The organism is Enterobacter mori LMG 25706, from assembly GCF_000211415.1.
In the GTDB taxonomy this organism is placed as follows: Bacteria; Pseudomonadota; Gammaproteobacteria; order Enterobacterales; family Enterobacteriaceae; genus Enterobacter; species Enterobacter mori.
In genome coordinates, this window is the sequence record NZ_AEXB01000122.1 from 1 (window position 1) to 41,901 (window position 41,901).

A 41,901-nucleotide genomic window follows, 5' to 3' on the forward strand; every position below is an offset into this window, starting at 1 on the left:
GTCAGGTGGCGCTTCGCTTACCTGACCTACAAACCCAAACTTCGTAGGCCGGGTAAGGCGAAGCCGCCACCCGGCTTTTTTTATTCCGGCGTACCTGAGTAGATATCAAACCGGTGCCCTTTGGTGGACACCGCATTGGTCGTGGCGACATCCGCCAGCGGCGGCGCATAGTCCGGGCGCTTCACCACCACCCGCTTCGTTGCAAGCTGACGGGCAGGCTCCAGCAGGCCATCTGCATCTAAATCCGGCCCCACCAGCGACTGAAACACCCGCATCTCTTTCTTCACCAGCGCGCTTTTCTGCTTATGCGGGAACATCGGGTCAAGATAAACCACCTGCGGACGCGGCGTAATATCCGTCAGCGCCGTCAGACTGGAGGCGTGAATCAGCTGCAAACGCGCCTGCAGCCACGAGCCGATTTCCGGGTCCGCATAGCCTCGCGCCAGCCCGTCATCGAGCAGCGCAGCGACCACCGGATTACGTTCCAGCATCCGCACGTGACAGCCGACAGAGGCCAGCACAAAGGCATCACGCCCTAACCCCGCCGTGGCATCGACCACGTCCGGAAGATAGCTCCCTTTGATGCCGACCGCTTTAGCCACCGCCTCGCCGCGACCGCCGCCGAACTTGCGCCGGTGCGCCATCGCACCGCCGACAAAGTCGACAAAAATCCCGCCGAGCTTCGGTTCATCGCGCTTGCGTAACTCCAGGTGTTCCGACGTCATCACCAGCGCCATCAGGTTTTCTTCATCGTGCTCCAGCCCCCATCGGGCCGCCAGAACAGATAAGGCGCCGTCTCCGGCGCCCGTTTCATCTACTAAGCAGATCTTCACGTAACAATCAGCCTTTAATCCCGTAATGCTCAAGCATCGCATCCAGCTGCGGCTCGCGTCCGCGGAAGCGTTTGAACAGCACCATTGGCTCTTCAGAACCACCGCGGGTCAGGATGTTGTCGAGGAACGACTGGCCGGTTTCGCGGTTGAAGATCCCCTCCTCTTCGAAGCGAGAGAAGGCATCTGCCGCCAGCACGTCGGCCCACAGGTAGCTGTAGTAACCCGCTGCGTAACCGCCAGCAAAGATGTGGCTGAAGGCATGCGGGAAGCGGCCCCAGGCTGGCCCAGGAATAACGGCAACCTGCTTTTTGATTTCCGCCAGGGTGTCGAGGATTTTCGCCCCCTGCTCCGGGCTGAACTCGGCGTGCAGGCGGAAATCGAACAGGCCGAACTCCAGCTGACGTAGGATGAACATCGCCGCCTGATAGTTTTTCGCCGCCAGCATTTTATCCAGCAGCTCCTTCGGCAGCGGTTCGCCGGTCTCATAGTGGCCGGAGATAAACGCCAGCGCGTCCGGCTCCCAGCACCAGTTTTCCATAAACTGGCTTGGTAGCTCGACCGCATCCCAAGGCACGCCGCTGATACCGGCTACGCCTGCGGTTTCGATGCGGGTCAGCATGTGGTGCAGACCGTGACCGAACTCGTGGAACAGGGTAATCACTTCATCGTGGGTGAAGAGCGCGGGCTTGCCGCTCACCGGACGGTTGAAGTTACAGGTCAGGTAAGCGACGGGCTTCTGCAGGGAGCCGTCGGCTTTACGCATCTGGCCCACGCAGTCGTCCATCCACGCCCCGCCGCGCTTGTTCTCACGCGCGTACAGGTCAAGGTAGAAGCTGCCGCGCAGTTCGTTTTTCTCGTCATAGAGTTCGAAGAAGCGCACGTCCGGATGCCAGACGTCGATATCGGTACGCTCTTTCGCGGTGATGCCATAGATGCGTTTCACCACTTCGAACAGGCCGTTAACGGCTTTGTTTTCCGGGAAGTACGGGCGCAGCTGCTCGTCGCTGATGCTGTAGAGGTGCTGTTTCTGTTTTTCGCTGTAGTAAGCGATGTCCCATGGCTGCAGCTCGTCCACGCCGAACTCCGCTTTCGCAAAGGCGCGCAGCTGGGCCAGCTCTTTCTCACCCTGAGGACGGGCGCGTTTCGCCAGATCGGTCAGGAAGTCGAGTACCTGCTGCGGGTTCTCGGCCATTTTAGTGGCGAGGGATTTATCGGCGTAGCTGTCGAAGCCCAGCAGCTGTGCCAGCTCGTGGCGCAACGCGAGGATTTCCGCCATCACCGGGCTGTTGTCCCATTTACCGGCATTCGGCCCCTGATCGGAGGCGCGGGTGCTGTAGGCGCGGTACATCTCTTCACGCAATGCCTGGTTGTCGCAGTAGGTCATCACCGGCAGATAGCTTGGGATATCCAGCGTTAACAGGAAACCGTCCTGCTCTTTCGCTTCGGCCTGGGCTTTTGCCGCCGCCAGCGCGCTTTCCGGCATACCCGCCAGCTCCGCTTCGTCGGTAATCAGCTTCGTCCAGCCCATGGTGGCGTCGAGCACGTTGTTGCTGTACTGGTTGCCCAGCTCGGACAGACGCGCGGCGATTTCACCGTAGCGAACCTGCTTCTCTTTTGGCAGACCGATACCGGACAGCTCAAAGTCACGCAGCGCGTTATCGACCGATTTTTTCTGCGCCGTGTTCAGTTCGGCATAGTGGTCGCCGTCGCGCAGGTCGCGGTAGGCTTTGTAGAGTCCTTCGTGCTGGCCGACCCAGGTGCTGTACTCAGAGAGCAGCGGCAGGGTTTGTTCGTAGGCTTCGCGCAGTTCCGGGCTGTTTTTGACCGAGTTCAGGTGGCTCACCGGGGAGAAGATACGCCCCAGCACGTCGTCCACTTCGGAAAGCTTCTGACACAGATTTTCCCACGTGTACGGCGCGCCCTGCGCAACCACGTTTTCTACCGCCGCGCGGCAGTTGTCCAGCGATTGCGTAACGGCTGGAACCACATGCTCAGGGAGGATTTTAGAAAACGGCGGCAACGAAAAAGGCGTCAGTAATGGATTGGTCATAAACGCTGTCCTGTTGAAATAGGTGAATGAAGCGCGCATCCGGCGCTGGGCATATTGTTTTCAGTAATGGGGTTAAGTGTAGAGGATTTCAATGGCCGCGCTTACCGTGCCTGCGGGTAATCTGTGCCGTTCTGCTGTAAACTGTGGCAAATCGTCAATTCAGCGGAATATCATTACCCATGCTCAGTTATCGCCACAGCTTCCACGCTGGCAACCACGCCGACGTCCTTAAACACACCGTTCAGAGCCTGATCATTGAAGCGCTCAAAGAGAAAGAGAAGCCGTTTCTCTATCTCGACACCCATGCGGGTGCGGGCCGTTATCAGCTGAGCGGCGAGCATGCCGAGCGTACCGGTGAATACCTTGAGGGCATCGCTCGCATCTGGCAGCAGGACGATCTGCCTGCCGAGCTGGAGCCGTACATCGGTGTGGTGAATCACTTCAACCGCAACGGCCAGCTGCGCTACTACCCTGGCTCCCCGCTGATTGCCCGCCAGCTGCTGCGCGAGCAGGACAGCATCCAGTTAACCGAGCTGCACCCGAGCGACTTCCCGCTGCTGCGTTCTGAATTCCAGAAAGATAATCGCGCCCGCGTGGAAAAAGCCGACGGCTACCAGCAGCTGAAAGCCAAGCTGCCGCCGGTTTCCCGTCGCGGCCTGGTGCTGATCGACCCACCTTACGAAATTAAAACCGACTATCAGGCGGTGGTGACCGGCATCCACGACGGCTACAAACGCTTCGCTACCGGCACCTATGCCCTGTGGTACCCGGTGGTGCTGCGCGCGCAAATCAAGCGCATGATCAAAGACCTGGAAGCGACCGATATCCGCAAAATCCTGCAGATTGAGCTGGCGGTACGCCCGGACAGCGATCAGCGTGGCATGACCGCTTCTGGCACGATTGTGATCAACCCGCCGTGGAAGCTCGAAGCGCAGATGAACAACGTGCTGCCGTGGCTGCACAAAACGCTGGTGCCAGCGGGTACGGGCCACGCCACCGTCAGTTGGATCGTACCGGAGTAATCGCAGCCATCGGTGGAAACTATTGATTTCAGGTATACAATCGCGGCAATTCACGATTAAGGACAAAAGCTATGACTAAGCATTATGACTACATCGCAATCGGCGGCGGCAGCGGCGGCATCGCCTCGATCAACCGTGCGGCCATGTACGGCCAGAAGTGTGCGCTGATTGAAGCCAAAGCGCTGGGCGGCACCTGCGTGAACGTGGGTTGTGTACCGAAAAAAGTGATGTGGCATGCGGCGCAGATCCGTGAAGCTATCCATATGTACGGTCCGGATTATGGCTTTGACACTACCATCAATAACTTCGACTGGGACAAGCTGATCGCCAGCCGTACCGCCTATATCGACCGTATTCACACCTCGTACGACAACGTGTTGGGCAAGAATAACGTCGACGTGATCCACGGTTTCGCCCGCTTTGTTGACGCGAAAACGATCGAAGTGAACGGTGAGACGATCACTGCCGATCACATCCTGATCGCCACCGGCGGCCGTCCGAGCCACCCGAATATTCCAGGTGCAGAATACGGTATCGACTCCGACGGTTTCTTCGAACTGCCTGCCCTGCCTAAACGCGTTGCCATCGTGGGCGCGGGTTACATCGCGGTGGAACTGGCTGGCGTGATTAACGGGCTGGGCGCTGAGGCGCACCTGTTCGTGCGTAAACACGCGCCGCTGCGCAGCTTTGACCCGCTGATTGTCGATACCCTGGTTGACCTACTGAACGCCGAAGGCCCAACCCTGCACACCAACGCCGTGCCAAAAGCGGTGGTGAAAAACGCCGACGGCAGCCTGACGCTTGAGCTGGAAGATGGCCGCAGCCAGACCGTCGACTGCCTGATCTGGGCGATTGGCCGTGAACCGGCGACCGATAACTTCAACCTGGCCGTAACGGGCGCGAAAACCAACGATAAAGGCTACATCGTCGTTGATAAGTTCCAGAACACCAGCGTGCCGGGCATTTACGCGGTCGGTGATAACACTGGTGCGGTTGAGCTGACGCCGGTGGCCGTTGCGGCAGGTCGTCGTCTCTCCGAGCGCCTGTTTAACAACAAACCGGACGAGCATCTGGATTACAACCTTATCCCAACCGTGGTCTTCAGCCACCCGCCAATCGGCACCGTCGGCTTAACCGAGCCGCAGGCGCGCGAACAGTATGGCGACGACCAGGTGAAAGTGTATAAATCGGCGTTTACGGCGATGTACACCGCCGTCACCTCTCACCGTCAGCCGTGCCGCATGAAGCTGGTGTGTGTAGGCCCGGAAGAGAAGATTGTCGGTATCCACGGCATCGGCTTCGGTATGGACGAGATCCTGCAGGGCTTTGCGGTGGCGCTGAAGATGGGCGCAACGAAGAAAGATTTCGATAACACCGTGGCGATCCACCCGACGGCGGCGGAAGAGTTTGTGACCATGCGTTAATCCTGATGCCCCTCTCCTGAGGGGCATTTTTTTAACATTCATAAATCGTTGCAAAACGAATGCTCCGAAAAGAGTGATCTACCGCACATATCCCTACCCTTCTACCGAAGCGAGTGTCTACGCTTATAGGACGCCCGGAAAAACCTGTCTTTAAGAACACACAACCGGAGGTCCTTATCACCATGTTCAACCAGAAGATACAGGCTACCGAGAACATCGAATTCGGGATCGAAGAAGAGCTGCGCTACGAGACCGATCCCTGCGAGTTGAAACTGGATGAGATGATTGAGGCGGAGCCGGAACCGGAAATGATCGAGGGGCTGCCGGCCTCCGACGCCCTGACGCCTGCTGACCGCTACCTTGAACTGTTCGAACACGTGCAGTCATCAAGGCTGTTTGCGGACAGCAAAACCTTCCCCGACTGCGCCCCGAAGATGGATCCGCTGGATATCCTGATCCGCTACCGCAAAGTGCGTCGCCATCGTGATTTTGACCTGGCACGCTTTGTGGAGAACCACTTCTGGATGCCGGAAACCTACGGGACGGAATACGTTTCCGACCCCGGTCTTTCTCTGAAAGAGCACATTGATAACCTGTGGCCCGTGCTGACGCGCGAACCGCAGGATCATATTCCCTGGTCGTCCCTGCTGGCGCTGCCGCAGGCGTATATCGTCCCCGGCGGACGATTCAGCGAGACGTACTACTGGGATTCGTACTTCTCCATGCTGGGGCTGGCGGAGAGTGGCCGTAACGATCTGCTGAAATGTATGGCGGATAACTTTGCGTGGCTGATTGAACGCTACGGCCATATCCCGAACGGCAACCGTACCTACTATCTCAGCCGCTCCCAGCCGCCCGTATTTGCCCTGATGGTGGAGCTGTTCGAGGAGGACGGGGTGCGCGGCGCGAAGCGTTATCTTGAACACCTGAAGATGGAGCACGCCTTCTGGATGGATGGGGCCGAGTCGCTGCTGCTTAACCAGGCCTACCGCAGCGCGGTGCGTATGCCGGATGGCTCACTGCTTAACCGTTACTGGGATGACCGCGACACGCCGCGCGACGAGTCGTGGATCGAGGACGTGGAGACGGCGCGCCACTCTGGCCGTCCGCCGAATGAGGTTTACCGCGATTTACGCGCCGGGGCGGCGTCTGGCTGGGATTACTCCTCCCGCTGGCTGCGCGAGCCGGGCAGGCTTGCCAGCATTCGCACCACGCAGTTTATCCCTATCGATTTGAATGCCTTCCTGTTCAAGCTGGAAAGCGCGATCGCCAATATCTCGGCGTCGAAAGGAGATAAAGAGACGGCCGACCTGTTCCGCCAGAAAGCCAGCGATCGCCGGGCCGCGGTGAACCGCTATCTATGGGATGAAGAGAATGGCTGCTATCGGGATTACGACTGGCGCCGCGAAGTCATGGCCCTCTTCTCCGCGGCGAGCATCGTGCCGCTGTATGTCGGGATGGCGACTCATGAGCAGGCTGAACGCGTGTCTGATGCGGTGAAAGCGCGGCTGCTGACGCCGGGCGGGATTCTGGCGACCGAGTACGAAACCGGCGAGCAGTGGGATAAACCCAACGGCTGGGCACCGCTGCAGTGGATGGCGATTCAGGGGTTCAAGCAGTATGGCAACGACTCGCTGGGCGACGAGATCGCCTGGAGCTGGCTGCACACGGTGAAGCACTTCTACAAGACGCACCACAAGCTGATTGAGAAGTACCACATCGCCAGCAGCACGCCGCGTGAAGGTGGGGGTGGGGAGTACCCGCTTCAGGACGGCTTCGGCTGGACGAACGGCGTAGTGCGGCGGCTGATTGGGCTGTATGGGGAGCCTTGAGTGGGGTGCGGGGACTGCGCAGTGCGGTCTTTCCCCCTCGCCCCTCTGGGGAGAGGGCTGGGGTGAGGGGAAAAATTTAGCGAATCACCTCATAAATGGCGGTCTGAATAGACTGCCATTTTTTCGTTTCAGAACCCGGCTGTGCCTGCGCACGGCGCTTCGCCATATCCGCGTCGTGCTGCTGGCGCTTCACAACAGCGGGTACGGTGCAAAACGCTTTTAAATAGTCTTTACGCGTTGACGTCAGAGACTCACCGTTCGCCATCGCGTGGCTAAGCGTGTTGATAAAACGGCGGCACGGCTTCTCTTCCACCATGTTTTGCCGATAGCGCAGCATCAGTTCAAGCACGTCGTCATGGTCTGATGACATCGCCTCTTCCGTCCAGGACAGCTTCCAGTCCATGCCCCCCTGCAAGAAAAGCAGCGCCACGCGAGTGTCATTGCGGTTGATGGCTGAACGGAAATTATTCTCGTCCCAGGTAACGCCCATGCGCGTCAGCGTCTCACGCGAGGAAGGCGTTTCACGCATCTCCTCTACTGGAGGCGTGGCTGCGGCATTCGCCGCAACGTGCTGCGGTTTGCCGCTGGTCACAAGCCAGACGCCCCCGGCAATAATCGCGATAACCATGACGCCAACCGCGCCCCACAGCACGCCGGAAATGAGCTGCTCGCGCTGCTCAGGCGTTCGCGGCGCGCGCTGGGTGGGCTTTTCAATGGTGTCACGCACCTCGAACAGATCGCCACCCGTGACCCGGTCCATTTTCTGCGCCTTTTCCCAGAATGCATGCAGTTCGCTGGCATCCACGGCCAGTAATCCCGCCGGATTGACGCGCGTTCTTCCCTCTTCAAACGCGCGCTGAACGGGTCGGGTGACTTGCGTATAGTAGCGATCGAGCAGCAGGATTTGCGCGGAACTTAATGCCCGCTGCACGGTAATGCTGTTGCGGATTTGTCGGATGTCATCAAGGAAAGTTTGCAGGGTGATGCGCGGCTCCACCAGCAGCGTCAGCATGGCAGGATCGCTAAACAGTGACGCGTAGTAACGGCTAAATTCTTTTTTATCCACCAGCAGCTGCGCCAGCTCGCTAAACATCATGCCGCTCAACACATCGTTAATGTCGCCCAGCTTCAGCCAGCGACGAACGCGATCGGCATTAAACAGGGTCTTGAGATGGTTATTGAGCCGTACCTGATCGGGCCACGCCTGCTGGATCAGCCCCTTCATCATCAATTCGATCGCACGCACCTGCTTATGCGCCTGCTGCTGTTGGATTTCGCTACCGTGCGCCAGCTCAGTGTTGTAAGTCAGAAGAGGCTGCTGGAGACGAAGATGCTCCAGAGTCGTCACAAACCGCATCGCCGCAATCAGCTGATTTTCAGTGACATCCTGCCCGCTTTCATACTGAGGCACGCGCTGCTGCAGCAGGCGCAGCTGTAGCGTAAATGTCGACATTTCAGCGTCGTTCAGGTTGAGTTGCTTCGCAACAGCAGTCCATCCCCCCAGACCTAAGCGGGCACTGTCCAGCTGTTCCAGAAACCAGCGTGGATCTTTTCCTTCAGAAGCATGTACATTCAGCAGGAGCAGAATTTCGACTGACGCCTGACGAATAACCGCAAGACAGTGTTCAAACTGTTCGCGAATGGGGTGTGATGTGCTGAGAGTCATTGTATTCCTTCAGAGACAATGAAAACGCCTGGGCCAGGCATGAAACAGCCTTTTTTTCTTTTATTTATACGACGTTAAACATACCTGACTTTCTGTTGAAATAAAGTGACAACCTTATAATCATTTAAAATGTTTCAGGAGAATCTGAATGCCCGTATTAACGACCGCGCGTCTCACCTGCTCACCGCTGCACGAGCAGGACTGGCCATTTTTTCTCGCGCTACAGCACGATCCCAACGTAATGCGCTTTGTGGCGGAAAACCGCCCTCTGGCAGAGATCCGCGCAGCGTTCGATTCTCGTCTCGTCCCATGGTCGCCGGGCAGCGCGCACTGGCTTTGCCTCACCGTGCGTGATACGGCCTCGCAGGCTCCGCTGGGCGTCACGGGTTACATTCATCGGGAAGAAGATTGTGCCGAAGTCGGATTCCTTTTCGCACCTGCGGCACACGGGAAAGGTTACGGCTTCGAATCGCTGCGGGCGCTTTGCGATTATGCCTTTCTTCAGGGCGGTATTCGTCGGCTTACCGCCACCGTCACGGCGGGAAATATCGCGTCAAAGCGTGTACTGGAAAAAACAGGTTTTCAACAGGAAGGCGAACTGCGCGAGAATTATTACCTTGGCGGTCAGTGGCAAAATGACTGGCTATTTGGCTTATTGAAGCATGAATACCTGAATAATAATCCCTGAGCAATAGCCATTTGGCGGATATTTCTCCCGCGTCGTTTCCTCTACAGTGTTGCCATTAAGAGGAAACGAATATGCCAGGTTCTACGCTAAAGATATCGTCTGCTGCGATTGCGTTAATTAAAAAAAATCAGGGGCTTTCCCTGGAGAAATATCGTGACATAAACGGAATATGGGTTATCGGATATGGTCACGTCATCCACCCGCGGGAAGATTTTCGCCGTCTTATCACCCCCATCGAGGCAGAATATTTGCTCCACGGCGATTTGCAATTATGCGAGGCGCTGCTGCGGGAAAATGTGACGTTCTCCTTAACCCAACAGCAGCATGACGCGCTGATATTAATGATATTCAGCTTCGGTGAAATACCGACACGGGTAAAAGCATGGCTTCAGGCCGTTGAGCGGGTGTAGTACATGGCCGCCTGCGTTCTGTTTTTGACATCCAGCCGACGGAAAAGCGCTTCCAGATGGGCTTTTACCGTTGCCGCGCTGATATTCAGGCTGCGGCTAATTTCCTTATTTGACTCCCCGGCAGCCAGGCGTTTCAACACTTCACGCTGACGCTCGCTTAGCGTTAATAATGCCTCCTGCGAAGCCTGCTGCCTGAGCCACTCCCCGGGAAAACAGATCATCCCTCTGGACACGGAATCCAGCACGGCGGCGAATCGTTCCGGGTTCGCATTGCGGGGAATAATCGCCATCACGTTTCGCTGCATCATCTGCTCGCCCCATCTGGTCTCTTTTCTCGCCAGAACCATCACCACGCGGAGTGCCGGGAAGCGATGTATGATTTCCCCCAGGAAAGCGATGCCCTCTTTCTGAATTAAATCCCCGTCAATCATCACGATAGCGGCGGGTGCCGCGGACAACTGCGCCCATAATTCATCAGCCTGACTGGTCCCCGTCATATCTATTTCCGGAATTAACTTTTGCAGACTGTGTATCGCTCCATGAATAAATATCGACTGCCTGTCAAACATGATTACTCGCATCGTTTTTCTCCCTCTGAGAATAGCGAGGGGGGATTCTACAGAGGCATTATTTGAGAAAAAACTCAATGAATGGAGAGGTTACAAATCCACCCGTTTTCTTTATATCTACCCGTATCTGGACACATTTGTCTTAAGGATTTCCTTAAGAGGTTCCCTCCCCTTAAGCGTGCGGCTTAGAGGAACATACCGCCTGACACTTCAATACGTTGCGCGTTCATCCAGCCCAGTTTGTCGCTAAGCAGGGCGGCAATGGCATTGCCAATGTCGTCCGGCAGGCCCACGCGACCCAGCGCCGTCTGCGACGCCAGCAGTTGATTAAGCTCGGCGTTGTCACGCACGCGTCCGCCGCCAAAGTCGGTTTCAATCGCGCCGGGGGCGATAATGTTGACGGCGATCCCGCGAGCGCCCAGCTCTTTCGCCTGATAGCGGGTCAGCACTTCCATCGCCCCTTTCATCGCCGCATAGGTACCCGAGCCCGGCTGGGTGAAACGGGCCAGACCACTGGAGACGTTCAGAATACGCCCACCGTCCTTTATCAGAGGCAGCAGGGTCTGAGTCAGGAAGAACGGTCCTTTAAAGTGGATGTTCATGGCGTCATCAAACTGGGCTTCCGTCGTCTCGGTATAGGGTGCATATAAACCCGTGCCCGCGTTGTTTAATAAATAATCAAAGGTGTCACGTTGCCAGACCGTCTTCAGGCTTTCCTGCACTTTTTTAGCAAAGTCACCGAAAGTGGCGATTTCGCCGACGTTAAGCTGTAATGCCACCGCCTTAACCCCTTTTTTCTCAATTTCACGCACGACGTTCTGCGCTTCCCGCTCGCTGCTGTTATAAGTCAGGATGATCCCCGTCCCTTCTGCCGCCAGCTTCAAAACCGCGTTTTTACCCAGGCCACGGCTACCACCTGTCACTAATGCAATACGTTCACTCATGAGAAACCTCGTTTCGGCTGTTATGGAGATTGAGAAAGAGCTTATTAGGTGATAGAAAATCAATAAAGACAGTGGATAACGCTTCACTGTTTCATTAATAACAACAATGAGCGCCGCCTATGGATAAAATTCACGCAATGCAATTGTTCATCCGTGTCGCAGAACTGGAGAGTTTTTCCCGCGCGGCGGAGACGCTGAGCCTGCCAAAAGGCAGCGTTTCGCGGCAAATCCAGGCGCTGGAAAACCAGCTGGGCACCCAGCTCTTGCACCGTACCACCCGTCGCGTCAGCCTGACGCAGGATGGGATGGTCTATTACGAACGCACAAAAGATCTGCTGGCAAACCTCGACGAACTGGACAGCATGTTCCTTCATGACCCTTCCAGCATCAGCGGGCGTTTGCGTGTCGATATGCCCGTTGGCGTTGCACGAAATTTAGTCATCCCCAAACTGCCCGCCTTTCTGCAACAGTATCCCGGCATCGAACTCGAACTCAGCAGCAGCGACCGTCTGGTGGACGTGATTCGCGAGGGGTTTGACTGCGTGGTGCGCGTGGGCACGCTGAAGGATTCAGGGCTGATAGCCCGACCGCTGGGCAAGCTGTCCGTCATCAACTGCGCCAGTCCGGCGTATCTGACGCGCTTCGGCTATCCTGAGACGCTGGAGGATTTGGCTTCACATGCGGTGATCCACTATGCCGCCACGTTGGGCACACGCCCGCAGGGCTTCGAGTTTTATAACGGCAGCACGACGCAGTGGGTCAAGACGGGCGGTGTATTAACGGTCAACAGCACGGAGACCTACCAGGCTGCCTGCCTTGCGGGGTTAGGCATTATTCAGGTTCCGCGGGTTGGAGTACGTGATTTACTGCGCACGAAGAAACTGGTTGAGATCCTCCCGCAATACCGGGCGGAACCGATGCCCGTTTCGCTGATTTATCCTCACCGCCGTAACCTCTCCCGCCGGGTACATCTGTTTATGGAGTGGCTAACTGAACTCACGAAAGCTTACGTGGACTAGTCGCAAGCTATAATTCAAAAACACATCCAGCTCAACGAAAAGGAAAATGCGCGTGACGCCGGAAAACAATCCGCAACGACCGACTCAACATTTAGAGTATGAACCCATCAAAAAGATGGAAACCGAGCCTGAAGCGCCCGCAACGCCTGGGACAGCCAGCAAAGCACTGGGTACGGTTACCAGCATGGCAGAAAAGATCCAGCAGCTTCCCATGATTGCACACCTGATACGTGCCGCAGAACGGTTTAACGACCGCATGGGCAATCAGTTTGGGGCGGCCATTACTTACTTTTCTTTCTTATCGATGATCCCGATCCTGATGGTGTCGTTTGCTGCCGCCGGTTTTGTGCTGGCGTCACACCCGACGCTGCTGCAGGACATTTTCAATAAGATCCTGATTAACGTCAGCGACCCAACGCTCGCCTCCACGCTGAAAAGCACCATCAATACCGCCGTACAGCAGCGTACTACCGTCGGTATCGTCGGTTTACTGATTGCCCTCTATTCCGGCATTAACTGGATGGGCAACCTGCGTGAAGCCATTCGTGCCCAGTCGCGCGACGTGTGGGAGCGCACGCCGCAGGATCAGGAGAAGATTTGGGTTAAGTATTTTCGTGATTTTGTCTCGCTGATTGGTCTGCTCGTGGCGCTGATCGTGACGCTTTCCATCACTTCCGTTGCAGGCTCGGCGCAGCAGATGATCATCTCCGCGCTCTATCTCGATTACATCGAATGGCTGAAGCCCGCATGGCGCGGGATTGGCCTGGCCATCTCCATCTTTGCCAACTACCTGCTGTTCTTCTGGATCTTCTGGCGCCTGCCGCGCCATCGTCCGCGTAAGAAAGCGCTCATTCGCGGGACGCTCATTGCGGCGATTGGCTTTGAGGTGATCAAAATCGTAATGACCTACACCCTGCCGTCGCTGGTGAAATCCCCGTCCGGCGCGGCGTTTGGCTCCGTACTGGGGCTGATGGCGTTCTTCTACTTCTTCGCTCGCCTGACGTTGTTCTGCGCGGCGTGGATCGCCACTGCCGAGTATAAAGATGACCCGCGTATGCCGGGAAAAACCCACCGCTAAGCCCCCTGTCGGGCTGATATTTCAGCCCGACCAATCATTTCAGCATATAAATCCAGACCGTAACTTTTATTTAACCAAAAACCAGTTTTAATCACTAATATTTGAAAAGTGTGAAGCATTTCATGGAAGGTATTTCGCTGGTCTGAAAATTATCCGCTTTTTGTTGCTTTTATCACCACCTCGCGACTTTGTAACAGATTGAAATGTCGCTTTTGCTATGCGTAATATGGCCTTTCGTTCGTCCAAAAATAAGAAAATATTATGCAAGCAACAGCCACAACACTTAACGAAGGGGCGGAAAACGTTCCGGTCAACTCGCGTAACAAAGTTGTCGTCGCATCGCTGATTGGCACCGCCATTGAGTTCTTCGACTTTTATATTTATGCCACCGCAGCGGTTATCGTCTTCCCGCATATTTTCTTCCCGCAGGGCGACCCGACGGCGGCAACGCTACAGTCTCTGGCAACCTTTGCTATCGCCTTCGTGGCGCGTCCAATTGGTTCAGCGGTCTTTGGTCACTTTGGCGATCGCGTTGGCCGCAAAGTGACGCTTGTGGCGTCGCTGCTGACGATGGGGATTTCGACCGTGGCCATCGGTCTGCTGCCCACTTACGAAACCATCGGCATTCTGGCACCGGTTCTGCTGGCGCTGGCGCGTTTTGGTCAGGGTTTGGGCCTGGGCGGTGAATGGGGTGGCGCGGCGCTGCTGGCCACCGAGAACGCCCCGGCGCGCAAGCGTGCGCTGTATGGCTCATTTCCGCAACTGGGCGCACCGATTGGCTTCTTCTTCGCGAACGGCACCTTCCTGCTGCTCTCCTGGCTGCTGACGGATGAACAGTTCATGAGCTGGGGCTGGCGTATTCCGTTTGTCTTCTCTGCCGTACTGGTGCTGATTGGTCTGTATGTGCGCGTCTCTCTGCACGAAACGCCGGTCTTTGCCAAAGTCGCGGCAGCGAAAAAACAGGTAAAAGTTCCACTGGGAACGCTGTTGACCAAACACGTCCGCGTGACCGTGCTGGGCACCTTTATCATGCTGGCGACGTATACGCTGTTCTACATCATGACCGTCTACTCAATGACGTACAGCACCGCCGCCGCGCCGGTGGGTCTGGGTCTGCCGCGTAACGAAGTGCTGTGGATGCTGATGATGGCGGTGATTGGCTTTGGTGTGATGGTGCCGATTGCGGGTCTGCTGGCGGATAAGTTTGGTCGCCGCTCAAGCATGATTGTGATCACCACGCTGATTATTCTGTTCGCGCTGTTCGTCTTCCCGCCGCTGTTGGGTTCCGGTAGCCCTGCACTGGTGATGGCGTATCTGCTGATTGGCCTGAGCCTGATGGGCCTGACCTTCGGCCCGATGGGTGCGCTGCTGCCGGAGCTGTTCCCGACGGAAGTGCGTTATACAGGCGCGTCGTTCTCCTACAACGTTGCCTCTATTCTGGGCGCGTCCGTTGCGCCGTATATCGCTACCTGGCTGCAGGCGAACTATGGTCTGTTCTACGTGGGCGTCTATCTGGCGGCCATGGCAGCACTGACGCTGATTGCGCTGCTGCTGACGCACGAGACTAAGCATCAGGCTCTGTAATACACTGCGGCCTGATGCCCTCACCCCGGCCCTCTCCCACTGGGAGAGGGAGAAAGGGAGCTACTTCTTCATCTGCGACAAAATGTTCCGGCACTGATTGGCATCCCCTTCTGACGGCGAAATCAGCGCCAGCAGCGCCGCAGCGGGCGTCACCAGCGTGGCAAGCGCTGCCGCTACCGCACCGCGCGCAATCAGCGGCCCGGGCTTCACGCCCGCCTGCGGATTTTTGAAGGTGCCGCGCACGTAGAGCGGCGAGCGCAGGGTGATGATACGTATCCCCTTACTTTCCGGGTCGATGGTGAGATCAAGTTGCTCAGAGGCCATACTGGCCGTCCCGGTCACGTTGATCACCGCGTTCTCCGTATCGAAGGCGAAGATCTGCGGGCGCGCCACGCCGTTGACCAGATCCACGTTTGCCGCCGCGCAGTTCACGCGGACTTCATCGTCGCCGAAAATCTGGCCGATGATAAAGTTTCCGACGTTAAGCCCCAGAATTTCCATCAGGTTACGGCTGATCAGCCCGTCGTTCATCAGCAGTTTCAGGTTACCATTACCGCTGCCCAGCAGCGCCGCCACGGAGTTGCCCACGCCGCGAATGTCGGCATCGCCGTTCATCTCACCGAGGGTTTTCTGCATCAGTTCGACGTCAGGCATCAGCTCTTTTAGCTTAAGCCTGCGCGCCTGAATCTCTGCCCGTCCCTGCATCGGCTTTTTGTCGCCTTCCAGATGAATGTTCGAGGAAATCGTCCCGCCCGCCATACCAAACTTGAGCGGCTGCAGGCGCAGATCGGCGTTTTTCAGGATGATATGCGTCGAGAGATCGCTCAACGGCAGCGTGCTGCCATGCTCAATTTTGCGCCCTTTGAAGCGGACGTCCGCATCCATCACGTCCCACTTATCGGTCTCAAAGCGATCGTAAGGGAGCACTTTTCCCGCAGGCTGGATGTCCTTTTTCACCTCTTTTGATTTGGTGCCTTTGCCGGAATCCACGCCAATCAGCGGGCCGAGATCGGCCAGGCGCAGCTGGCGGGATTCCACATCCCCTTCCAGTTTCGGACGCGGTTTGCCGGTGGTGTAGGTCAGCGAGCCGTGAATATCGCTGTCGCCAATGCGGCCGTTGAAATCCCTGTAGTCAAAGACCGACGATTTCTCGGTGTCGATTTTTGCCACCAGATGCCCGTCCGTTTCAAACGGTGGGGTATCCGGCAGCAGCACGCCGGTCAGTTCATACAGCTCACCCAGCGAATCACCGGCAAACTTCAGCTGCAGGTCAACACCGCCCATGTTCATCGGGTCGTTAACCGTGCCCACGAACGCCACGCGGGTGTTGCCGGAACGGAAATCCGCCTGCACCGGGAACGGTGTGCCCTCGCTCCTGAGCGCCAGCATGCCGCCAATCTTCCCTTTCCCGGTCAGCGGCTGGTCGTTATAGCGCCCTTTTGCCGTCAGACCGAAAACGTAATCGCCCGCTTTTGCGCTGTCGCCTTTGGCCTTGCTGCCCGTGACTTCGCTAAACGGCAGTGGCTTGCCGAGCGGATCGACCAGGATCTCCACGTCGGCTTTGCTGACCTTATCGTCAATGGCGATCCGCCCGCGATCGAAAAGAATGTTATCGAGGCGGAACGACCACGAAGAGGGCTGCGCATTGGGATCTTTCTCGCCGTCGCTGGCAAGGTTAAACGTCCAGTTGTTGTTCTTTTCAGAAAGGCGGATCAGGCGTGCGTCGGGCTGCTGGAGTTTGATCCACGGCAGGTAAACCGTTTTGGTCAGCAGCGCGAGCGGTGCCAGCGTGGCTTCAACGCGCGGCAGGTGAACCATTGTCACGTCAGGAATGTCCGGCGGGTTGCCAAGAATAATGTCATCGGCGTGAACGTGCGGCCACGGCACCCAGCTTCGCCAGCCGGTCTCCTCTTTCTGCCGTTCCCACACCACTCCCAGATCGCCGCGTATGGCAAAGGGTCGGTTCAGCTCAGTTGAGACTTTCTGGTTGATGGTCGGCTTAAGACGGTTCCAGTCGAATGTCGCAATAATGATGATGGTGACCGCGATCAACAACAAGAAAATCCCTGAGATCCAGGCGATAACCCTGGTTGTCTTTGTCATTTTTGTCCCCTTTCCTGATGACCTGTCCTGTAAAACTATAGTCCAGACAAAGGGAAGCGGGCAGTTCAGAGCGTCGTTATCACCGTTTCGAGCGTATCCATCGGCACCGGGCGAGAGAGGAAGTAGCCCTGCGCAGCGGCGGCAGGAGAGTTTTGCACATCACGCCACTCTTCGAGCGTTTCAACGCCTTCAACAATCACGCCCTGGCAATAGCGATTCATCAGCTGCAGCAGCAGCGTGAACAGATTTCGACCTTCCTGCGTCTGGCGCAGCATGATAAAGAGGTCGCGGGCCACTTTGATGTAGTCGTAACGAACTTCGCTAAGGGCCGAGAAGTTCGCCATGCCGGTGCCGAAGTCATCCAGCCACAGCGGGCCAAACTCGCACATGGAGGCAAATGAGGAGTCCTGCGGCAGGCGGACATGCTCCACCAGTTCAAAGCGCATCCAGGGCAGGGAGGCAATCAGCGCCTGCAATTTCTCGTTCTGGCGCAATGCCAGCAGAGTTGGACCGTCTACATTGACCGACGCAAGGATATCGTGCCGGGCGAAAAATGCCTGCTTCGTTGCCAGCATCCGGAGTTGTTCTTCCAGCACATCCAGTCGCTGGCGAACCGCCACCTCCGCAAAATAGCGGTCAGGCGCAATGCGCTGTGAAGGATTCGAAGGGTGTGTAACGACCGTTAAAATCTCAATCGCCATCAGCCGACCATCGGTGCGATAGATGGGTTGATAGGTGTACGCTCGATCACATTGCAGCCAGTAGCGATGCTCCTGCAAGTTCTCAATACTTGCCTCTGGCGTAGTGTTCAGCCGCTGGATAACCTGCTCTGACTTCATTTCAGATGTCCTGTTGTATGGGATGACCTTTTTGGACTCGTCACTGGGTTATCGGCGCGCTAATTGAGAACTTTATGTTCAATTAGCCGGGAAAATGAAATTAAGATGACAGAAATTTGCAGGAACACGCGCTGGCTCAAAAAAAATATTGGAACGTCGTTTTAATATGGTTGACCACAAAATCCACTCAACGCACACTACCGTAAATTACTCTGTTCAGGTTCACGACTATGTCCAAAAAAATTGCCGTGATTGGCGAATGCATGATTGAGCTGTCCCAAAAAGGCGAGGAAGTCAGCCGCGGTTTTGGTGGCGATACATTAAACACATCTGTTTATATTGCCCGTCAGGTTGCTCCTGACGCACTGAGCGTGAACTACGTTACTGCGCTTGGGACGGACAGCTTCAGCGAGCAGATGCTGGCGTCCTGGCAGAGCGAGAATGTTCACACCTCCCTTATCCAGCGTATGGAAAACCGCCTGCCGGGTCTGTACTACATCGAAACTGACAGCACCGGCGAGCGCACCTTCTACTACTGGCGTAACGAAGCCGCCGCCAAATTCTGGCTGGAAAGCGATGCCGCCGCCGCTATTTGCGAAGAGCTGGCCACCTTTGACTACCTCTATCTGAGCGGGATCAGCCTGGCGATCCTGAGCCCGGAAAGCCGGGAAAAACTGCTGTCTCTGCTGCGCGAATGCCGCGCCAACGGCGGCAAGGTGATCTTCGATAATAACTATCGCCCTCGCCTGTGGGCCAACCGCGAAGAGACGCAGCAGGTTTATCAGCAGATGCTGGAATGCACCGACATCGCATTCCTGACCCTGGATGATGAAGACGCCCTGTGGGGTGAGAAGCCCGTGGATGAGGTTATCTCACGCACTCAGGCTGCTGGCGTGAGCGAAGTGGTGATTAAACGCGGTGCGGATTCATGCCTGGTGGCCATCGCGGGTGAAGCGGTGGTTGAGGTACCTGCGGTGAAACTGGCGAAAGAGAAAGTGATTGATACGACGGCGGCGGGAGATTCTTTCAGCGCGGGGTATCTGGCGGTACGCCTGACGGGTGGGACACCTGAAGCGGCGGCACAGCGTGGTCACCTAACGGCGAGTACCGTGATTCAGTATCGCGGGGCGATTATTCCACGTGAGGCAATGCCTGTTTAACTAAGGTGCGGGCTGATGCCCGCACCCTAATCCTCTCCCACAGGGAGAGGGAACAAAGAATCAGGGTCTTACTGACCCTGCGGAATATCGCTCGCATCCTGGTGCAAATCATCCGCCGATGCAGCCTGTGCAGGCTGCGCTTCAGGCGCCATGATCGCATCCCAGGTCGCTTTCAGTTCCTTCATGTTATATTCCGGCTCGCCTTGTGGCTGCATCAAAATCAACGCCATATCCTGCGATAGCTGCTGACGCAAATCCTGATTTAACATCTCGACGGTCAGACCGCTGAGGAAATCCTGGCGCAGCTTTTGATACTGCTCCGGCGCGATATCGACCACCTGGTTTTGCAGGGAGCGAATACGCTGGCTAATCAGGATATCGGTATCGGCGCGAGCATAGGTGGCAAACAGTTTCTGCAGCTCAAGTGATTTCTGCGCCACCAGCGCGTTGAACTCCTCTTCAGAGAGCCCCTCTTTACGCACTTTTGCCAGCTCTTTCGCCACCACGCCCAGGTTCGTATTCAGCTTATCGCCCGGCGATTCAACGTTAATGGCGCACTGCGCACGCTGGAACAACACGCGGCAGTCAAAGCCCAGACCAATATTCTTCACGTTGTTTTTACTGAGCGTTTGCTGAACGTGCCAGAACAGCGCTTCACGCGCCAGGTCTGCACGCCAGTAGCGCAGCAGCGCGGCGGATTCGCGAATAGGCTGCCAGGCGGTGTCCCACATCATAGAGAGACGATCCTGACGTACGGTGTCCGTCATGATGCTGACAGACTCAGGACGCAGCGGCGAAAGGGTCGGTACGGGCGCAGGCGTTTCACGCTTGCCTTTAAGCTCACCAAATACTTTGTTGATTTGCTCGACGACCGCACGGCTATCCACATTGCCGACCACGATCAGGGTCATCGCATCCGGGGTGTACCATTTCTGGTAGAACGATTTGACCTGCTCGGCATCCACAGGCTGCTTCAGCGGCTCTGCCGGATCGTGACCGAGCAGTGTTGACCCTTTCAGGCGGTAGCGCCACCAGCCCTCTTTGGTATCGACAGGCCAGGTCGCCACCATGTCACTGTTGCTCAGCGCATAGTTGACGGTTTCCGGCGTCACCGACAGGTTACCGGTGGCGTCGGAGAGATAGGTCAGCGCTTCTTTCAGCAGGTCGTTACGGTTGTTTGGCAGACTCAGGTTGAACATGGTGTAGTCGTATGACACAACCGCAGGGGGCAGAGGACGTTTCGGGTCGATGGCCTGTTGCCAGAGTGAACGCACCTGTCCCGCCTGCAAACTGCCGCTCTGGGTGAGCGCCAGTCGAGGAATAAAGTGGCTGAAGCCAGTCTGCTGGGTGCTTTCAGTGAGGGAACCGGTATTCACTGACAAACGAATTTCAATACGATCGCTGGGACGCTGCGGAGTCGCTAACAACTGCCACTGAAAACCATTCGCCAGGGTCCCTTGTTGCCAGGCCGGGTCTGGCTGGAGCGCATCTGCCTGCACATAACTGGCTGCTGCCATCATCAGCAAACCGCCGGTTAAGAGTCGAATTTTTGTGCCCTGCATGTGAACCCCTGATCAACATTCCTGGTTAAAAAGAGTGTCTCGTGACGTGAGCACTCTAAAGATGACGATGAAAACACTCCGATTAGACCGCGTGTTAAGCCAAACGTCACGGAGGGAAGTGAAATATACCCAAAAAAAATCTTGTCGAAGTATGACAGGTATGAAGCATTATTATGCGCAGGAGCCCGCGTCCCGACAAGGGAATGCGGGCAATTATGACGTGATTAAGAGGATAAACCTGCTGATTTGCTGTCAGTTGGGCGATTATTTAACGTATCGGTGAGCTTTTTGTGATCCAGCTCTTTCACCCATTTCGCCACCACCACCGTAGCCACACCGTTACCCACCAGGTTGGTTAAGGCGCGCGCTTCAGACATAAAGCGGTCAATACCCAGGATCAGCGCCAGGCCAGCCACCGGCAGGTGTCCCACCGCTGAAATGGTCGCCGCCAGCACAATGAACCCACTTCCGGTAACACCCGCCGCCCCTTTCGAGGAGAGCAGGAGCACCACCAGCAGGGTGATTTGATGGAAGATATCCATATGGCTGTTGGTCGCCTGGGCGATAAACACCGCGGCCATCGTCAGGTATATCGAGGTGCCGTCCAGGTTAAAGGAGTAGCCCGTCGGGATCACCAGCCCCACCACCGACTTCCGGCAGCCCAGTTTTTCCATCTTATCGAGCATACGCGGCAGCGCCGACTCAGAGGACGAGGTGCCCAGAACAATCAGTAACTCTTCACGGATGTAGCGGATGAACTTGAAGATGCTGAACCCCGCCGCACGGGCGATTGAGCCCAGCACCACCACCACAAACAGAATACAGGTGATGTAGAAGCAGATAATCAGCTGACCCAGCTGTACCAGCGTGCCGACGCCGTATTTACCGATGGTAAACGCCATCGCGCCGAAGGCACCGATCGGGGCCAGACGCATGATCATGTTGATGATGCCGAAGATGACCTGCGAGAAGCTTTCAATGACGTTGAAGATGAGCTGGCCTTTGCTGCCCAAACGGTGCAGGGCAAAGCCAAACATCACGGCAAACAGCAGCACCTGCAGGATATTGCCACTGGCGAATGCGCCGATAACGCTGCTCGGAATCACGTCGAGCAGGAAGGCGACAACCCCCTGATCTTTCGCTTGCTCGGCGTAAACGGCTACCGCCTTCGCATCGAGCGTGGCCGGGTCAACGTTCATTCCCGCGCCAGGCTGAACGACGTTAACAATGATCAGGCCGATAATTAGGGCAAGCGTACTGACCACTTCGAAATAGAGAAGCGCCACTGCACCGGTACGTCCGACCGCCTTCATGCTTTCCATGCCAGCGATACCCGTCACCACCGTACAGAAGATGACCGGGGCAATGACCATTTTGATGAGCTTCACGAATGCGTCGCCAAGCGGCTTCATTTGTGCGCCCAGTTCAGGGTAGTAGTGGCCAAGCAGAATACCGACTGCGATGGCTGTCAGGACCTGAAAGTAAAGGCTTTTGAAGATTGAGGTTTTCATAGGGTGTCCTTGGGAAGAAAAACCACAGGCTTTTTAAGGTTATGGTTAACCTGCGGCTCTAAAATAACACCCGCATAACAGGACAGAAATAAACCAGGTTCAAATTTGAAACACAAATGTTAAGAACTTTGAACTGGCTCGCACAAGCCAGCAACAAAATTACACTTTTGCGTTATTGCCCACGTCGGCAAGGTAGCTTTTTTCGAAGATATCCGACGGCACGGCACGGCCAAATAAGAAGCCCTGGCCGCCCTCCACACCCGCTTTAGCCAGCCAGTCTCGCTGGTCTTCATTTTCGATACCTTCAGCAATCACATGCAGGTTGAGACTGCGCGCCATCTGGATAATGGCCTCGACCATACTGCTGTCTTCCGGTAGCCCATCGACAAAGGTTTTGTCGATTTTCAGCACGTCGACCGGCAGCGTTTTCATATGCTGAAGCTGCCGCAGTCCGGCGTAGCCCATACCGAAATCGTCCAGCGCGATGCGAACACCCGCGTTACGCAGCGGTTTCAGGATCGCCACGGCTTCGTTCGGGTCGTCAATACGACGGCTCTCCGTCACTTCCAGAATCAGCGTGTCCGGCTGGATGCGATAGCGGTGGATCAGCTCCAGCAGCTCCGACACCATGGTCGGGTGCATCAGCTGTAAAGCGGAGAGGTTTACCGACAGCGGCAGGGTGATGCCCCGCTCCTGCCAGGCCGCAAGCTGGCGGCAGGACTCTTCCAGCACCCAGTACCCCACGCTGACCATCAGGCCACAGGATTCAATCCGCTCTATCAGCCCCTCAGGCAGCTCCCACGAGCCATCCGGCTGCTGCATACGCAGCAACGCTTCGGCACTGTTTACTTCACCGGTGAGCAAATTGACCTGCGGCTGCAGCCAGATGGCAAACTGGCGGTTGTCCATCGCGGTCAGTATGTCGCTCTCTTCGGTCAGACGCTGCTGCGCCTTTTCCATCTGCTCCGGGTCGAAGAACTGGATCTGATTCTTCCCTTTGCGTCGCGCGGTGAAGGCCGCCGAGAATGCGCGACGGTAAAGCTGCTCTGCCGTCAGGTCGCCGTAGAACATCGCAATCCCGATACTGGCGCTCGGACGAAGCTGGATCCCCTGAATCGGTAACCGCTCATTAATGACAGTGAGCACTTGCTGACCTAGCGTAATAGCGTGCCATGGCTCTTTCACCCCATGCGCGATGATCACCAGGTCATAGCCGCTAACCTGAGTCAGCACCATGCGCGGGGCAAGCACCGATTTCACCTTTTCCACCAGCGTCAGGAGCAGCATTTCACGCTGGCTCTCCTTGAGCACGCCCGCCGTATCCTGCAAGGTTTCGCAGGCGACCACCATCAGCGCGGTGGTCTGTTGGCGGGCAACCGTCTGCTCCAGCATCGCCATCAGGAAGGCTTTATTTGGCAAATCGGACACCGGGAAACGGGTGGCACTGATATTGAGTTCATCCTGCTGGCGCATAATGCGCTGTTGATTGATGTTGTAGCTGCGCACCAGCATGCCGATTTCATCGTCATGATGCAGACGCGGCAGCGCAATCTGGTGGCCTATCTGCTCCTGCGGCGGGAGATCGTTCAGCTCTCTGGCGATGCGGCGTAACGGATGCACAATCAAACGGTTAATACACCAGGTGAGCGCGACGCTCAAAATAAGCGTCAAAAGTAAGTAAGCAGTCACTAATGTCGCAACCCAACTCATGACAAACTTATACATGCGATAGGAGTCTGACTGAAGGACAAGGTAGGCTAACGGCTGAGGGTTGGCCGGACGTTCCAGTGAATAGATGGGAAGGGAAATTTGCACCGGTAGCTCAAACATGCGCATGACCATGACCGGGACGGGGCGTTCAGGAATGAAGCGCATCCGTAACGCCTGAAACTGATTAGGCAGAACGACATCCGCGCGGCTGACAATACCCGCAGGCTGGATGCGTTTTAAAATGGTTTCCGCGTCGGGAATGTCCCCTTTCAGGATCGCGGCCGACAGCGGCTCACGCACCTCACGGGCAATACTTTCGAGTTGCGAAGCCGTGTTGTAGCGATTCTGCTGTACGGCATGAAACAGCAAAATAACGCTGAAGAGAAAGACAAACAGCATTGTGACGGCTGAACCCATCGCCATCTGTTTGATCGTTAAAGAACGGCTAACACGCAAAATGACTCTCCACAGAACTCGAAGCGCAGGGCGCACCAGGGAGTGAACCTGGTGCGCCTGAGTATACCCGATTGCTGCACTTTTAAGAGAGACTTACAATTGGATTAAGTTAAATCCGATTACCAGTCGGCGTAAGGGACCAGCGGCTCTGGCGGCAGGTCCATATCGCCCTGCCAGCCTGCAGCAGAATAACGCACGTAGAGCAGCGCATGGCTCGGGGTATAGTCTTTTGCTTCCTGAATATCCACGCCCAGACCGACAAACCAGTTGGAGGTCACGCGGCGCTCGATAATCGCCCTCGCGGTATAACCTGTACCGGAGGAGGAGCTACCGCTTTCCATTTCGCCTCTGTCGGTATAGCGGCCAGGCCCATCGGTTGGGATCAGACCCTGTTTCGGATAACGCAACTCATCTTTCGTCTTCGAATGCGACCAGGAGACCGAACCGCCCAGCTCCCATGACCAGTTCTCAGTACGCTTACGCCAGGTGACGGGCAACGCAAAGGAGACATACTCCTGCGGACTGTAGTAGCCACCTTGTCCCAGCGTGTAGCCACTGAGATCTTTGTCGTAATGCCAAAGCATGTTAGACACACCGACCGTCAGACGTTCGTTGTTCTCGTTGATCAGCTTGTAGTAATAGCCGGTCATCCAGCGGATGCGCCAGTTATCTTCCACATTTTTACCGGTCAGGCTGTCCATGTTCAGGCTTGACCAGACGCCGTTCGCCTCACCTTTGTCATAGCTTACGCTCACACCGCCGCCGGTCGAACGGACGCCGCCCCAGGTGGTGTTGGTATTGGTATCTTTTTGCCCGGCAAAGGCCAGAACAGAACTGGAGATAGGACGACGATGCGCGTTCAGGGTGTAGCCAATCGGCCCCAGGTCACTGCTGTAGCTCACGCCACCGACCACATCCACCACGTCGAAGCCCATTGGCGTCGTACCCAGATCCCACGCCCAGGTTTTATTCTGCCAGCCCACAGCCACGCTAGCACCGTTCGCTGACTGGTTCGTGTTGCCGCTACATGGCGTTTCGGCACAGGTACCCCATTTCGGATCGTAGGTGCCGTTATTGGTGGCAAACGAGCCAGCGTCCATATTGACCAGATCGCTTCGGAAGAACATACGTCCATCTGACAATGGCGCGTCGACCTGCAGCATCGTGGTATGCGCTTTCAGGTCGGAATAGCCACCGGTGCCGCTGGAGCCCCAGTAGTCGTGTTGCAGCGTGACGTTCACATCCTGCTGGCGATACAAATCACCGGCGTCGCTGCGCACGCCGCGCTTCAGCCAGTCGTCTTTTTCATCATTTCGCGTCAGGCGGGTGAAGCTGTCGTTATCCGCCGGGCGCGTTGACGTGATGCCGGACGACACCATCGCGTCTTTATAGGTTTCCAGCGCCTGCTGCGGCTGGCCGTTCTGGGCCTGGAATCGTGCCGCATCACGCAGCACCAGCGCATTGTCCATCGATGCGGGCTGCGATTTGGCCTGAGGGATAATCTTGCTAAAGGTTTGCTCTGCGGCGGCAGAATCGCCCAGGCCAGCCTGCGCCATGGCGATCCGACGTTGCATATTGAGCGACGGCGGTTGACCATTTTGCGCGGCAGGCAGTTTCGCCAGCTCGGCACGCGCCGCGTCTTTATCACCTTGCGCAATATAAACTTCGGTCAGTCCGAGGAGCGCATCTTCGTTTTGCGGCTCACGCTGGAGCACGGTGCTGTAGGCCGCTTTCGCGGCGTTATGATCGCCACGCTGTTCTGCCCAGTCTGCCAGCGTTAAATCGATACGTGTGGATGCTGGCTGCTGACGAAGCAGGTCTTCAGCCTCCTGCGCTTTCCCGCTGTCACGCAGGCGGTTAGCGGTTTCCAGCACCTGATTGCTCTGCAGTCGGTCAGCCAGCTCCTGAATATTGCCGTTCCACTTGTCGCGCGGCAGGGTATCCAGATGCGCCAGCGCGGCGCGATCCTGATCGTTCCCCGAGAGATACAGCCCGTTGGCGTAGACCTGATCCGGATCGCCCGGCTTCTGGCTTGCCAGCTGGCGCATGAGAGTTTCCGCCTGACTGCGCTGACCCGCGCTGTAGAGATCCCGCGACAGACGGTAGGTGATCCATACGTCTCCCGGCGAGAGCGCAAGGCGACGACGCTGAATTTCTGCGGCCTGGGCGTATTGTCCCTGGTTTTCCAGCTGCTCTGCCTGCGCGGAGAGCTGTTCATTGGTCAGGCTACGTTCAATATCATCTATGCTGCGACGCTGGCTGGCCGAGAGTGACTGAATAAACTGCGTCGCCTTCTCCGGCGACTGCGCGCGATACACATTGGCGAGGCCGCGCACCGCATTACTGTTGCCGCTGTCCATGCGCAGCGCCTGACGGTAATACCGCTCGGCGGCGTCGTTCTCTTTGCGCGCGGCGGCGGCATCGCCCAACCCCAACACCGCATAGCTGTCGGTATTATCGATATTGCGCGCCTGCTGGAAATAGCGCTCCGCCTGGGCTGTATTGTTAGCTTTCAGCGCAGCATCACCCTGCTGGATCAGCAGCCAGTAGCGGTTGACCTTCAGCAGGCTGTCCCACTTGCCCCGATTATCGCTCTGCGGATCGAGGGCGATTGCCTTTTCAAACTGCGCCACCGCGCGAGCGCGGTCACCTTTTTGTGAATAGGCCTGGCCCAGCGCGCCCACAGCTTCGCTGTCGGTATGGTTGGCACTGACCGCTTTTTGCAGTTCTGCCACCGCTTTACCGCCCTGCCCGGCATCCACTGCGGCTAGCCCTTCGGCTTTGGCGCGGAACGTTGGGTCGGCAAGTTGTTTTTGCTGTGCGTCAAGCTGTGCCCGCGCCGCCGTCACGTTGTCGCCATCGCTAAACACCGTGAGGTATTTCTGCAGCGCGCTGACGCTGGCACTGCTGGCAGGCTGATCTTTAATTTGCTGATACCACATATCAGATGCCTGATTGCGGCCATTGTTGGATTTCGCCATCGCCTGCAACACCGCAAAACCTTCATCGCGGCGTCCGCTCTGGAACAGGAGCTGCGCCAGCGCAGCCTGCTGCTGCGTATTGCCCGGATTACTGGCATTAATCTTCTTCAGCTGATTAATGGCGGCATTCCGTCTGGCGGGCTCTTTGGCTACAAGCGTCCAGTATTCTGCTGCCAGGTCGCCATCCGGCGGATCGCCAGCAAACAGTTTGTCATAGGCGGCAATGGCTTCCTGCGTATGACCTGTCGTCGCCAACAGGCGAGCCTGCTGCAAGGCCTGGCGGCCATCCGGCGTGGAGAGCAGCATCGTGTTGCGGGACGTTTTGTATGCGCTGGAGCTCGGCGCCATGCCTTTCAGGCGGTCCAGCTCTTTTTGCGCGCCCGCGTTATCTCCCTGACGTAAGAGATAACGGAAACGTGCGGCAATTACGTCCGGGTTATTCGGGTCGATCAGCTCCAGTCGGTAAAGCGACTGGCGAACCAAATCCTCGCGCTGCGTCGATTCGCCCAGACGAACCTGCTCCAGCAACTGTTGCTGCTGGGGGGAATTGGCGGCCCCGGCCATTGGCATCAGTGCCAGGCCAAGCGATAAACTGAGTAGATTTATTGTGAACTTGCGCATTCCTGGCCCCAATCCGGTATTAATTCACCCTGTGTGGTGAAGCGAAAACGATGCTGATCCCACCCTTGCCCAAAGAGGGTCAGTACATAGCTGTAATAGGCATTATTATCAGGAAAACGATCGGCGACGCGCTGTCGTTGCACTGCCTGCGCGTCCCGATTCTGTAAAAAAGGTAGCAGAGAGGCAGAAAAACCGACCGGGCCTTTATCCGTCCTTTTTCCGGTTGCCACGTCTACTTTCTCCGGCGGTACACCCTGCTTTGCCGTCACCGTTGCCATTGGCTTAAAGCGTGCCAGCAGCCGAGCCTTCTGCGGGTCTTTATCATTCATCATGCCCACCCAGAGATAAACGCGGATGGCGTCGTAGCTGCCCACCAGCGATTTATCCTGACCGAGCTGCCAGCCTCTGTTTTTCTGGTACTGCACCCAGTTCGGGGAGAAGCCTTTCGGTGCCGTCTCCAGCAATAAACGCAGATTGGTTTCACGAAGCGTGGTCCACGGCGTACCAAATCGGGTGAAATAGTTCGCTAGCTGTGGCGGGAGGTAGCTGGGGTTAAAGCGCCAGGCGTTCTCTTCGGCAAATCCGGTTTTACCCGGCAGCAGCATGAAGCCCAGACCCGGCACTTTCACCACTTCCTCGCTGACGATGCGTTTAAGCAGCCCCTTGCCTGTGCGGGTGTAGTCCTGATTTTTCCACAGCCGCCCTGCTTCCAGCAGCGACCAGGCAATCCAGATATCGGCATCGGACGCGGAGTTTGGGTCGATAACCGCCCAGGTCTCTTTGTCCTTTTGCCCCCACAGCCAGGCAGGCAGGTTGGTCGCTAAATCGCCCCCGGCGAGATTATCGCGCGTCCACGCCAGCAGCAAATCGAACGCTTTACGATCGTTTGCTGCCAGGGCAAAGAACAGCGCGTAGCTTTGCCCTTCAGAGGTGGTAATTTTTCGCGCGTCACTGGGATCGATAACGCGCCCGCTTTCGCTGATGTAGTCCTGTTTAAACTGTTCCCAGGCAGGCCAGCTACAGGCGGCGCGTAGATTCGTCGCCGCCAGCATCAACACGGCGAATACACACCAGCGAAAGCCTTTCATCACAGCTTACTCATGATCCGGATTCAAACGACGACGGCTGATGATACGCAGCAGACGCCACAGCACCCATGCCAGCAATATCACACTCACTGCAGCCAGAATCGCCAGCAGGACCGGATGATTGGACAAGGCATACCACAGACGTTCGAACCACGGCAGATGACCGACATAATAGACATCGCCGACGCGCAGGCTGTTGACGCCCGCCTCACGGATAACGGAGACAGAACCAAACATGGCGGCCCGTTTACCGCTGTCGTTCATGGCCGAATTTAACAGTTCATACCCGCGAGGGCTGTCTGCCAGCAGGGCGATCACGCTGCGCTGGTCGTTGTACGGTGACTGGAAGCCCACGATTGCCGCCATCGGGCCCGTTGAGCTTACGCTGGTTTTAACGCTGGCCTGGCGGTCACCGCTGTCCGGCATAATGCTTGGGAACTCGGTCTGGCGCAGCGGCGTGTTAACCCACGACTGGGCAGCCTGCACCAGCAGATCGACGCGTTTATCATCCTTCAGCTTATCCGGAATGGTGCCAATGACCATGATATCGGCATCTTTGTTCTGGATTTGGCTGCCATCGTCGGTGAGCGAGACGTTTACGGCCGGTAAACCGGTTTGCGACCCAACGGTCCCCATCGTATTCAGCAGCGTCGACACCTGACCCTCATTTGGCGCTTTCGGCATCACAATAATCGACTCAGACAAATCGGCCATGCGGCTGAACGGGAAGCTGGCGTTGGCAAACGCACGCAGATCCGGCATCGCGATAAAGTGATAATACTTCGAGAAGTCGATAGTGGACTCATCGCCAATCACAACATGGTTCTGTACCGGCTGGAAGGTGATGCAGTTATCGACCGAACCGCCAGGCATCGGGTTCATATACTGGAAGTCGAAACGCAGCTGGTTTATCGCGCCAAGCTTCAGCGCCGGGATGGATACATCGGTTTTACCGTCCAGCAGCCCCTGCAGCACAGGCAGGCGGAGCATCAGGCGGTTGGTTTCCTGGTTGCTCGTCAGGCTGAATGATTGCAGGAACTGGTTGTTCAGGCTGATATCCATCCGCGAGCTGTCTTTGGTCGACGGCGCGGTGTAACGGTAGTTCAGGTTGATATCAATACCGTTGGTGCGCAGCAGATACAGATCGGGCGGCAGATTCATCGACAAACTGACAGGAGAAGGCTCAAGGCCGGTCGACTGCAGTTGCTCTTCGTATGTTTTCAGCTCGCCGAAGCTAATAGGGCGATCGGTACGCACCCAGTGAGGGGCATCGTAAGGCTTACGCGGCAGCAGCGGTTTCACCTCGTCCACCACAACGCTGTTTCCCCGGAAGAGAACATTCCCCTGCGCAATGCCTTTTGCCGCCTGCACCAGATCTTTCTCATCACGCCCGAAGACGACCAGCAGCTTCACATACGGATTGTCCGGGTGGTTGATCATTTCAATCGTCGGCGCTTTCACGTCCGGGTGTTCGCGCAGGAACGCCGGGCGTTTGGCGTTAGTGGCAAACACAATGGCGTTTTTGTCCGGCATTTTGTCGTACATGACCGGGAAGCTCTGGCCGCGCCAGCCGGAGCGAGAGCCAAACCAGGAGGCCACGATGGTGGCGGCAAGCTGTTCCGTCACATCAGGCGCACCGGCAAAGACCATCGGCAAGTTTAACGGGCGATTGTCACGCGGGTCGAAGAACGGGACCGGGAAGGCCGAGAGATCGTTTTTCAACGCCAGCGGCTGATAGGTCAACTGCAGCGAGGAGTTACGACCAATATCCATCCATAGCGTGTTGCTGGCCGGGTTTTCACACACATCGCGATAGTGGCCGACGAATTCCAGACGGACACGGTTGAAGTCGGTGATGAACAGCGGGTTGATTGGCACCTGAGCCAGGGTTTTCTTACCCAGCTGCTCTTTGGTGACCGGCAAAACGTCCATCAGTTCATCGTTCAGGTAGACCTTGAGTTGAGACTGAACGGGCAGCAGTGACGGTGACGGCGTGTATTCCAGATTCAGCACCGCATTCGATACCACTTCGTCGCTACGCATCCCAAACTCAACGCCGCCATTAGGATTGATGCCACGCAGCACCATGCTGCCCGGCGGCGGGGCAATCTGGGCGAACGACAGCTTCACATCGCGCGACGGCACATTTTCGGCGACGACAGGCGCACTGGCACCACGTACGCCTGGCATCACCTGCCCAACGACCTGGCTGTCGGCAGGTAAGGTATTCCCCGCCGTCGGCTTATTCGGGACCACGTTTTCCGTTTGCCCCGGTGCTGCCGTGACAACAGGATCGGTCGCTTGCGCGACCACCGGAACCGTAGGGGCAGGCGTGGCCGCTGCGTTATCAGGCGCTGCATTAGCCATTGTTGTAGGGAGCGCACTCATCCCCATTGCCACTGCACATAACCAGGAAAGTTTTGTTTTCATCGCGTTATCATCATTGTTGAGCCATAACCGGGTCTGCCTGCTTCGCTTCATCTCGCTCAGGTCGACGCGGAATGAACGACACGACCCAGGAAACCAGTGAAGTAAGTGACCGGAAAATTAATTTCACCGACGACGGGGCAAATTCTGCAAGGTGACGATAGCCACGGAACCCCAGCTTCAGAATATCCAGCAGGCTTTCCAGAGGTTTATCTTCCGGGAAGCTGTCCTGCCAGAGAGCCCACGTATCCGCGCGGGCAAATGTACACTGCACAAAATCAATATGTTGCTTTTTGGTCAGCGGCATCAGCTTCAGACCCACTTCATCACCTGCCACACGCGCAACCTGCGTAGGGAAGACATACTCCTGCTGACCGCGCTTGAGCAGCAGATTGACCTTTTGCCCTTCCAGCACTTTCGCCTGACCGTTGATTTTGATGCCCAAACCACCGTCAGAGAAGTCGTGCACGGTACAGGAGAAGAGGTGACCATCTTCGCGGGCTATTGCTGCCGGCATGCTGATCTCGACGCGGTGCGCACGACGTACCTGTTTGCTCTCGACCGATACGGCTACCGCACCACCGAGGATAATCAGGTTGTAGAACACCCACGCCATACTCACGAATACCGTCAGGACCTCGTTTTCCGGGCCGTAGAAGTAACGCCAGATGCCTACGATGACGCCGACGATGTTAAGCAGGACCAGGAAGATATACGGACGGGAGATCACCCAATCGACATACTCCTCTTCCACCAGCCCACCTTTCGCGGTGACGTTGAACTTGCCTTTGTGCGGGTTAATCAGCGCCACCATGGTTGGCGGGGCAATGTACCAGGCCAGCACGGTTTCGTAGATTTCACTCCAGAACGAATGGCGATATTTCCCCTGGATCTTCGAGTTCGTCAGGCTCGCGTGGATCATGTGCGGCAGAACAAACAGCGCAATCATCAGCGCCGGAGCGTAAATGATGTAGGCGTGAAGAAGCAGGAACGCCAGCGGCGCGGTGAGGAAGATCAGCCGCGGGATACCGGATAAGAAGTGGAACATGGCGTTGACGTAGCACAGGCGCTGCGCCAGCTTCAGCCCTTTACCCATCAATGGGTTATCGAGACGGAAAATTTGCACCATGCCACGCGCCCAGCGAATACGCTGGCCGATATGCGCCGACAGCGATTCTGTCGCCAACCCTGCCGCTTGTGGAATGCGCATGTACGCGGAGGTATAGCCAAGGCGGTGTAAACGCAGCGAGGTGTGGGCATCTTCCGTCACCGTCTCAACGGCAATACCGCCAATCTCATCCAGCGGTTTGCGGCGGATAACGGCACAGGAGCCGCAGAAGAAGGTGGCGTCCCACATATCGTTTCCGTCCTGCACCAGGCCATAGAACAGCGTGCCTTCGTTCGGGGTTTTACGGAAACGACCGAGGTTGCGTTCAAACGGATCCGGTGAGAAGAAGTGGTGTGGCGTCTGCATCATCGCCAGCTCTTTCTCTTTCAGGAACCAGCCCATCGTCATCTGCAGGAACGAGCGCGTTGGCACGTGGTCGCAGTCAAAGATGGAGACGAACTCCCCGGTGGCATACTTCAGGGCGTTGTTAATGTTACCGGCCTTCGCGTGTTCATGAGTGGTACGGGCGATGTACTCCACGCCGACCTCCTCTGCAAACTGGCGAAACTCGGCGCGGCCACCGTCATCCAGGATCCAGATTTTGAGCTTATCTTTCGGCCAGTCGATACCTAATGCGGCATAAATGGTGTTTTTCACCACCGTCAGGTCTTCGTTGTAAGTCGGTACAAAGAGATCGACCGACGGCCACTGAGTGGTGTCTTTTGGCAGCGGAACCGGCTGGCGGTTCAACGGCCAGATAACCTGGAAATAGCCCAGGACCAGCACAATCCACGCGTAAGTTTCAGCAAACAGCAGAACCAGACCGCACACCAGGCTGACCGGGTCATCCCAGTTCAGCGTTGATGTATAACGCCACCAGATATAGCGGCAGGAAACCGTCAGTGACAGCACGATCAGCATCAGGGCGGAGAAGCGTCCCGGAATGCGCCGCACCAGCAGCGCCACGCCCCAGAGCAGGATCAGGAAGGTGAACTGTGCGAGCGGGTTGAACGGCTGCGTAATACAGACCAGTGCCAGAATGAGCGAGAACACCACAATGACGCCGAGGATAAAACGCCTGAAGCCCGGGTGCAGGTGCCCGAGCTCTTTATGATTATCCAGATGACTGGTTTTGTCGCCGACGCGGTCGGGAAGCCTGTCCAGCCACTGGTGATAGCGTTCACGTAAGTTCTGCACGCGATCGAAGCTACGCCAGCGCGGCGTGGATTTTTCCACTCTGGCCGACGTCGCTGCCAGCCAGACGGCCTGAATCGCATAGCGTGCAGGATCGAGAGGCCTTGGACGGTCGGGGTTAATGTGCGGATAGAGTTCACTGTGACGCGCACGAATACCCTGCCAGCGGGGGTGTTCGAGTGGAATAAATATCCAGGCCAGGATTAACCAGAAGCAACCGAGCGTGGCACTCAGCGACGACGCGCCATGTCGACGATAGTGCCGGTAGCGCTCGCTTAAACGCGAACTGACCGGCGGGATAAGTAACCCGTTAGACAGGCGACTCATACTGTACTCCCGGCTGATTCCGGTCTTTTCGCGAAGTGCAATAAGCACCAGTTCGCCAGCGTCAGGATCTCTTCGGCTGCCAGCGAATCGCCCCGATATTCACCGAGCGGCTGCTTGGAGGCGAGACATTCCGCCATTCCCTCATCGCGATGGATAACAATCGGCAGCAGGCGACGCTGGCTTTGCAACCAAACCTGGTAGAGATCGTCCTGGATCTGGCTGTTGATGCGAAGATCGTTAATCAGCAGATGGGCATTCGTCGGCAGCGGCTGCTGGTGCAGACGAATATGGCAATTCGCATCCACATTCACGATAGAGAGAACATGGTCGCATTGCGCAAGAAGCTGGCGAGTGAGCGTGGCGGCACCGTGCGGCAGATCCAGCAATATCCACTGATACTGCCCTTTTTCCTCCAGGCTCTTCAACGCGGTCGTAAATTGCGAAAGCAGACGCTGATACGCGGCTTCATTCTCACGCTCAGCTTCAGTCAATTGACCATAAGGAAGTAAATCAAGCTGGGAGGTATAGCGCATACCCGCGTCACGCCAGTCTTTATCGTCGAGCAGCGCGCGGGCCCAACCCTTGGTATGCGTAAAGTCGACGTTAAATGACATGCGCAGCAAATTGTCGGAGCAGGCATCAATAACCAGCACCGATTCGCCTAACAGCTGTAATGACCACGCCAGCGCCGCGGTAATGGATGTTGTACCTACACCACCACGGACGCCCTGTAATCCTAGTATGGCCATCAATGGCTCCCTTATTGTTGTTGGGCAAATTCAGCTAATAACGGCCAGCGTTTAATAGCCGCGGCCAACTGTTCCCGCTGGGAAATATCGGTGTAATCTATTTCGGGCAAAGAGAAAGCCTGCGTCAGCGCCAGAAAATCGTTTTGAAATGTGTAACCCAGGCTTGAGTCTACAGGCGTTCCGGATTCGTTATTATGCATGATTAATTCATCCCTTAGCGTAAAATCACACGATCAGATGTTGTCGGCATCCTGCCCACGAAATTTCATTTACATGCTAAATCTGATGCTCTTTAATTTCAATGTTAGGTTTATTTCTACGCTTTCGCTAGTAAACTGAGATACAGATAAATTCGACGAAAAGAGGGATACCGTGGACTCCATATTTTCTATTGGCATCCAGTCATTATGGGACGAATTGCGCCACATGCCAGTCGGAGGAGTCTGGTGGATTAATACGGATCGCAACGAAGATGCCATAAGTCTGGTAAACCAGACGATCGCCGCACAGGATAAGGATTCCCGCGTGGCTGTCATTACGATGGGCGAAGAACCTAAAAATATCATCAGGCTCGAAAACGACCGTGGGCCACAGACCGTACGATTATTTTCCATGTCTTCGGAGGCGGATAGTCTATACTTTTTGCCCCGCGATATTCAGTGCTCGATTGATCCGGATCACTATTTCCTGATTCTAAAATGTTCGAATAACGCGCTGCAAAATATCCCCTCAGAAAAACTGCTTCGCTGGCTGAACAGAATCAATAAGTGGGCAAAAAATCAAAACTGCACACTATTGGTTGTTAACCCCGGCAGTAATAACGATAAGCTTTTTTCACTGTTAATGGGCGAATATCGTTCTCTTTTCGGTCTGGCAAGTATCCATGACCAGACGGATAGCTATCTTTACGATATTGCGTTCTGGTGCAATGAAAAAGGGGTTAGCGCTCGTCAACAGCTCACCCTTAAACATATCGAGGGAGAGTGGCATCTCGCCCGACAAGAAGAAACCGTGGTTCAGCCACGCAGCGATGAAAAACGCATCCTGAGCCACATTGCGGTATTAGAAGGTGCGCCTGCGCTTTCTGAAAATTGGTCACTGTTTGAAACTAACGAAGCGTTATTTAATGAAGCCCGTACGACGCAGGCCGCTACGATTGTTTTTTCTCTCATGCAGAATAACCAAATCGAAACGCTGGCGAGACACATTCACACATTACGCCGTCAACGCGGCAGTGCGTTAAAAATCGTGGTGCGTGAAAATAATACCAGCCTGCGTGCCACTGACGAACGGCTGCTGCTGGGTTGCGGCGCAAACATGGTCATACCGTGGAATGCGCCGCTGTCGCGCTGCCTGACACTTATTGAGAGCATACAGGGGCAGCAGTTTAACCGCCATGTTCCGGAAGATATCGGCACCTTGCTCTCAATGACACAGCCGATGAAACTGCGCGGTTTTCAAAAGTGGGATACCTTCTGTGATGCCGTCGGCAACATGATGAGTAATACGCTGCTGCCAGCAGACGGAAAAGGGGTCATGGTTGCCCTGCGTCCGGTGCCGGGTATTCGTGTTGAGCAGGCGCTCACGCTATGTCGCCCTAACCGCGTCGGAGACATCATGACGATTGGCGATAACCGTCTGGTGCTGTTTTTATCCTTCTGCCGGGTAAACGATCTCGACACCGCACTCAACCATATCTTCCCTCTTCCGACTGGCGATATTTTCTCTAACCGCATGATTTGGTTCGAAGATAATTTGATTAGTGCTGAACTGGTGCAAATGCGCGCCCTGACGCCTGAACAATGGGCGAAACCTTTACCTATGGCAAACGACGTCAAACCGATCCTGAATGCGAAGCATGACGGGCATGTCTGGCGGCGGATACCCGAACCACGACGTTTATTACCTGAGGGCGAGGAGAGCGCATCATCATGAATCTCAGCGATATCATTCAACTGGTCGTACTGTGTGCGCTGATTTTTTTCCCGCTGGGCTACTATGCGCGCCATTCTCTGCGTCGTATTCGCGATACGGCCAGATTGATGCTTCTAAAACCCCGCTACCTTAAACCAGCCGGAACACTGACACGCGCTCCGAACGTCAAGGCAGACCGAAAACATGACTAATTCTACCTATACCACGTCGGCGCCCTCGCCGCTCTGGCAATACTGGCGCGGACTTTCCGGCTGGAATTTCTACTTTCTGGTGAAGTTTGGCCTGCTCTGGGCAGGCTATCTTAATTTCCACCCTCTGCTTAACCTGGTATTTATGGCATTCCTGCTGATACCTATTCCCAATATCAGGCTGCATCGTTTGCGTCACTGGGTCGCTATCCCCATTGGGTTCGCGCTCTTCTGGCATGACACCTGGCTACCGGGTCCGGAAAGCATTATGAGCCAGGGCTCGCAGGTTGCGGGCTTCAGTACCGACTATCTGCTTGATCTGGTTGAGCGCTTTATTAACTGGCAGATGATTGGCGCGGTGTTTGTGCTGCTGGTCGCCTGGCTGTTCCTGGCACAGTGGATCCGCGTGACGGTGTTTGTCGTCGCGATTATGGTCTGGTTAAACGTGCTGACGCTGGCAGGGCCGAGTTTCTCCCTGTGGCCAGCCGGTCAACCGACCACAACGGTCACCACCACCGGTGGCACGGCGGCAGCAACCGTCACGACGGCAGGCGATACGCCGGTGGTTGGCGATATTCCTGCACAAACCGCCCCCCCCACCTCCACCAATCTGAACGCGTGGCTCTCCAGTTTCTATACCGCTGAAGATAAGCGTCAGACCAAATTCCCGGATGCGCTCCCTGCCGACGCCCAGCCATTTGAACTGCTGGTGATCAACATCTGTTCTCTCTCCTGGGCGGATGTGGATGCAGCCGGATTAATGTCGCATCCGCTGTGGGCGCATTTCGATATTCAGTTTAAAGATTTCAACTCTGCGACCTCTTACAGCGGCCCGGCAGCGATTCGCCTGTTACGTGCAAGCTGCGGTCAACCTTCGCATAAGAACCTCTATCAGCCAGCCGGTAACCAGTGTTACCTGTTTGATAACCTGTCCAAACTGGGCTTTACGCAGCACCTGATGCTGGGTCATAACGGTCAGTTTGGTAACTTCCTGAAAGAGGTGCGTGAAGAAGGGGGTATGCAGGCACCGCTGATGGACCAAACGGGTCTGCCGGTCACTCTGCTGGGCTTCGATGGTTCTCCGGTTTCTGACGATACTGCCGTGCTACAGCGCTGGTTGCAGACCGTCAGCAAAGAAGAGGGTTCGCGTAGTGCAACATTCTTTAACACCCTGCCGCTTCACGATGGTAACCACTTCCCGGGCGTGAGCAAAACGGCGGATTACAAAGTTCGTGCGCAGAAGTTCTTTGATGAACTGGACGCATTCTTTACCGAGCTGGAAAAATCAGGCCGTAAAGTGATGGTCGTTGTGGTACCTGAACACGGCGGCGCGCTGAAAGGCGACAGGATGCAGGTATCCGGCCTGCGTGATATTCCAAGCCCGTCGATTACCAACGTCCCTGCCGGGATTAAATTCTTCGGGATGAAGGCCCCGCATCAGGGCGCGCCAATCGAAATCAATCAGCCAAGCAGTTATCTGGCGATTTCAGAACTCGTTGCCCGCGCGGTAGACGGTAAGCTGTTTGTTGAAGATAGCGTGAACTGGGATCAGCTCACCAGCGGTCTGCCACAAACGGCAGAGGTATCGGAGAACGCCAATGCGGTAGTGATCCAGTACCAGAACAAACCGTATGTTCGCCTGAACGGCGGCGACTGGGTACCGTATCCGCAGTAAAAGGCCTGGCCCTCTCCCCAGCGGGGAGCGGGCCTTATTGTTCTGAGATCCAGACCAGCATTTTCAGGCTTGCCGAATAGTAATCATCATTTGCAGTGATGTCGGGCTCGCCGACCATCTGCCCCATCGTTAAATCACGCACTGCCAGCAGACCGCCTGCCATCATGTAGGGGGCGTATTCATTCGTCGTGACGTTAACCCACGCGGGTGTTTGTTCACGCGGAAACTGACCGAACCAGTCGCGCCACGGGGTGAGCAAGGGGCTTTTCGCGTTGGACCAGCTGATGTACAGCGGAATGCGGATGGCGTCATAACTCATGCGGGGCGGCCAGGCGTTTGCGGGGGCCAGCGTCCCTTTCGTGTCCAGAGAGACCCAGTCGGTTGGCAGATTGGCTTTACCCGACCCCATTTTCTTCAGCAGCCGCTGTCCGTCCTGCGCGAGCTGATGCCATATTTGCAAATGGCTGCGGTCAGCAAATGCCTGCCAGGCAGGAAACACGAAGTAGGAAGGATTAAGCACAACGTTATTGTCCAGCTTAAACCCTTGTGAGCCGGGCAACATCACGCGGTAACCCGCATAGCGGATAACGTTATGGACAAGCAGCGCTTTGGTAATGGCATCCGATGCCGTGCTGTAGCCTTTGTCATGCCAGCGCGCGTTCGCTTTTAACAGAGCCCAGGCAATGAGCACATCGCCATCGGAGGCATTGTTTTTGTCGGCAATCGGGTCTGCCTGAGCGGGGTTATAACGCCAGTAAAAAAGACCGTTCTCTTTATTCTTCAGCGTACTGTTGGTCCAGTGCCAGAGTTTATCAAAGGTCGCTTTATCATCGTTTGCCACCGCCATCAGCATGGCAAAACCCTGGCCTTCGGTATGGGAAACATCACCGTTGCCGGTATCGACGATTCGCCCATCCGGCTTAAAGAAGCGCGCTTTGTAACTCTCCCAGGCCTGGCCTGCCTGAGAGAAAGGCGTGAACAGCAAACTCATCATGACAGCCAGCGTGGCGCATGCGGGTTTTCGCATCATTAATACAATCCGGTTATTCAGCGCTGCGTAAGGAGATTTCCCCGCCCATCCAGGGTTTGATCGCGCCATCCTGTTCCAGGAGCAGCGCCCCCTGCGCATCAATTCCGCGAGAAATGCCGTAGATTTCTTTATCCCCAATCAGCAGTTTCACCGGGCGATTGATAAAGTTATCCAGCTTTTCCCAGCGAGACAGGAACGATGCCAGCCCGTCTTGTTCAAAGAGCCTGAGTGAGCTTCGCAACTCTTTAATCATTCGCGCGGCCAGGATATTGCGGTCGATAGTGATACCCGCTTCCTGCAGGTTAGTCCAGGCCTGGTTCACCACATCGTTCTGTACATTACGCATCACCATGTTTAACCCGGCACCAATGACGATCTGCGCGGCATCGCCGGTCTTTCCCGTCAGCTCAACCAGAATACCCGCCAGTTTTCGATCGTTCAGATAGAGATCGTTAGGCCATTTTACCCGCACCTTATCCGCGCCCAGATCGTGCAGGACTTCCGCCATCACAATCCCGATGACCAGGCTTAGCCCAACCGCCGCAGCCGGGCCCTGATCGAGTCGCCAGTACATGGACAGGTAGAGATTCGCACCAAACGGCGAGAACCACTTGCGTCCACGACGGCCGCGACCGGCCTGTTGATATTCAGCAACGCAGGCATCGCCGGATTTCAGTTCAGGCAGGCGATCCAGCAGGTACTGGTTCGTCGAGTCACCCACGGGCAGCACCGCAACATTGCCGTGTCCAATCTGGCTGCGGATCGCTTCTTCATTCAGCAATTGAATAGGCTCCGGCAGGCTGTAGCCTTTTCCGGGAACCGTGAACACATCAACGCCCCAGTCGCGGAGCGTCTGGATATGTTTATTAATGGCAGCACGGCTCATGCCCAACTGCTCACCTAGCTGCTCGCCAGAATGAAACTCACCGTCCGCAAGGATGCTAATCAGGGTTAAAGGGATCGTGTTGTCCTTCATGCGATAGTCTCCACGGCGTTGACTTCACCCGTACGGCCAATAAAGCGAACTTCAGGCTCCAGCCAGACGTTAAATTTATCACCCACACGCTGACGGACATGGTGCGCCAGCTTCACAACATCGTCGCTGGTCGCATTCTTTTGATTGACCAGCACCAGCGCCTGCTGCCGATGAACAGCAGCACCTCCCATCGTGGTGCCTTTTAATTCGCACTGGTCGATAAGCCAACCTGCAGCCAGCTTCACGCTACCATCCGTTTGAGGATAATGCGGGGCCGTTGGCCAGCCGGTGAGGAATGTTTTCGCGTTTTCGCTGCTGATGACCGGGTTTTTGAAGAAACTGCCCGCATTTCCGTTCACTTTCGGATCCGGGAGTTTGGTCATTCGCATATGGCAAACTGATTCAAACACGTCGCGCGGGGTGACGGTGGCCGGATCGAGACGGGTGAGATCGCCGTAGGTAAGGACCGGGTTCCACTGCTTCCCCAGACGCAGACCAACGGCCACAATGACGAAACGATCCTGGTAGTCATGTTTGAAGATACTGTCACGATAGCCAAAGCGGCACTGTTCTGCGGTTAAACGTTGCGCATTTCCCGTTGCCAGTTCAATGCAGTCAACATATTCACAGACGTGTTTTAGTTCGATGCCGTAGGCACCGATATTTTGAATAGGTGACGATCCAGCGCAGCCTGGGATCAATGCAAGATTTTCCAGGCCGGGCATCCCTTTTTCGAGGGTAAATTGCACCAGATGGTGCCAGTTTTCTCCGGCCCCCACGTGCAGATGCCAGCTCACTGCGCTCTCTTTAACGTCGATTCCCATGATGCGGTTGACGATCACGGTTCCCGCAAAATCATCGAGAAACAGGACATTACTTCCTTCGCCCAGAATCAGTACAGGCTCACCGTTTTCTGTCGCGTTTTGCCATGCATTCAGCAACTGCTGAGCATTATCGGCACGTACAATTTGTTTAGCATTACGTTGAATGCCAAAGGTATTCCAGGGCTTAAGGGAGTGGTTCATAGACGCTATCCTGATGCAAAAACGCGGATAGTTTACCGTATATACGGGGGGATAGGTGATTTGTTTATAGAAACGAGGGGTGTACAAAAACGCAAAAAGGCCATCCTTTCGGATGGC

31 protein-coding genes are annotated in these 41,901 nt (G+C 56.0%); 12 read left to right on the forward strand and 19 right to left on the reverse strand.

The annotated features are described in order from the left end of the window. Positions 1-80: 80 nt before the first annotated feature. Together rsmJ and prlC are read right to left on the reverse strand one after the other, a co-directional pair. The gene (gene rsmJ / locus ENTMO_RS0100135; RefSeq protein WP_010426002.1) at positions 81-833 is read right to left on the reverse strand and encodes a 16S rRNA (guanine(1516)-N(2))-methyltransferase RsmJ; all 753 of its coding nucleotides are present in this window, start codon (positions 831-833) and stop codon (positions 81-83) included. Positions 834-840: 7 nt separating this feature from the next. Next, on the reverse strand, positions 841-2,883 hold the full coding sequence (gene prlC / locus ENTMO_RS0100140; RefSeq protein ID WP_010426003.1) for an oligopeptidase A: 2,043 nt from the start codon (positions 2,881-2,883) through the stop codon (positions 841-843). A gap of 179 nt (positions 2,884-3,062) precedes the next feature. Here prlC and ENTMO_RS0100145 point away from each other — a divergent pair, with 179 nt between their 5' ends. The 3 genes from ENTMO_RS0100145 to ENTMO_RS0100155 all read left to right on the forward strand — a co-directional run bounded on the left by ENTMO_RS0100145 (position 3,063) and on the right by ENTMO_RS0100155 (position 7,161). Continuing rightward, positions 3,063-3,905: a 23S rRNA (adenine(2030)-N(6))-methyltransferase RlmJ gene (locus tag ENTMO_RS0100145; protein ID WP_010426005.1), complete on the forward strand. Its 843-nt coding sequence runs from the start codon at positions 3,063-3,065 to the stop codon at positions 3,903-3,905. Between the two features lie 71 nt (positions 3,906-3,976). Next, positions 3,977-5,329, forward strand: a complete 1,353-nt coding sequence (gorA, locus tag ENTMO_RS0100150) for a glutathione-disulfide reductase (protein ID WP_010426007.1) — start codon at positions 3,977-3,979, stop codon at positions 5,327-5,329. 182 nt (positions 5,330-5,511) lie between these two features. Further along, positions 5,512-7,161, forward strand: a complete 1,650-nt coding sequence (locus ENTMO_RS0100155) for an alpha,alpha-trehalase (protein ID WP_010426009.1) — start codon at positions 5,512-5,514, stop codon at positions 7,159-7,161. Positions 7,162-7,237: 76 nt separating this feature from the next. Here ENTMO_RS0100155 and ENTMO_RS0100160 read toward each other — a convergent pair whose 3' ends face one another. Beyond that, entirely contained in the window at positions 7,238-8,827 is a 1,590-nt protein-coding gene (locus tag ENTMO_RS0100160; protein WP_010426011.1) for an STY4199 family HEPN domain-containing protein, read from the reverse strand. Positions 8,828-8,975: 148 nt separating this feature from the next. On the opposite strand from ENTMO_RS0100160, the gene ENTMO_RS0100165 reads away from it, so the two are divergent. Continuing rightward, the gene (locus tag ENTMO_RS0100165; protein WP_010426013.1) at positions 8,976-9,515 is read left to right on the forward strand and encodes a GNAT family N-acetyltransferase; all 540 of its coding nucleotides are present in this window, start codon (positions 8,976-8,978) and stop codon (positions 9,513-9,515) included. Positions 9,516-9,586: 71 nt separating this feature from the next. Next, positions 9,587-9,925, forward strand: coding sequence for a lysozyme (locus tag ENTMO_RS0100170; RefSeq protein WP_010426015.1), 339 nt, complete (start codon positions 9,587-9,589; stop codon positions 9,923-9,925). Here ENTMO_RS0100170 and ENTMO_RS0100175 read toward each other — a convergent pair. Beyond that, on the reverse strand, positions 9,904-10,506 hold the full coding sequence (locus ENTMO_RS0100175) for a helix-turn-helix transcriptional regulator (RefSeq protein ID WP_010426017.1): 603 nt from the start codon (positions 10,504-10,506) through the stop codon (positions 9,904-9,906). The two genes, ENTMO_RS0100170 and ENTMO_RS0100175, sit on opposite strands and share 22 nt — an antisense overlap. 173 nt (positions 10,507-10,679) lie before the next feature. Then, complete coding sequence (locus ENTMO_RS0100180; RefSeq protein WP_010426020.1) at positions 10,680-11,438, reverse strand: SDR family NAD(P)-dependent oxidoreductase; 759 nt, start codon at positions 11,436-11,438, stop codon at positions 10,680-10,682. A gap of 119 nt (positions 11,439-11,557) precedes the next feature. Here ENTMO_RS0100180 and ENTMO_RS0100185 point away from each other — a divergent pair, with 119 nt between their 5' ends. The 3 genes from ENTMO_RS0100185 to ENTMO_RS0100195 all read left to right on the forward strand — a co-directional run bounded on the left by ENTMO_RS0100185 (position 11,558) and on the right by ENTMO_RS0100195 (position 15,119). Further along, entirely contained in the window at positions 11,558-12,457 is a 900-nt protein-coding gene (locus ENTMO_RS0100185; RefSeq protein ID WP_010426022.1) for a LysR family transcriptional regulator, read from the forward strand. Positions 12,458-12,509: 52 nt separating this feature from the next. Beyond that, positions 12,510-13,535 (forward strand): inner membrane protein YhjD, encoded by a 1,026-nt coding sequence (gene yhjD, locus ENTMO_RS0100190; protein WP_010426024.1) that lies wholly within the window; start codon positions 12,510-12,512, stop codon positions 13,533-13,535. Positions 13,536-13,796: 261 nt separating this feature from the next. Further along, on the forward strand, positions 13,797-15,119 hold the full coding sequence (locus tag ENTMO_RS0100195; protein WP_010426025.1) for an MFS transporter: 1,323 nt from the start codon (positions 13,797-13,799) through the stop codon (positions 15,117-15,119). A gap of 60 nt (positions 15,120-15,179) precedes the next feature. On the opposite strand, the gene ENTMO_RS0100200 is transcribed toward ENTMO_RS0100195, so the two are convergent. Together ENTMO_RS0100200 and pdeH are read right to left on the reverse strand one after the other, a co-directional pair. Continuing rightward, positions 15,180-17,222: an AsmA family protein gene (locus tag ENTMO_RS0100200; protein ID WP_010426027.1), complete on the reverse strand. Its 2,043-nt coding sequence runs from the start codon at positions 17,220-17,222 to the stop codon at positions 15,180-15,182. Positions 17,223-17,287: 65 nt separating this feature from the next. Continuing rightward, a complete protein-coding gene (pdeH, locus tag ENTMO_RS0100205; RefSeq protein WP_010426029.1) occupies positions 17,288-18,061 on the reverse strand; it encodes a cyclic-guanylate-specific phosphodiesterase in 774 nt (257 codons plus the stop codon). Between the two features lie 230 nt (positions 18,062-18,291). Between pdeH and kdgK the strand changes: the two genes are divergently transcribed. Then, a complete protein-coding gene (kdgK, locus tag ENTMO_RS0100210; RefSeq protein WP_010426032.1) occupies positions 18,292-19,221 on the forward strand; it encodes a 2-dehydro-3-deoxygluconokinase in 930 nt (309 codons plus the stop codon). A 68-nt stretch (positions 19,222-19,289) separates the two neighbouring features. Here kdgK and ENTMO_RS0100215 read toward each other — a convergent pair whose 3' ends face one another. The 9 genes from ENTMO_RS0100215 to bcsR all read right to left on the reverse strand — a co-directional run bounded on the left by ENTMO_RS0100215 (position 19,290) and on the right by bcsR (position 35,155). After that, positions 19,290-20,783 carry a M16 family metallopeptidase gene (locus ENTMO_RS0100215; RefSeq protein ID WP_010426034.1) on the reverse strand — a complete coding sequence of 498 codons (1,494 nt, stop codon included), beginning with the start codon at positions 20,781-20,783 and terminating at the stop codon, positions 19,290-19,292. A 224-nt stretch (positions 20,784-21,007) separates the two neighbouring features. Next, positions 21,008-22,294 (reverse strand): dicarboxylate/amino acid:cation symporter, encoded by a 1,287-nt coding sequence (locus ENTMO_RS0100220; RefSeq protein WP_010426035.1) that lies wholly within the window; start codon positions 22,292-22,294, stop codon positions 21,008-21,010. Positions 22,295-22,453: 159 nt separating this feature from the next. Then, a complete protein-coding gene (gene hmsP / locus ENTMO_RS0100225) occupies positions 22,454-24,460 on the reverse strand; it encodes a biofilm formation regulator HmsP (RefSeq protein WP_029484897.1) in 2,007 nt (668 codons plus the stop codon). A gap of 119 nt (positions 24,461-24,579) precedes the next feature. Next, positions 24,580-28,062 carry a cellulose synthase complex outer membrane protein BcsC gene (gene bcsC / locus ENTMO_RS0100230; protein WP_010426039.1) on the reverse strand — a complete coding sequence of 1,161 codons (3,483 nt, stop codon included), beginning with the start codon at positions 28,060-28,062 and terminating at the stop codon, positions 24,580-24,582. Next, positions 28,044-29,150 (reverse strand): cellulose synthase complex periplasmic endoglucanase BcsZ, encoded by a 1,107-nt coding sequence (gene bcsZ, locus ENTMO_RS0100235; protein WP_010426040.1) that lies wholly within the window; start codon positions 29,148-29,150, stop codon positions 28,044-28,046. The genes bcsC and bcsZ overlap by 19 nt, the downstream gene beginning before the upstream one ends. A 6-nt stretch (positions 29,151-29,156) precedes the next feature. Next, positions 29,157-31,580, reverse strand: coding sequence for a cellulose biosynthesis cyclic di-GMP-binding regulatory protein BcsB (bcsB, locus tag ENTMO_RS0100240; protein WP_071985388.1), 2,424 nt, complete (start codon positions 31,578-31,580; stop codon positions 29,157-29,159). Between the two features lie 10 nt (positions 31,581-31,590). Then, entirely contained in the window at positions 31,591-34,206 is a 2,616-nt protein-coding gene (gene bcsA / locus ENTMO_RS0100245) for a UDP-forming cellulose synthase catalytic subunit (RefSeq protein ID WP_010426042.1), read from the reverse strand. After that, positions 34,203-34,955: a cellulose biosynthesis protein BcsQ gene (gene bcsQ / locus ENTMO_RS0100250; RefSeq protein ID WP_010426043.1), complete on the reverse strand. Its 753-nt coding sequence runs from the start codon at positions 34,953-34,955 to the stop codon at positions 34,203-34,205. Before bcsQ ends, bcsA begins: the two co-directional genes overlap by 4 nt. Before the next feature lie 11 nt (positions 34,956-34,966). After that, positions 34,967-35,155, reverse strand: a complete 189-nt coding sequence (bcsR, locus tag ENTMO_RS0100255) for a cellulose biosynthesis protein BcsR (protein ID WP_010426045.1) — start codon at positions 35,153-35,155, stop codon at positions 34,967-34,969. Between the two features lie 172 nt (positions 35,156-35,327). Here bcsR and bcsE point away from each other — a divergent pair, with 172 nt between their 5' ends. Genes bcsE through bcsG form a run of 3 tightly spaced genes read left to right on the forward strand, consistent with a single transcriptional unit; the run spans position 35,328 to position 38,753 of the window. Continuing rightward, positions 35,328-36,890 carry a cellulose biosynthesis c-di-GMP-binding protein BcsE gene (gene bcsE, locus ENTMO_RS0100260; protein WP_029484899.1) on the forward strand — a complete coding sequence of 521 codons (1,563 nt, stop codon included), beginning with the start codon at positions 35,328-35,330 and terminating at the stop codon, positions 36,888-36,890. Next, positions 36,884-37,081 (forward strand): cellulose biosynthesis protein BcsF, encoded by a 198-nt coding sequence (gene bcsF, locus ENTMO_RS0100265; protein WP_029484900.1) that lies wholly within the window; start codon positions 36,884-36,886, stop codon positions 37,079-37,081. The genes bcsE and bcsF overlap by 7 nt, the downstream gene beginning before the upstream one ends. Next, positions 37,074-38,753 (forward strand): cellulose biosynthesis protein BcsG, encoded by a 1,680-nt coding sequence (gene bcsG / locus ENTMO_RS0100270; RefSeq protein WP_010426051.1) that lies wholly within the window; start codon positions 37,074-37,076, stop codon positions 38,751-38,753. Before bcsF ends, bcsG begins: the two co-directional genes overlap by 8 nt. Before the next feature lie 34 nt (positions 38,754-38,787). Here the strand turns inward: bcsG and ENTMO_RS0100275 are convergent, their stop codons facing one another. The 3 genes from ENTMO_RS0100275 to murB are packed head-to-tail and all read right to left on the reverse strand — an operon-like array spanning position 38,788 to position 41,784. Continuing rightward, positions 38,788-39,780: a glycosyl hydrolase family 8 gene (locus ENTMO_RS0100275; RefSeq protein ID WP_029484901.1), complete on the reverse strand. Its 993-nt coding sequence runs from the start codon at positions 39,778-39,780 to the stop codon at positions 38,788-38,790. A 16-nt stretch (positions 39,781-39,796) separates the two neighbouring features. Continuing rightward, positions 39,797-40,759: a bifunctional biotin--[acetyl-CoA-carboxylase] ligase/biotin operon repressor BirA gene (gene birA, locus ENTMO_RS0100280; RefSeq protein WP_010426053.1), complete on the reverse strand. Its 963-nt coding sequence runs from the start codon at positions 40,757-40,759 to the stop codon at positions 39,797-39,799. After that, on the reverse strand, positions 40,756-41,784 hold the full coding sequence (gene murB, locus ENTMO_RS0100285) for a UDP-N-acetylmuramate dehydrogenase (RefSeq protein ID WP_010426056.1): 1,029 nt from the start codon (positions 41,782-41,784) through the stop codon (positions 40,756-40,758). Before murB ends, birA begins: the two co-directional genes overlap by 4 nt. Positions 41,785-41,901 lie beyond the last annotated feature (117 nt).

Excerpts from the sequence above, each read along its gene's own strand:
- ENTMO_RS0100195 (WP_010426025.1), top strand. The coding sequence starts at position 13,797 with ATGCAAGCAACAGCCACAACACTTAACGAAGGGGCGGAAAACGTTCCG.
- bcsC (WP_010426039.1), bottom strand. The coding sequence starts at position 28,062 with ATGCGCAAGTTCACAATAAATCTACTCAGTTTATCGCTTGGCCTGGCA.
- ENTMO_RS0100180 (WP_010426020.1), bottom strand. The coding sequence starts at position 11,438 with ATGAGTGAACGTATTGCATTAGTGACAGGTGGTAGCCGTGGCCTGGGT.
- kdgK (WP_010426032.1), top strand. The coding sequence starts at position 18,292 with ATGTCCAAAAAAATTGCCGTGATTGGCGAATGCATGATTGAGCTGTCC.
- bcsG (WP_010426051.1), top strand. The coding sequence starts at position 37,074 with ATGACTAATTCTACCTATACCACGTCGGCGCCCTCGCCGCTCTGGCAA.
- gorA (WP_010426007.1), top strand. The coding sequence starts at position 3,977 with ATGACTAAGCATTATGACTACATCGCAATCGGCGGCGGCAGCGGCGGC.
- bcsQ (WP_010426043.1), bottom strand. The coding sequence starts at position 34,955 with ATGGCCATACTAGGATTACAGGGCGTCCGTGGTGGTGTAGGTACAACA.
- birA (WP_010426053.1), bottom strand. The coding sequence starts at position 40,759 with ATGAAGGACAACACGATCCCTTTAACCCTGATTAGCATCCTTGCGGAC.
- murB (WP_010426056.1), bottom strand. The coding sequence starts at position 41,784 with ATGAACCACTCCCTTAAGCCCTGGAATACCTTTGGCATTCAACGTAAT.
- ENTMO_RS0100275 (WP_029484901.1), bottom strand. The coding sequence starts at position 39,780 with ATGCGAAAACCCGCATGCGCCACGCTGGCTGTCATGATGAGTTTGCTG.
- ENTMO_RS0100200 (WP_010426027.1), bottom strand. The coding sequence starts at position 17,222 with ATGACAAAGACAACCAGGGTTATCGCCTGGATCTCAGGGATTTTCTTG.
- bcsB (WP_071985388.1), bottom strand. The coding sequence starts at position 31,580 with ATGAAAACAAAACTTTCCTGGTTATGTGCAGTGGCAATGGGGATGAGT.
- ENTMO_RS0100160 (WP_010426011.1), bottom strand. The coding sequence starts at position 8,827 with ATGACTCTCAGCACATCACACCCCATTCGCGAACAGTTTGAACACTGT.
- ENTMO_RS0100155 (WP_010426009.1), top strand. The coding sequence starts at position 5,512 with ATGTTCAACCAGAAGATACAGGCTACCGAGAACATCGAATTCGGGATC.
- ENTMO_RS0100165 (WP_010426013.1), top strand. The coding sequence starts at position 8,976 with ATGCCCGTATTAACGACCGCGCGTCTCACCTGCTCACCGCTGCACGAG.
- pdeH (WP_010426029.1), bottom strand. The coding sequence starts at position 18,061 with ATGAAGTCAGAGCAGGTTATCCAGCGGCTGAACACTACGCCAGAGGCA.
- ENTMO_RS0100175 (WP_010426017.1), bottom strand. The coding sequence starts at position 10,506 with ATGCGAGTAATCATGTTTGACAGGCAGTCGATATTTATTCATGGAGCG.
- ENTMO_RS0100215 (WP_010426034.1), bottom strand. The coding sequence starts at position 20,783 with ATGCAGGGCACAAAAATTCGACTCTTAACCGGCGGTTTGCTGATGATG.
- prlC (WP_010426003.1), bottom strand. The coding sequence starts at position 2,883 with ATGACCAATCCATTACTGACGCCTTTTTCGTTGCCGCCGTTTTCTAAA.
- ENTMO_RS0100145 (WP_010426005.1), top strand. The coding sequence starts at position 3,063 with ATGCTCAGTTATCGCCACAGCTTCCACGCTGGCAACCACGCCGACGTC.
- ENTMO_RS0100170 (WP_010426015.1), top strand. The coding sequence starts at position 9,587 with ATGCCAGGTTCTACGCTAAAGATATCGTCTGCTGCGATTGCGTTAATT.
- ENTMO_RS0100185 (WP_010426022.1), top strand. The coding sequence starts at position 11,558 with ATGGATAAAATTCACGCAATGCAATTGTTCATCCGTGTCGCAGAACTG.
- ENTMO_RS0100220 (WP_010426035.1), bottom strand. The coding sequence starts at position 22,294 with ATGAAAACCTCAATCTTCAAAAGCCTTTACTTTCAGGTCCTGACAGCC.
- bcsA (WP_010426042.1), bottom strand. The coding sequence starts at position 34,206 with ATGAGTCGCCTGTCTAACGGGTTACTTATCCCGCCGGTCAGTTCGCGT.
- bcsZ (WP_010426040.1), bottom strand. The coding sequence starts at position 29,150 with ATGAAAGGCTTTCGCTGGTGTGTATTCGCCGTGTTGATGCTGGCGGCG.
- bcsR (WP_010426045.1), bottom strand. The coding sequence starts at position 35,155 with ATGCATAATAACGAATCCGGAACGCCTGTAGACTCAAGCCTGGGTTAC.